Source organism: Streptomyces sp. NPDC091649 (genome assembly GCF_044756785.1).
Taxonomy (GTDB): Bacteria; Actinomycetota; Actinomycetes; order Streptomycetales; family Streptomycetaceae; genus Streptomyces.
Genome location: NZ_JBIVTR010000001.1, coordinates 57,672 through 114,509, shown reverse-complemented (window position 1 = coordinate 114,509; position 56,838 = coordinate 57,672). Strand labels below are relative to the sequence as shown.

Annotated in this window: 49 protein-coding genes and 1 riboswitch (2 of these 50 running past the window's edge); of the genes, 36 read left to right on the top strand and 13 right to left on the bottom strand. The window is 72.0% G+C overall.

What is annotated here, in order from left to right; genetic code table 11:
• The 6 genes from ACIQMU_RS00475 to ACIQMU_RS00450 all read left to right on the top strand — a co-directional run.
• Window positions 1–193: the 3' portion of a DUF2469 domain-containing protein gene (locus ACIQMU_RS00475; protein WP_003965949.1), read on the top strand. Its footprint begins 116 nt before the window's first position; only the last 193 of its 309 coding nucleotides appear in the window; its start codon lies off the left edge, out of view; its stop codon occupies window positions 191–193.
• 160 nt (window positions 194–353) lie between these two features.
• Window positions 354–713: a YraN family protein gene (locus tag ACIQMU_RS00470; protein ID WP_352238444.1), complete on the top strand. Its 360-nt coding sequence runs from the start codon at window positions 354–356 to the stop codon at window positions 711–713.
• On the top strand, window positions 713–2,335 hold the full coding sequence (locus ACIQMU_RS00465; RefSeq protein WP_352238445.1) for a YifB family Mg chelatase-like AAA ATPase: 1,623 nt from the start codon (window positions 713–715) through the stop codon (window positions 2,333–2,335). Before ACIQMU_RS00470 ends, ACIQMU_RS00465 begins: the two co-directional genes overlap by 1 nt.
• A gap of 209 nt (window positions 2,336–2,544) precedes the next feature.
• Window positions 2,545–3,657 carry a DNA-processing protein DprA gene (dprA, locus tag ACIQMU_RS00460; RefSeq protein WP_402688234.1) on the top strand — a complete coding sequence of 371 codons (1,113 nt, stop codon included), beginning with the start codon at window positions 2,545–2,547 and terminating at the stop codon, window positions 3,655–3,657.
• 253 nt (window positions 3,658–3,910) lie between these two features.
• Complete coding sequence (whiG, locus tag ACIQMU_RS00455; RefSeq protein ID WP_030085080.1) at window positions 3,911–4,747, top strand: RNA polymerase sigma factor WhiG; 837 nt, start codon at window positions 3,911–3,913, stop codon at window positions 4,745–4,747.
• A 105-nt stretch (window positions 4,748–4,852) separates the two neighbouring features.
• Complete coding sequence (locus ACIQMU_RS00450; RefSeq protein ID WP_352238572.1) at window positions 4,853–5,410, top strand: helix-turn-helix domain-containing protein; 558 nt, start codon at window positions 4,853–4,855, stop codon at window positions 5,408–5,410.
• Here the strand turns inward: ACIQMU_RS00450 and ACIQMU_RS00445 are convergent.
• Entirely contained in the window at window positions 5,400–6,104 is a 705-nt protein-coding gene (locus tag ACIQMU_RS00445) for a murein hydrolase activator EnvC family protein (protein WP_402687975.1), read from the bottom strand. The genes ACIQMU_RS00450 and ACIQMU_RS00445 overlap by 11 nt on opposite strands.
• Window positions 6,105–6,492: 388 nt before the next feature.
• On the opposite strand from ACIQMU_RS00445, the gene rpsB reads away from it, so the two are divergent.
• The 10 genes from rpsB (at window position 6,493) to ACIQMU_RS00395 (ending at window position 17,249) form a co-directional block, all read left to right on the top strand.
• Window positions 6,493–7,461: a 30S ribosomal protein S2 gene (gene rpsB / locus ACIQMU_RS00440; protein ID WP_352238463.1), complete on the top strand. Its 969-nt coding sequence runs from the start codon at window positions 6,493–6,495 to the stop codon at window positions 7,459–7,461.
• A 99-nt stretch (window positions 7,462–7,560) separates the two neighbouring features.
• Window positions 7,561–8,397, top strand: a complete 837-nt coding sequence (gene tsf / locus ACIQMU_RS00435; protein WP_352238464.1) for a translation elongation factor Ts — start codon at window positions 7,561–7,563, stop codon at window positions 8,395–8,397.
• Window positions 8,398–8,575: 178 nt separating this feature from the next.
• Window positions 8,576–9,352, top strand: a complete 777-nt coding sequence (gene pyrH, locus ACIQMU_RS00430; protein ID WP_352238465.1) for a UMP kinase — start codon at window positions 8,576–8,578, stop codon at window positions 9,350–9,352.
• Window positions 9,353–9,473: 121 nt separating this feature from the next.
• Complete coding sequence (frr, locus tag ACIQMU_RS00425; protein WP_003965937.1) at window positions 9,474–10,031, top strand: ribosome recycling factor; 558 nt, start codon at window positions 9,474–9,476, stop codon at window positions 10,029–10,031.
• Window positions 10,031–11,116 (top strand): phosphatidate cytidylyltransferase, encoded by a 1,086-nt coding sequence (locus ACIQMU_RS00420; RefSeq protein WP_352238466.1) that lies wholly within the window; start codon window positions 10,031–10,033, stop codon window positions 11,114–11,116. Before frr ends, ACIQMU_RS00420 begins: the two co-directional genes overlap by 1 nt.
• Window positions 11,117–11,217: 101 nt before the next feature.
• Window positions 11,218–12,324: a 23S rRNA (adenine(2503)-C(2))-methyltransferase RlmN gene (gene rlmN / locus ACIQMU_RS00415; RefSeq protein ID WP_402687974.1), complete on the top strand. Its 1,107-nt coding sequence runs from the start codon at window positions 11,218–11,220 to the stop codon at window positions 12,322–12,324.
• Window positions 12,325–12,423: 99 nt separating this feature from the next.
• A riboswitch (TPP riboswitch) is annotated at window positions 12,424–12,540 on the top strand.
• Window positions 12,541–12,621: 81 nt separating this feature from the next.
• Window positions 12,622–13,719 (top strand): thiamine ABC transporter substrate-binding protein, encoded by a 1,098-nt coding sequence (locus ACIQMU_RS00410; protein ID WP_352238467.1) that lies wholly within the window; start codon window positions 12,622–12,624, stop codon window positions 13,717–13,719.
• Between the two features lie 83 nt (window positions 13,720–13,802).
• Window positions 13,803–15,419, top strand: a complete 1,617-nt coding sequence (locus ACIQMU_RS00405) for an iron ABC transporter permease (protein WP_352238468.1) — start codon at window positions 13,803–13,805, stop codon at window positions 15,417–15,419.
• A 23-nt stretch (window positions 15,420–15,442) separates the two neighbouring features.
• On the top strand, window positions 15,443–16,465 hold the full coding sequence (locus ACIQMU_RS00400) for an ABC transporter ATP-binding protein (protein ID WP_402687973.1): 1,023 nt from the start codon (window positions 15,443–15,445) through the stop codon (window positions 16,463–16,465).
• Between the two features lie 328 nt (window positions 16,466–16,793).
• Window positions 16,794–17,249, top strand: a complete 456-nt coding sequence (locus ACIQMU_RS00395) for an SRPBCC domain-containing protein (protein WP_352238470.1) — start codon at window positions 16,794–16,796, stop codon at window positions 17,247–17,249.
• Window positions 17,250–17,363: 114 nt separating this feature from the next.
• Here ACIQMU_RS00395 and ACIQMU_RS00390 read toward each other — a convergent pair whose 3' ends face one another.
• The 4 genes from ACIQMU_RS00390 to ACIQMU_RS00375 form a co-directional block, all read right to left on the bottom strand.
• A complete protein-coding gene (locus ACIQMU_RS00390; RefSeq protein WP_352238471.1) occupies window positions 17,364–18,524 on the bottom strand; it encodes a hypothetical protein in 1,161 nt (386 codons plus the stop codon).
• Window positions 18,506–19,243, bottom strand: a complete 738-nt coding sequence (locus ACIQMU_RS00385) for an ATP-binding cassette domain-containing protein (RefSeq protein WP_352238472.1) — start codon at window positions 19,241–19,243, stop codon at window positions 18,506–18,508. Before ACIQMU_RS00385 ends, ACIQMU_RS00390 begins: the two co-directional genes overlap by 19 nt.
• 215 nt (window positions 19,244–19,458) lie before the next feature.
• A complete protein-coding gene (locus ACIQMU_RS00380; protein ID WP_402687972.1) occupies window positions 19,459–20,838 on the bottom strand; it encodes an aspartate aminotransferase family protein in 1,380 nt (459 codons plus the stop codon).
• Window positions 20,823–21,314 carry an Lrp/AsnC family transcriptional regulator gene (locus ACIQMU_RS00375; RefSeq protein WP_352238474.1) on the bottom strand — a complete coding sequence of 164 codons (492 nt, stop codon included), beginning with the start codon at window positions 21,312–21,314 and terminating at the stop codon, window positions 20,823–20,825. Before ACIQMU_RS00375 ends, ACIQMU_RS00380 begins: the two co-directional genes overlap by 16 nt.
• 177 nt (window positions 21,315–21,491) lie before the next feature.
• Between ACIQMU_RS00375 and ACIQMU_RS00370 the strand changes: the two genes are divergently transcribed.
• From ACIQMU_RS00370 to ACIQMU_RS00360, 3 genes are all read left to right on the top strand, one after another.
• A complete protein-coding gene (locus ACIQMU_RS00370; RefSeq protein ID WP_352238475.1) occupies window positions 21,492–22,931 on the top strand; it encodes a gamma-aminobutyraldehyde dehydrogenase in 1,440 nt (479 codons plus the stop codon).
• 167 nt (window positions 22,932–23,098) lie between these two features.
• Complete coding sequence (locus ACIQMU_RS00365) at window positions 23,099–24,262, top strand: spermidine/putrescine ABC transporter substrate-binding protein (protein ID WP_352238476.1); 1,164 nt, start codon at window positions 23,099–23,101, stop codon at window positions 24,260–24,262.
• Window positions 24,263–24,316: 54 nt separating this feature from the next.
• Complete coding sequence (locus ACIQMU_RS00360) at window positions 24,317–24,859, top strand: hypothetical protein (protein WP_352238477.1); 543 nt, start codon at window positions 24,317–24,319, stop codon at window positions 24,857–24,859.
• A 49-nt stretch (window positions 24,860–24,908) separates the two neighbouring features.
• Here the strand turns inward: ACIQMU_RS00360 and ACIQMU_RS00355 are convergent, their stop codons facing one another.
• The 6 genes from ACIQMU_RS00355 to ACIQMU_RS00330 all read right to left on the bottom strand — a co-directional run bounded on the left by ACIQMU_RS00355 (window position 24,909) and on the right by ACIQMU_RS00330 (window position 30,738).
• The gene (locus ACIQMU_RS00355) at window positions 24,909–26,120 is read right to left on the bottom strand and encodes a serine hydrolase domain-containing protein (RefSeq protein WP_352238478.1); all 1,212 of its coding nucleotides are present in this window, start codon (window positions 26,118–26,120) and stop codon (window positions 24,909–24,911) included.
• A 73-nt stretch (window positions 26,121–26,193) separates the two neighbouring features.
• Window positions 26,194–26,922, bottom strand: coding sequence for a response regulator (locus tag ACIQMU_RS00350; RefSeq protein ID WP_402687971.1), 729 nt, complete (start codon window positions 26,920–26,922; stop codon window positions 26,194–26,196).
• Window positions 26,919–28,097 (bottom strand): sensor histidine kinase, encoded by a 1,179-nt coding sequence (locus tag ACIQMU_RS00345; RefSeq protein ID WP_402687970.1) that lies wholly within the window; start codon window positions 28,095–28,097, stop codon window positions 26,919–26,921. The genes ACIQMU_RS00350 and ACIQMU_RS00345 overlap by 4 nt, the downstream gene beginning before the upstream one ends.
• Entirely contained in the window at window positions 28,097–28,894 is a 798-nt protein-coding gene (locus tag ACIQMU_RS00340; RefSeq protein WP_352238573.1) for an SAM-dependent methyltransferase, read from the bottom strand. Before ACIQMU_RS00340 ends, ACIQMU_RS00345 begins: the two co-directional genes overlap by 1 nt.
• 82 nt (window positions 28,895–28,976) lie before the next feature.
• On the bottom strand, window positions 28,977–29,681 hold the full coding sequence (locus tag ACIQMU_RS00335) for a glycerophosphodiester phosphodiesterase (RefSeq protein WP_352238480.1): 705 nt from the start codon (window positions 29,679–29,681) through the stop codon (window positions 28,977–28,979).
• Window positions 29,682–29,703: 22 nt separating this feature from the next.
• Window positions 29,704–30,738, bottom strand: a complete 1,035-nt coding sequence (locus tag ACIQMU_RS00330; RefSeq protein WP_402687969.1) for an adenosine deaminase — start codon at window positions 30,736–30,738, stop codon at window positions 29,704–29,706.
• Window positions 30,739–30,859: 121 nt separating this feature from the next.
• Here ACIQMU_RS00330 and ACIQMU_RS00325 point away from each other — a divergent pair, with 121 nt between their 5' ends.
• From ACIQMU_RS00325 to ACIQMU_RS00285, 9 genes are all read left to right on the top strand, one after another.
• The gene (locus tag ACIQMU_RS00325) at window positions 30,860–31,624 is read left to right on the top strand and encodes a DUF4190 domain-containing protein (RefSeq protein ID WP_352238482.1); all 765 of its coding nucleotides are present in this window, start codon (window positions 30,860–30,862) and stop codon (window positions 31,622–31,624) included.
• 591 nt (window positions 31,625–32,215) lie between these two features.
• Window positions 32,216–33,730 carry a gamma-aminobutyraldehyde dehydrogenase gene (locus tag ACIQMU_RS00320; RefSeq protein WP_352238483.1) on the top strand — a complete coding sequence of 505 codons (1,515 nt, stop codon included), beginning with the start codon at window positions 32,216–32,218 and terminating at the stop codon, window positions 33,728–33,730.
• Window positions 33,731–33,791: 61 nt separating this feature from the next.
• The gene (locus ACIQMU_RS00315) at window positions 33,792–35,039 is read left to right on the top strand and encodes a spermidine/putrescine ABC transporter substrate-binding protein (RefSeq protein ID WP_352238484.1); all 1,248 of its coding nucleotides are present in this window, start codon (window positions 33,792–33,794) and stop codon (window positions 35,037–35,039) included.
• Between the two features lie 89 nt (window positions 35,040–35,128).
• Window positions 35,129–36,280 (top strand): ABC transporter ATP-binding protein, encoded by a 1,152-nt coding sequence (locus ACIQMU_RS00310; RefSeq protein ID WP_402687968.1) that lies wholly within the window; start codon window positions 35,129–35,131, stop codon window positions 36,278–36,280.
• A complete protein-coding gene (locus ACIQMU_RS00305) occupies window positions 36,277–37,209 on the top strand; it encodes an ABC transporter permease (protein WP_352238486.1) in 933 nt (310 codons plus the stop codon). The genes ACIQMU_RS00310 and ACIQMU_RS00305 overlap by 4 nt, the downstream gene beginning before the upstream one ends.
• Entirely contained in the window at window positions 37,209–38,012 is an 804-nt protein-coding gene (locus ACIQMU_RS00300; RefSeq protein ID WP_352238487.1) for an ABC transporter permease, read from the top strand. The genes ACIQMU_RS00305 and ACIQMU_RS00300 overlap by 1 nt, the downstream gene beginning before the upstream one ends.
• Before the next feature lie 23 nt (window positions 38,013–38,035).
• Window positions 38,036–39,454 carry an FAD-dependent oxidoreductase gene (locus tag ACIQMU_RS00295; protein ID WP_352238488.1) on the top strand — a complete coding sequence of 473 codons (1,419 nt, stop codon included), beginning with the start codon at window positions 38,036–38,038 and terminating at the stop codon, window positions 39,452–39,454.
• A 147-nt stretch (window positions 39,455–39,601) separates the two neighbouring features.
• Window positions 39,602–40,075, top strand: a complete 474-nt coding sequence (locus tag ACIQMU_RS00290; RefSeq protein ID WP_402687967.1) for a hypothetical protein — start codon at window positions 39,602–39,604, stop codon at window positions 40,073–40,075.
• A 90-nt stretch (window positions 40,076–40,165) separates the two neighbouring features.
• Window positions 40,166–41,989 carry a carbohydrate binding domain-containing protein gene (locus ACIQMU_RS00285; protein WP_352238490.1) on the top strand — a complete coding sequence of 608 codons (1,824 nt, stop codon included), beginning with the start codon at window positions 40,166–40,168 and terminating at the stop codon, window positions 41,987–41,989.
• Here the strand turns inward: ACIQMU_RS00285 and ACIQMU_RS00280 are convergent.
• Both ACIQMU_RS00280 and gabT read right to left on the bottom strand, forming a co-directional pair.
• On the bottom strand, window positions 41,940–42,788 hold the full coding sequence (locus tag ACIQMU_RS00280; RefSeq protein ID WP_352238491.1) for a phosphatase PAP2 family protein: 849 nt from the start codon (window positions 42,786–42,788) through the stop codon (window positions 41,940–41,942). The two genes, ACIQMU_RS00285 and ACIQMU_RS00280, sit on opposite strands and share 50 nt — an antisense overlap.
• A gap of 148 nt (window positions 42,789–42,936) precedes the next feature.
• Complete coding sequence (gabT, locus tag ACIQMU_RS00275; protein ID WP_352238492.1) at window positions 42,937–44,277, bottom strand: 4-aminobutyrate--2-oxoglutarate transaminase; 1,341 nt, start codon at window positions 44,275–44,277, stop codon at window positions 42,937–42,939.
• Between the two features lie 266 nt (window positions 44,278–44,543).
• Between gabT and ACIQMU_RS00270 the strand changes: the two genes are divergently transcribed.
• The 8 genes from ACIQMU_RS00270 to ACIQMU_RS00235 form a co-directional block, all read left to right on the top strand.
• Window positions 44,544–46,979, top strand: coding sequence for an ATP/GTP-binding protein (locus tag ACIQMU_RS00270; protein ID WP_402687966.1), 2,436 nt, complete (start codon window positions 44,544–44,546; stop codon window positions 46,977–46,979).
• 185 nt (window positions 46,980–47,164) lie between these two features.
• A complete protein-coding gene (locus ACIQMU_RS00265) occupies window positions 47,165–48,739 on the top strand; it encodes a PucR family transcriptional regulator (protein WP_402687965.1) in 1,575 nt (524 codons plus the stop codon).
• 54 nt (window positions 48,740–48,793) lie between these two features.
• Entirely contained in the window at window positions 48,794–49,390 is a 597-nt protein-coding gene (locus ACIQMU_RS00260) for a TetR/AcrR family transcriptional regulator (protein ID WP_352238495.1), read from the top strand.
• Window positions 49,391–49,537: 147 nt separating this feature from the next.
• Window positions 49,538–50,773 carry an MFS transporter gene (locus ACIQMU_RS00255; protein ID WP_402687964.1) on the top strand — a complete coding sequence of 412 codons (1,236 nt, stop codon included), beginning with the start codon at window positions 49,538–49,540 and terminating at the stop codon, window positions 50,771–50,773.
• Window positions 50,774–50,862: 89 nt separating this feature from the next.
• The gene (locus tag ACIQMU_RS00250) at window positions 50,863–52,308 is read left to right on the top strand and encodes an aldehyde dehydrogenase family protein (protein ID WP_402687963.1); all 1,446 of its coding nucleotides are present in this window, start codon (window positions 50,863–50,865) and stop codon (window positions 52,306–52,308) included.
• Window positions 52,309–52,662: 354 nt separating this feature from the next.
• Window positions 52,663–54,618 (top strand): acyl-CoA dehydrogenase family protein, encoded by a 1,956-nt coding sequence (locus tag ACIQMU_RS00245; protein WP_352238498.1) that lies wholly within the window; start codon window positions 52,663–52,665, stop codon window positions 54,616–54,618.
• Between the two features lie 311 nt (window positions 54,619–54,929).
• Complete coding sequence (gene dxr / locus ACIQMU_RS00240) at window positions 54,930–56,183, top strand: 1-deoxy-D-xylulose-5-phosphate reductoisomerase (RefSeq protein ID WP_352238499.1); 1,254 nt, start codon at window positions 54,930–54,932, stop codon at window positions 56,181–56,183.
• Window positions 56,180–56,838, top strand: partial view of a site-2 protease family protein gene (locus ACIQMU_RS00235; RefSeq protein WP_352238500.1) — the 5' portion only. 652 nt of this gene lie beyond the right edge of the window; the window shows 659 of its 1,311 coding nt (coding positions 1–659); it begins with the start codon at window positions 56,180–56,182; the stop codon falls past the right edge of the window. The genes dxr and ACIQMU_RS00235 overlap by 4 nt, the downstream gene beginning before the upstream one ends.

Here is a 56,838-nt window from a genome sequence, read left to right as displayed (position 1 = left end):
CCTCACCAACGACTACGAGATGCAGGTGCACTCCGTCCAGGGTGAGGTTTTCTTCGAGGTGTCCATGGCGGACGCCTGGGTCTGGGACATGTACCGGCCCGCGAGGTTCGTCAAGCAGGTCCGCGTGCTGACCTTCAAGGACGTCAACATCGAAGAGCTCAACAAGAGCGATCTGGAACTTCCGGGAGGCTGACCCCGCGCGGCCCGCGGTGTCGGGCCGCCGATACGCACGTGGCAGGAAGGGCCCGGTCACCCTTGCGGGTGGCCGGGTTTTCCACATCCGCGGAGTTGTCCACCAAGATCCACATCTTCGGGCGGGCCGGGTCACAGTCGGTGCCGGAGGTGGTGCCGATATGAACGCACGGGGCGCACTCGGGCGGTACGGCGAGGATCTGGCGGCGCGACTGCTGGCCGAAGCCGGGATGGCGGTCGTCGAGCGCAACTGGCGCTGTCGCGCCGGTGAGATCGACATCGTGGCCAGGGACGGCGACGCCCTGGTCTTCTGCGAGGTGAAGACGCGCAGGTCACATGCCTTCGAACACCCCATGGCGGCAGTCGGCCCGGTCAAGGCCGACCGACTGCGGCGGCTCGCCGAGATCTGGCTCGACCGGCACGGCGGACCGCCGCCCGGCGGGGCCCGCATCGATCTGATCGGGGTGACCGTGCCCCGGCGCGGGGCCCCGGTCGCGGAGCACGCCCGGGGGGTGTCCTGATGGGCTTCGCGCGAGCATGCTCCGTGGCGCTGGTCGGCGTCGAGGGCGTGGTGGTGGAGGTCCAGGCGGGCCTGGAGCCGGGAGTGGCGGCGTTCACCCTGGTCGGGCTGCCGGACAAGAGCCTGGTCGAGAGCCGGGACCGGGTGCGGGCCGCCGTGGTCAACTCCGGGGCCGAGTGGCCTCAGAAGAAGCTCACGGTCGGCCTCTCGCCGGCCTCCGTGCCCAAGAGCGGCTCGGGCTTCGACCTCGCCGTCGCCTGCGCGGTCCTCGGCGCGGCGGAGCGGATCGACCCCGCGTCCGTCGCCGACGTGGTGATGATCGGCGAACTGGGGCTGGACGGCCGGGTGCGTCCGGTGCGGGGAGTGCTGCCCGCCGTCCTCGCGGCGGCCGAAGCGGGGTACGAACAGGTCGTCGTCCCCGAGCAGACGGCCGGGGAGGCGGCCCTCGTGCCCGGAGTCTCGGTCCTCGGCGTCCGCAGCCTGCGGCAGCTCATCGCCGTCCTGTGCGACGAACCGGTGCCCGAGGAGCCCTACGACGGCCAGGGCCGCCCCGACGCCATGCTGGCCGGGCTCATGATCCCCGGCACGGGCCTCGGCACGGGGCTCGCCCCGGCCGCCGCGCGGAGCGACGGGCACCGGCCGGACCTCGCGGACGTCGCGGGGCAGCCGCGTCCGCGCCAGGCTCTGGAGGTGGCCGCCGCCGGCGGACACCACCTGCTGTTCTCCGGTCCGCCGGGCGCGGGAAAGACCATGCTGGCCGAGCGGCTGTCGTCGGTGCTGCCGCCGTTGACCCGGCAGGAATCCCTCGAAGTGACGGCGGTCCACTCCGTGGCGGGCATCCTCCCCCCGGGTGAACCGCTCGTCTCCCGGGCCCCCTACTGCGCCCCGCACCACTCCGCGACCATGCAGTCCCTGGTCGGCGGGGGCAACGGGATGCCGAGGCCCGGGGCGGTGTCCCTCGCGCACCGCGGAGTGCTCTTCCTGGACGAGGCTCCGGAGTTCTCCGGGAAGGTGCTCGACGCGCTGCGCCAGCCCCTGGAGTCCGGTCATGTAGTGGTCGCGCGGGCGGCGGGGGTGGTGCGGCTGCCGGCCCGTTTCCTGATGGTGCTGGCCGCCAATCCGTGCCCCTGCGGCCGGCACACGCTCACCGGCGCGGGCTGCGAGTGCCCGCCCTCGGTGGTCCGCCGCTACCAGGCGCGGCTGTCCGGGCCCCTGCTCGACCGGGTGGACCTGCGGATCGAGGTCGAGCCGGTCGACCGCGCGGACCTGCTGGGGCACGGCGGCCGGGGCGAGTCGACGGCCGTCGTCGCCGCACGGGTACGGGACGCCAGGGCACGGGCGGCCGAGCGGCTGGCCGACACCCCGTGGACCACGAACAGCGAGGTGCCCGGCCACGAGTTGCGGACCCGGCTGCCGGCGGCCCCGGGGGCGCTGGCGGCGGCGGAGCGGGACCTGGAACGCGGGGCTCTCACGGCCCGGGGCCTGGACCGGGTGCTGAGGGTGGCGTGGACCGTGGCCGACCTGCGGGGGGCCGGCCGCCCGGACGCCTCGGACGTGGCGGTCGCCCTGGAGCTGCGGACGGGCGTCCAGCGCGGGGTGCCGATGGGGGCGGGGCAGCGGTGACCGGGCCGGCGGAGGAGCACCGGAGCCGGTCGGAGCCGGGCGGGCGGGGAAACGCCGCGGCTTCGGGACCGGAGTGCGGGCCGACGCCCGGCCGGGAGGCTGACCGGGAGGAGGGCCGGGCGCCGGGGCGGGAGCGGGGCGAAGGCGGCGTCCGGGGGCCGGGCGGGGACCCGGAGTCGGAGCGGTCGGCCAGGGCCGCGCTGACCCGGGTGCTGGAGCCGGGGGACGAGCGCGCGGGGCGCTGGCTCCGGCGGACCGGTCCGGTGGAGCTGCTGCGGAGGCTCACCGTCGAGGACGGTTCCGCCGAGAAGCTGCCGGGAATGACCGCCGCACGACTGGGGGGATACCGGCTGCGAGCGGCCGCCGCGGAGCCGGGGCGGGATCTTGCCGCGGTCGCGGCCGCGGGCGGGCGCTTCGTCTGCCCGGGGGACCGGGAGTGGCCCAGCCAGCTGGACGACCTGGGCGACGGGCGACCCGTCGGGCTCTGGGTGCGGGGGCGGCCCGACCTGCGGCTGTGGTCCCTGCGTTCCGTCGCGGTGGTCGGCGCGAGGGCCTGCACCCCCTACGGGGCGCACATGGCGGCGACCCTGAGCTCCGGGCTCGCCGAGCGCGGGTGGGTGGTGGTGTCGGGGGCGGCGTTCGGGGTCGACGGGGCCGCACACCGCGGCGCGCTCGGCGCGGGAGGCGCGACGACGGCTGTACTGGCCTGCGGGGTCGACGTCTCCTACCCGCGCGGGCACGCCGAGTTGTTCGAGCGGCTGGCGCAACAGGGTCTCCTCGTAGCCGAGTTGCCGCCGACCTCCCACCCCACACGCAGCCGGTTCATCACGCGCAACCGCGTCATCGCCGCGCTCACCAGGGGAACGGTCGTGGTCGAGGCCGAATACCGCAGCGGGTCCTTGGTCACCGCCCGGCAGGCCCAACGGCTCGGCCGCTTCGCGATGGGGGTGCCAGGCCCCGCCACCAGCGGGCTGTCGGCGGGCGTCCACGAGTTGCTGCGCGGCGAGGGGGTGCTCGTCACCGACGCCGACGAAGTCGTCGAGCTGGTCGGGGACATCGGCGACCTCCCACCCGCCCGTCGCGGCCCGGTGCTGCCCAGGGACCACCTGGACGCGGTCACCGCGAGAGTGCTCGAAGCGCTCCCCTACCACGGTGTCACCCACCCCCGTGACCTCGCCCGCACCGCGGGGACGTCCGCCGACGAAACACTCGGCCGCCTGTACGAACTGCACTCACTGGGGTTCGTCGAACGAGAAGGCGACGTATGGCGGTTGACGCTTCCCCCGGCACGTAACGCCGACGCGCGGCGAGGCGGTACTTGACCTGGAGCATTCGGGTGAAAAGGTAAGGCCGATGACCTCGCACGATCGATCGGTGACCTGTCCGCGACCTGTGACCACGGCGGCGGCCCCGGCCCCGGCGGGCGTGGACAGCGTGAGCGGCGACACGTAATCACGCAGCATGGATCTTCCGTCCTGCGCGGACTGCGACGTCGTGGTCACGCTACGCTCACAAGGATTCCGCCCCAGACAAAAGTCCCCCAGCACTTCACGGCAGAACGGCTCAAGGCACCACATGCCCCAGCACACCTCCGGGTCTGACCGCGCGGCAGTACCACCGGTTGCGCGTGGCACTGTGCGCCCTCCGGCCCCCTCCTCCCTCGACGAGTTGTGGCGTTCCTACAAGACCACGGGTGACGAGCGGCTGCGGGAGCAGCTGATCCTGCACTACTCGCCGCTCGTGAAGTACGTCGCGGGCAGGGTGAGCGTGGGGCTGCCGTCCAACGTCGAGCAGGCCGACTTCGTCTCGTCCGGGGTCTTCGGACTGATCGACGCCATCGAGAAGTTCGACATCGAACGGGCGATCAAGTTCGAGACGTACGCGATCACCCGGATCCGGGGCGCGATGATCGACGAACTCCGCGCTCTGGACTGGATCCCGCGGTCCGTCCGGCAGAAGGCGCGGAACGTGGAGCGCGCGTACGCCACGCTGGAGGCCCGGTTCCGGCGTACGCCCTCGGAGGCCGAGGTCGCCTCGGAGATGGGTATCGCACTGGAGGAACTGCACGCTGTTTTCAGCCAGTTGTCGCTGGCGAACGTGGTCGCCCTGGAGGAGTTGCTGCACGTCGGCGGCGAGGGCGGCGACCGGCTGAGCCTGATGGACACCCTGGAGGACACCGCCGCCGACAATCCGGTGGAGGTCGCCGAGGACCGCGAGCTCAGGAGACTGCTCGCGCGGGCCATCAACACCCTCCCCGACCGGGAGAAGACCGTGGTGACCCTCTACTACTACGAGGGCCTCACCCTCGCGGAGATCGGCAATGTCCTCGGGGTGACCGAGAGCCGGGTCAGTCAGATCCACACCAAGTCCGTGCTGCAACTCCGCGCGAAGCTGGCCGACGCGGGTCGCTGACGTCCGCTTCCGGGCCTTCTCCGGCCATCCGATCGGCGGCCGTGCCCTTCCTCCGCGCGCCCGCCGCCGTAGAGTGGACGCGTGCCCAGGATTCGAGCGGCCTCCGTGGCCGAGCACCGGACCATGCAGCGCGGCGCCCTCCTGGACGCCGCGCGCTCCCTGCTGTCCGAGGGCGGTACGGAGGCGCTGACCTTCCCCGCGCTCGCCGAACGCACGGGACTCGCCCGGTCCTCCGTGTACGAGTACTTCCGCTCCCGCGCCGCCGTCGTCGAGGAGCTGTGCGCCGTCGACTTCCCCGTCTGGGCGGCCGAGGTCGAGAACGCCATGCGGGGGGCCGAGACGCCCGAGGCGAAGATCGAGGCGTACGTGCGCCGACAGCTCGACCTCGTCGGGGACCGCCGCCACCGCGCGGTCGTCGCGATCTCCGCGAGCGAGCTGGACGCCGGGGCCCGGGAGAAGATCCGGGCGGCGCACGGCGGGCTGATCGCCATGATCGTCGAAGCGCTCGGCGACCTGGGCCACACGCAGCCGAGACTGGCCGCCATGCTCCTGCAGGGTTCGGTCGACGCCGCCGTGCGCCGTATCGAGCTGGGCGTCGCGGAGGAGCCGGCCGTCATCGCGGACACCGTCGTCGCCATGGTCCTGCGCGGCGTCAGCGGCTGACCCGGACGGCGTCCGGCCGCGGTTCCGGTACCCCGAACACCGGCAGCAGCCGCGAGGGGCCCCTGCGCGACAGCGAGGGCGGCAGCAGCGAGAGCGGGTCGAGATAGGCGTCCCCGCGCCGCAGCCCCCAGTGCAGACAGCCCTCCGCGCAGTGGGACGGCCCCTCCTCCAGCACCCCGACCGGCTGCCCGGCCCGCACGCCCGCGCCCTCCTCGACCAGGGCCCGCACCGGTTCGTACGTGGTGCGCAGCGGCGGCGAACCGCTGTCCGCCACCTCCAGGACGAGCACCCCGCGCCCCGCCACCGGCCCGGCGTGCGACACCAGGCCGTCGGCTGCCGCCAGCACCCGTGCGCCCGGCCCGGCCGCGAGGTCCACACCGCGATGACCGGGCCCGTACGGACCGGCGGGCGGCTCCCACCCCCGTGACACCGACGGTCTCCCCGCCAACGGCCAGCTCCGGGCCCCGTCGTCCGCGTCGGCTCCCGCCGTCGGCGGGGACGCCGACGCCCCGGCCGGCACGGCGGCCGGGCCCGGTGCGGGCAGCCCGGCCGCGAGCGGCCCATGCGCCACGAACACCAGGAGCGCCAGGAGCAGGGGGAGCGACAAGGCGGCCGCGCGCGGAAGGGCGGGCGGGAGCAGCGGGAGCAGGGCACGAGTGGCGGGGAAGCGGCGTGGGCCGGACTGATGACGCATGCCGCCACGATGTCCCGGAGTCCGGAATTCCGGGGATCACGCACCGTTCGGTGTGGACTACTCGCCGGTTGTGGATATCGCCGTCACCCGGTCGTGAACACCGCGCCCACCGGTCGTGAACATCGCCCCCGCCCGGCCGTGGACTCCGGCCCCACCCGTCGCGGACGCGGCCCCCGCCCCGTCGTGGACATCGCCGTCATCCGGCACCCAGTGGGTCCCGTACACTTCTTACGGCGATCCGGGTCACCGGGTCGACTTCGCACGCCCCGCCACCTCCCTCTTCTCGGAGGTGGCCGCGCTCCTCGGTCCCTCGTGGCACGGCGCGTCGGGGCGTCAGGCGCGAGCGCAAACCTGCGGTCGCGATAACCGAGCACCAAGGAGTACGGCCATGGCCGTCGTCACGATGCGGGAGCTGCTGGAAAGCGGCGTCCACTTCGGTCACCAGACCCGTCGCTGGAACCCGAAGATGAAGCGCTTCATCTTTACCGAGCGCAACGGCATCTACATCATCGACCTGCTCCAGTCGCTGTCGTACATCGACCGCGCCTACGAGTTCGTCAAGGAGACCGTCGCCCACGGCGGCTCCATCATGTTCGTGGGTACGAAGAAGCAGGCCCAGGAGGCCATCGCCGAGCAGGCGACGCGCGTCGGCATGCCGTACGTCAACCAGCGTTGGCTCGGCGGCATGCTCACCAACTTCTCCACCGTCTACAAGCGCCTTCAGCGTCTGAAGGAGCTTGAGCTCATCGACTTCGAGGACGTGGCCGCCTCCGGCCTCACCAAGAAGGAGCTCCTGGTCCTCTCGCGCGAGAAGGCCAAGCTGGAGAAGACCCTCGGTGGTATCCGCGAGATGCAGAAGGTGCCCAGCGCCGTCTGGATCGTCGACACCAAGAAGGAGCACATCGCCGTCGGTGAGGCGCGCAAGCTCCACATCCCGGTCGTCGCGATCCTCGACACCAACTGCGACCCCGACGAGGTCGACTACAAGATTCCGGGCAACGACGACGCGATCCGCTCCGTCACCCTGCTCACCCGCGTGATCGCCGACGCCGTCGCCGAGGGCCTCATCGCCCGCTCCGGTGCCGCCACCGGTGACTCGAAGCCGGGCGAGAAGGCCGCCGGCGAGCCCCTCGCCGAGTGGGAGCGCGACCTGCTCGAGGGCGACAAGAAGGACGAGACCGCGGCTACCGCCGATGTCCAGTCCTCCGTCGAGACCGAGAAGAACGCCGAAGCCGACGCCGAGACGCCGGCCGAGGCCGTCGCCGAGGCCAAGGCCGAGGCCGCTGTCGAGGCTCCGGCCGCCGTTGAGGCCCCCGCCGAGGCCCCGGCCGCCGACGCGGACGCCGAGCAGGCCTGACACCCGTCACGGCTACTGACGGCGGGGGCCGACGCCACAAGCGTCGCCCCCGCCGTCCACCCGTAGATCTTTCAGACTTCGAGAGAGACATACAGACTCATGGCGAACTACACCGCCGCTGACGTCAAGAAGCTCCGCGAGCTCACCGGCGCCGGCATGATGGACTGCAAGAAGGCGCTCGACGAGGCCGACGGCAACGTCGACAAGGCCGTCGAGGCGCTCCGTATCAAGGGTCAGAAGGGCGTCGCCAAGCGCGAGGGCCGCTCCGCCGAGAACGGTGCCGTCGTCTCCCTCATCTCCGAGGACCAGACGTCCGGCGTCATCCTGGAGCTGAAGTGCGAGACGGACTTCGTCGCCAAGGGTGACAAGTTCCAGGCCGTCGCCAACACGCTCGCCGCTCACGTCGCCGCGACCTCCCCGGCCGGCATCGAGGCGCTGCTCGCCTCCGAGATCGAGGCCGGCAAGACCGTCCAGGCGTACGTCGACGAGGCCAACGCCAACCTCGGCGAGAAGATCGTCCTGGACCGCTTCGCGCAGTTCACCGGCGCCTACGTCGGTGTGTACATGCACCGCACCATGCCCGACCTGCCCCCGCAGATCGGTGTTCTGGTCGAGCTGGACAAGGCCGACGCCGAGCTGGCCAAGGGCATCGCGCAGCACATCGCCGCCTTCGCCCCGAAGTACCTGTCCCGCGAGGACGTGCCGGCCGAGGTCGTCGAGGCCGAGCGCCGCGTCGCCGAGGAGACCACGCGCGCCGAGGGCAAGCCCGAGGCCGCCCTCCCGAAGATCGTCGAGGGTCGGGTCAACGGCTTCTTCAAGGAGGCGACCCTCCTCGGCCAGCCGTACGCGCTGGACGCCAAGAAGTCGGTTCAGAAGGTCCTGGACGAGGCCGGTGTCACCCTGAAGCGCTTCGCGCGCATCAAGGTCGGCATCTGATCCGTCCGGGCGAACAGCACCGGACCCGATAGGGTCCAGGGGGCATCCGGGGCCCAGTGCGGCCGACGGCCGCACTGACGCCGGACGACCGCAGATCTGACGAGGAGGCCATTGCCGCTGTAGGGACACCAGACCCACCGGCAATGGCCTTCTTCGTATGTGCACGAGGAGAATTTCCATGGACAAGGGCGCGGACGCCAATCAGGCCGACGGCAAGGGCGACGACGACAAGGGCTCCGGGCGCTTCATGCTGAAGCTCTCCGGTGAGGCATTCGCCGGTGGCGGCGGCCTCGGTGTCGACCCCGACGTCGTGCACACCATCGCCCGGGAGATCGCCGCCGTCGTACGCGACGGCGCCCAGATCGCGGTGGTCATCGGGGGAGGCAACTTCTTCCGCGGCGCCGAGCTCCAGCAGCGCGGCATGGACCGGGCCCGGTCCGACTACATGGGCATGCTCGGCACCGTCATGAACTGCCTGGCCCTCCAGGACTTCCTGGAGAAGGAGGGCATCGACTCGCGCGTCCAGACCGCCATCACCATGGGCCAGGTCGCCGAGCCGTACATCCCGCTCCGTGCCGTACGGCACCTGGAGAAGGGGCGCGTCGTGATCTTCGGCGCCGGTATGGGCATGCCGTACTTCTCCACCGACACCACCGCCGCGCAGCGCGCCCTGGAGATCGACGCCGAGGCGCTGCTCATGGGGAAGAACGGCGTGGACGGGGTCTACGACTCCGACCCGAAGGCCAACCCCGACGCGGTGAAGTTCGACGCGCTGGAGTACGGCGAGGTGATCACCCGCGACCTGAAGGTCGCCGACGCCACCGCCATTACGCTCTGCCGTGACAACCAGCTCCCGATCCTCGTCTTCGAGCTGACGGCCGAAGGCAATATCGCTCGCGCGGTCAAGGGTGAGAAGATCGGCACGCTCGTCAGCGACCGGAGCACCCGGGCCTGACGGCCCCCAGGATGGACAACGGCCTGCCGGTCGGACACCGTGCAGGTGAGGACGCGACGCAGGACCCGCAGGGCCAGGCGATGACGACGCCGGGCCCACCCAAGACACGCAGGAGCACGTGGTGATCGAAGAAATCCTCCTCGAGGCCGAGGAGAAGATGGAGAAGGCCGTTGTCGTCGCGAAAGAGGACTTCGCCGCGATCCGTACCGGCCGCGCGCACCCGGCGATGTTCAACAAGATCGTCGCCGACTACTACGGCGCGCTGACCCCGATCAACCAGCTGGCCTCGTTCTCGGTTCCCGAGGCGCGGATGGCCGTCGTGACGCCGTTCGACAAGAGCGCGCTGCGCAACATCGAGCAGGCGATCCGCGACTCCGACCTCGGCGTCAACCCGAGCAACGACGGCAATATCATCCGGGTGACCTTCCCTGAGCTCACCCAGGACCGCCGCAAGGAGTACATCAAGGTCGCCAAGACCAAGGCCGAGGACTCCAAGATCTCGATCCGCTCCATCCGCCGCAAGGCCAAGGAGACCCTCGACAAGCTCGTCAAGGACAAGGAGTCCGGCGAGGACGAGGTGCGCCGCGCCGAGAAGGAGCTCGACGACACCACCGCGAAGTACGTCGCGCAGGTGGACGAGCTGCTCAAGCACAAGGAAGCCGAGCTGCTCGAAGTCTGATGAACGACTCTTCCCGGGGTGCCCCGCAAGGAGCCGGTCACTGGGGCACACCCGAGATGAGTGCTGCCCCGGCGGGTCCTGCCCACGATGTGCATGGCGCCCAGCAGACTCGGCCCATGCCCAACGTGCCGGACTTTCCCGACGCAGGTAGAGACGCAGTCAGCCGCGACGACCGGGACAGGGACGCCGCTCACGTCAGCGGCCCCCTGTTCCGTGACGAGATGCCGCAGGAGCCCATGTCCACCCCGCTGCCGTCCCCGCCGCAGAAGAAGCGTGCGGGACGTGACCTGCGCGCCGCCATAGGGGTCGGCGTGGGCCTCGGCGCCGTCATCGGCGTCTCGCTGTTCATCGTGAAGGCCGCCTTCATCGGTGTGATAGTCCTCGCCGTCGTCGTCGGCCTCTGGGAGCTCACCTCCCGCCTCCAGGAACGCAAGGGCATCAAGGCGCCGCTGATCCCGCTGGCCGTCGGCGGAGCCGCGATGGTCGTCGCCGGTTACGCACGGGGCCCCGAGGGTGCCTGGGCCGCTATGGCCCTGACCGCCCTCGCGGTGCTGGTCTGGCGGATGACCGAGCCGCCGGAGGGATATCTCAAGGACGTCACGGCCGGGGTCTTCGCGGCGTTCTACGTACCCTTCCTGGCCACCTTCGTCGCCCTGCTGCTGACGGCGGACGACGGGTCCTGGCGGGTCCTGACCTTCCTGGTCCTCACCGTGGTCAGCGACACGGGGGCGTACGCCGTCGGCTGGCGGTTCGGTACGCACAAGCTCGCCCCGCGCATCAGCCCCGGCAAGACCCGCGAGGGCCTGCTCGGCGCGGTCGCCTTCGCGATGGCCGCCGGCGCGCTGTGCATGGAGTTCCTGATCGACGGCGGCGCCTGGTGGCAGGGCCTGCTGCTCGGCCTCGCGGTCGCGGCCAGCGCCACCCTCGGCGACCTGGGCGAGTCCATGATCAAGCGGGACCTCGGGATCAAGGACATGGGCACCCTGCTCCCCGGCCACGGCGGCATCATGGACCGGCTGGACTCGCTCCTGCCGACCGCGCCGGTCGTGTGGCTGCTGCTGGTGTTGTTCGTCGGCTCCGGCTGACCGACCCGGCACCCTGCCCCACCTGCACGTTTCACGAGCGAGGGTCCGTCGTCCACAGGGCGGCGGGCCCTCGCCCGTCTGTCTGCGACACTGGATGAACCATGCCTAAGCCCGGAGAACTCACTTTCGTCGCGCCCCGCGGATCCAAGAAGCCGCCGCGGCACCTCGCCGACCTCACGCCCGCCGAGCGCAAGGAAGCGGTCGCCGCGACCGGTGAGAAGCCGTTCCGCGCCCAGCAGCTCTCGCAGCACTACTTCGCGCGGTACGCGCACGACCCGGCCGAGTGGACCAACATCCCGGCGGGGTCGCGGGAGAAGCTCGCCGAGGCGCTGTTCCCCGACCTGATGTCCGTGATGCGGCACATCAGCTGCGACGACGACACCACGCGCAAGACCCTGTGGAAGCTGCACGACGGGACGCTCGTCGAGTCCGTCCTGATGCGCTACCCGGATCGCGTGACGATGTGCATCTCCTCGCAGGCCGGCTGCGGAATGAACTGCCCCTTCTGCGCCACCGGGCAGGCCGGCCTCGACCGCAACCTGTCGACCGCCGAGATCGTGCACCAGATCGTCGACGGCATGCGCGCCTTGCGGGACGGAGAGGTGCCCGGCGGTCCCGCGCGGCTGTCCAACATCGTCTTCATGGGCATGGGGGAGCCGCTCGCCAACTACAACCGCGTGGTCGGCGCGATCCGCCGCCTCACCGAACCGGAGCCGGACGGTCTCGGGCTCTCGCAGCGCGGGATCACCGTCTCCACCGTGGGCCTCGTCCCGGCCATGCTGCGTTTCGCCGACGAGGGCTTCAAGTGCCGCCTCGCCGTCTCGCTGCACGCCCCGGACGACGAGCTGCGCGACACCCTGGTCCCGGTCAACACCCGGTGGAACGTCCGCGAGGTGCTGGACGCCGCCTGGGAGTACGCCGAGAAGTCCGGCCGCCGGATCTCCATCGAGTACGCCCTGATCCGGGACATCAACGACCAGGCGTGGCGCGGCGACCGGCTCGGCCGGCTGCTCAAGGGCAAGCGGGTGCACGTGAACCTGATCCCGCTGAACCCCACCCCCGGCTCCAAGTGGACCGCCTCGCGGCCCGAGGACGAGAAGGCGTTCGTCGAGGCCATCGCGGCCCACGGGGTGCCCGTCACCGTCCGGGACACCCGTGGCCAGGAGATCGACGGGGCCTGCGGGCAGCTGGCGGCCTCCGAGCGCTGAGCACCGGTGAGGCCGTCGGCGCCGACGGTCTCACCGGCATCGGCGGCCTCGCTGCCCGGTCGAGAACCGCCGGTGTAGCCTTGGCCTGAATTCAACTTCATATTCCGACAGGGGAGCGCCACAGCGCTGAGAGTGCGGCACCAAGGACAGGTTGGCCGCAGACCCTCTGAACCTCGCCCGGGTCATTCCGGGTAGGAAGTTCGGACCTTACTCAAGCTGTTGCGCCCTGCCCGCTTCCGGTCCGCCGGACAGCGGGCGGGGCCGCGTCTCTTCCTGGTCACCTCCAGGAGGAATCACATGAACACCACCACGAAGTACGCGGCGACCGCCCTCGCCGCCGCTCTGGGCGTCACCGCGCTGGCGGGCTGCGGCGGTGAGGACGGCTCCGCGGGCTCCGGGGCGTCCAAGGGCGGCGGCTCCAAGACCGTCACCCTCGTCAGCCACGACTCCTTCAACGTCTCGGAGGAGGTGCTGAAGGCGTTCACCGAGGAGTCCGGCTACACGGTCGAGATCCTCAAGAGCGGCGACGCCGGGGCGGCGCTCAACCAGGAGATCCTGACCAAGGGCTCCCCGCGCGGCGACGTCTTCTTCGGCGTCGACAACACCCTGCTCTCCCGCGCCCTCGACAACGGCCTGTTCACCGCGTACGAGGCCAAGGGACTGGACAAGGTCACGGCCGACACGCAGACGGACGCGAAGCACCGCGTCACGCCCGTCGACACCGGCGACATCTGCGTCAACTACGACAAGAAGTACTTCGCCGACAAGAAGCTCGCGCCGCCGGAGACCTTCGAGGACCTCCTCAAGCCGGCGTACAAGGACCTCCTCGTCACCGAGAACGCCGCGAGCTCCTCGCCCGGCCTCGGCTTCCTCCTCGGCACCATCGCCACCCAGGGCGAGGACGGTTACGAGGCGTACTGGAAGAAGCTGAAGGCCAACGGCGTCAAGGTCGTCGACGGCTGGGAGCAGGCGTACAACGAGGAGTTCTCCGGATCCACGGGCGGCAAGAAGGCCAACGCGGACCGGCCGCTCGTCGTCAGTTACGCCTCCAGCCCGCCCGTCGAGGTGCTCTACGCCGACCCGCAGCCGAAGGAGGCCCCCACCGGGGTCGCCACCGGCACCTGCTTCCGGCAGACCGAGTACGCGGGACTGCTGACCGGAGCGAAGAACGAGGCGGGCGGCAAGGCGCTGCTGGACTTCCTGATCAGCAAGACGTTCCAGGAGGACATGCCGCTCAACATGTTCGTGAACCCGGTCGTGAAGGACGCGAAGCTCCCCGAGCTGTTCACGAAGTTCGGCGAGCAGGTCGACACACCTCCCACCGTCGCGCCCGAGAAGATCACCGCCAACCGTGAGCAGTGGATCCAGTCGTGGCAGTTGCTGGTCCTGAAGTAGGCCCCAGGACGAAGCCGGCCCCGGCCGCCCCGCCCGTCCGGGGCGGCGGGCGGCGGCGCGGGACCGCGGTGCGGCTCGGCCTGATGGCCGTGCCCGTCGCGTTCTTCGCGGTGTTCTTCGCCTACCCGGTGGCCGCGATCGTCGGCCGTGGCGTCAAGACGGGCGGTGCCTGGCAGTTCGGGCGGATCGGCGAGGTGCTGGCCCGTCCGGACATCCTCGACGTCCTCTGGTTCACCACCTGGCAGGCCCTCGCCTCGACCGCGCTCACGCTGCTGATCGCCCTGCCCGGAGCGTATGTGTTCGCCCGGTTCGACTTCCCGGGCAAGCAGGTGCTGCGGGCGGTGGTCACGGTGCCGTTCGTGCTGCCGACCGTCGTCGTCGGCACCGCGTTCCTGGCGCTGCTGGGGCGGGGCGGGTTCCTCGACGAACTGTGGGGCATCCGCCTCGACACCACCGTGTGGGCGATCCTGCTGGCCCATGTGTTCTTCAACTACGCCGTGGTCGTGCGCACGGTGGGCGGGCTCTGGTCCCAGCTGGACCCCCGGCAGGAGGAAGCCGCCCGCGTCCTCGGCGCCGGACGCCTCGCCGCCTTCGGCCGGGTGACGCTGCCCGCCCTCGCCCCGGCCGTCGCCGCCGCCGCACTGATGGTCTTCCTCTTCACCTTCACCTCCTTCGGCGTCGTGCAGATCCTCGGCGGACCGGCCTACTCCACCCTGGAGGTGGAGATCTACCGGCAGACCGCGCAACTCCTGGACCTGCCGACGGCCGCCGTGCTGACCCTGGTGCAGTTCGCCGCGGTCGGCGCGATCCTCGCCGTGCACGCCGCGACCGTACGCCGCCGGGAACGGGCGTTGCGGCTCGTCGACCCGGCGCAGACCTCCCGCCGGCCGCGCGGACCCGGCCAGTGGGCGCTGCTCGGCAGTGTCCTGCTCACCGCGCTGCTGCTGATCCTGCTGCCGCTCGGGGTGCTGGTGGAGCGGTCGTTCGACGGTCCGGCCGGTTACGGACTCGGCTACTACGAGGCCCTCCAGTCGGCCGGGTCCGGCGGCTCCGCCACCTTCCTGGTCCCACCGCTGGAGGCCGTCGGCAACTCCCTGCGGTACGCGCTCGTCGCGACGCTCATCGCCCTCGTCGTCGGCGGGCTCGCGGCGGCGGCCCTCACCCGGCGGGCCGGACGTCTGGTACGCGGCTTCGACGCGCTGCTGATGCTGCCGCTCGGGGTGTCGGCCGTGACCGTCGGCTTCGGTTTCCTGATCACCCTCGACGAGCCGCCGCTGGATCTGCGGACCTCCTGGATTCTGGTCCCGCTGGCGCAGGCGCTGGTCGGCGTCCCCTTCGTCGTACGGACCATGCTGCCCGTGCTGCGCGCGGTCGACGACCGGCTGCGGGAGGCCGCCGCCGTGCTGGGGGCCTCTCCGCTGCGGGCCTGGCGGGAGGTCGATCTGCCGCTGGTGCGGCGGGCGCTGCTGGTCGCGGCGGGCTTCGCCTTCGCCGTCTCCCTCGGGGAGTTCGGTGCGACGGTCTTCATCGCACGGCCCGACAACCCGACCCTGCCGGTTGCCGTCGCCCGGCTGCTGGGCCGGTCGGGGGAGCTCAACTACGGGCAGGCGATGGCCCTCAGCACGATTCTGATGCTGGTGTGCGCGGTGTCGCTGCTGCTCCTCGAACGTATCCGCACCGACCGATCCGGGGAGTTCTGAACGATGGCAGGGGAGTTCCGCACATGCTGAGCCTGGAGGCCGCCACCGTGCGGTTCGGGAAGCGGACGGCGCTGGACGCGGTGGATCTGGAGGTCGCCGACCACCGGATCGTCTGCCTGCTCGGTCCCAGCGGCAGCGGGAAGTCCACCCTGCTCCGGGCCGTCGCCGGACTCCAGCCGATGGACGCCGGCCGGGTCCGGCTGGCCGGGCAGGACCAGGCGGGCGTCCCCGTGCACCGGCGTGGCCTCGGCCTGATGTTCCAGGACCACCAGCTCTTCCCGCACCGCGATGTCGGCGCCAACGTCGCCTTCGGGCTCCGGATGCACGGGGCCGGACGGGCCGAGGCGGACAACCGGGTCCGCGAACTGCTGGAGCTGGTCGGCCTGCCCGGGGCCGAACGACGCGCGGTCGCCGCACTGTCCGGCGGCGAGCAGCAGCGCGTCGCCCTGGCCCGCGCTCTCGCCCCGCGCCCGAAGCTCCTGATGCTGGACGAACCGCTCGGCCAGCTCGACCGCAGCCTCCGCGAACGGCTCGTCGTCGAACTGCGCACACTCTTCCAGGCGCTGGGCACGACCGTGCTGGCTGTCACGCACGACCAGGGCGAGGCGTTCGCGCTCGCCGACCGGGTCGTCGTGATGCGGGACGGCCGGATCGCCCAGGAGGGCAGCCCGCTGGACGTCTGGCAGCGCCCCGCCTCCGCGTTCGTCGCCCGCTTCCTCGGGTTCGACAACGTCACGCCGGCGACCGTCACCGGTCAGGCCGCGGCCACCGCCTGGGGCAAGGTCCCGGTGCCGGAGGGCTCCCCGCAGGGCGAGGCCGGTCTGCTGGTGCGTCCCGCCGGGGTCCTGATCGGCGCTCCCGAGGACGGTCTGCGCTGCACCGTCGGCGTCCGTACCTTCCGGGGGAACCACGTGACCGTACGCCTGGCACCCGAGAACGCGCCGGTGCTGGAGGCCGAGTGCGCCCTGCGGGACACTCCCGACGAGGGCGCGACGGTGGGTGTCCGCTTCGACGCCGCGGAGACGGTGGTGTTGGCGGCCGAGTGAGGGGCCGAGCGGTCGCCGCCGCGCCATGTCACGGCTGCCGTTCGGCGTCCCGTACGGTGTCGGCCGCGCCGCCCGGGTCTCGACGCGGTCGCGGACCGGCTCGTCGGGCCGCTGCGGGACCGGGCGGCGGCCGCGGCGGTGGGGGAGCGGGGCGGGTGCGGGTCCGCGAGGCATGGGGTGGGAGCGGGTGTACGGCACCCTGGCCGGGCTGCTGAACCCGTGACCTGCGTGGCAGGGCGGCGTTGGGGCGGGCAAGCTGGAAGCGGACAATCCCGCGGTCGGCCGTCCGGCTCCGCGGGGACGGCCGTATCGGACAAGGACCGTGATCATGACCGGTGGCGCCCGCGAAGGCATCGACCTCACCCGCGTTCTGCACGCCCCGCAGCAGCGGGTCTTCGCCGCCTGGACGTCACCGGAGGACTTCGCGGCCTGGTACGGGGGCGAGGCGGACGTCCCGCTGGACCGGGTGGCGATGGACGTGCGGCCCGGCGGGGCGTGGAGCCTGGTCATGGTGATGCCGGGCGTCGAGATGCCCTTCCACGGGGTCTACCGCGAGGTGAGCGAGCCCGATGGGCTCGTGTTCACGCTCAAGGACGCCTCCGCGCCGGAGGACGCCGAGGGCGAGATCGTCACCGTCACCTTCAGCGACCTCGGCGACGGGACCACCGAACTGGCCTTCCAGCAGCGCGGCGGCAACCTCACCGCCGAGCAGTACGCGGCGGCGGAGGACGGCTGGGAGGCGTTCTTCGACGCCCTGGCCGCCCGGCTCGCCGCCCGTCCGTGAGCGGTCACCGGGCCCGGCTCGCCACCCGCGCGTGAGCGGTGCCTGAGCCCGCCGCGTCGCCCGCACGCGAGTTGCCCGGTCGCCCCACCGGTCCGCCGGCGCGTCCGCGGTGGGTCACTTCGCCAGCGGTAGCGCCGCCAGCTGTGCGACCACCCAGGTCAGCGGGGCGAACAGCGCCAGCAGCGCCACCGCCCGCAGCACCGTCGCCCGGCGCAGCGTGGCCGCAGGAGCGCCCATCTTGAGCAGCGCCTCGACCGTGTGGGCCCGGGCGTGCTTGGCCTCCAGGGCCGAGGTCAGCAGCGTCGCCGCCGTACAGCCGAGCACCAGCACCGCACCGAGCGCGGTGAGCGGGCCGTACGGGCGCTCGTCGCCCCCGTACAGCGCCGAAGCGGCGATCGCGGCGGACAGCACCGCGCAGACGACACCCAGCGGCCGGCCGATCCGGCGTGCCTCGTCCATCAGGACCCGCCCGGCCAGCAGCCGTACGGCCCCGGGGCGCACCGCCTGGAGCACCCGCCCGCACAGGTGCGTCAGGCTCGGCCCGGCCATCGCCAGGCCGACCGCGGTGAGCGTCCATCCGATCAGCACCGCCACCGGAGTGGAGTCGAACCGGCCGGGCAGCGGGAACGGGTTACCCGCCGCCTCCCGGGACCCGTACGCCTCGACCGCGAGCCCGACGGCCGTCAGCGCCACGCCCCAGGGAAGCCCGGCCGGAGCCGGTGCGGGCTCCGGCAGCTCCTCGGAGCCGAAGGCGTCCCGTGCCGGGTCGGGCCGCGAGCGCAGCGCCAGCGCGCTCGCCACCGACGCCGCCACCGGTACGAGGGCCAGGAGCATGAACGCGGCGGCCGGCGGCAGGGGGCTGCCGGCGCCGAGGAACTCCGCCGCGCCCCCGTCGAACGGCATCCCGGTCAGGTCGCCGCGCAGATGCAGGAAGAAGAGCAGGGCCATCAGGGAGCCGAGCGTCGTGGAGACGGCTGTGGAGACCGCGGCCAGCGCGGAGAGCCGCACCGGGCCGAGGCCGAGGGAGGAGAGGCCCGGCCGGGGTCGGGTGCTCGGGTCGGCCCGGGCCACCGCCACGGCGAACTGCACGGTGGCGGCCAGCGGCACGAAGCACCACAGCAGCCGCAGCACCGAACCGGCGGACGCGGGGTGTGCGGCGGCGTACCCGAGGCTGCACAGGAGGAGGAACCCGACGCCGGCCGACGCGGCGGCCACCAGCAGCCGCCGGACCAGGACGAGAGGGTGGGAGCCGCGGGCTAGACGGAGAGCGAGCACGCCGCGCGGCCCTCCGCTTCCGGTTCCGCGGGCAGGGCGCCGGTGGCGGCGCGACGGCCGTCCAGCAGCGGGAACGCCCGGTCGGCGAGTGCGGCGACCTCGGCGTCGTGCGTGGCCAGCACGACGGTGATGCCGTGCGAGCGGGCCGCCGTGGTCAGGGTGCGCAGCACCTGGGTGCGGTCCGCGCGGTGCAGGGTCGCGGTGGGCTCGTCGGCGAAGATCACGGTCGGCTGTGCGGCCAGCGCCCGCGCCACGGAGATCCGCTGGCGCTGCGCCTGGAGCAGGGCGTGCGGCCGCTTTCTGGCGAAGGCGGCGATGTCCAGGCGCTCCAGCCACTCGGTGGCGGCCTTCCTGGCGGCCCGGTGCGAGACGCCGCGCAGCAGCAGGGGCAGCGCGGCGTTCTCCCAGACGGTCAGCTCCGGGACCAGTTCGGGGTCGGAGGAGATCCAGCCGAAGCGTTCCCGGCGCAGCTGTTCGCGGACCCGGGGGGCCATGGTGTGCACGGGGACGCTGTTGAACCAGACCTCGCCCTGCTGGGGCACCAGCCGGCCCGCGAGACAGTGCAGCAGCGTGGTCTTGCCGCTGCCGCGCGGGCCGGTCACAGCGAGGATCTCGGCGTCCTCGACGCCGATGGAGACACCGCCGAGACCGGGCGATCCGTTGTGGGAATGGTGCAGGGAACGCGCCCAGATCACGTCGTTGTCCGGCGGGGCCACCATGGCGTACACCTCGGTTCAGGTCGGATTTTCCGTCCCCCGTACGGGGGAACGAAGACGCGGCCGATCGGTCACTCGGCACCGTAGAGAGGCGGACCGGTGTCGGAGCACAGCACGCGGCCCGGATACGCCCCTTCTCACTCGAAGGGGCGTATCCGGGCCGGTGAACCCTATGAAATGACCGCCGGGCGGCGATCGGCCGGGGGGCCTGACGACGGTCAGAGCTTCGTCCACGCCTCCGTGAGCACGGCGCGCAGGATGCCCTCGATCTCGTCGAACGTCGACTGGTCGGAGATCAGCGGCGGGGCCAGCTGGATCACCGGGTCGCCGCGGTCGTCGGCCCGGCAGTACAGGCCGTTGTCGTACAGCGCCTTGGAGAGGAAGCCGTACAGGACGCGCTCGGTCTCCTCGTCGGTGAACGTCTCCTTGGTGGCCTTGTCCTTCACCAGCTCGATGCCGTAGAAGAACCCGTTGCCGCGCACGTCGCCGACGATCGGCAGGTCGTGCAGCTTCTGCAGGGTCGTCAGGAAGGCGTTCTCGTTGTCCAGGACGTGCTGGGTGAGGTTCTCGCGCTCGAAGATGTCGAGGTTGGCGAGGCCCACCGCGGCGGAGACCGGGTGGCCGCCGAAGGTGTAGCCGTGCAGGAAGGTGTTGCCGCCCTGGTAGAACGGCTCGGCGACCCGGTCGGAGACGATGCAGGCGCCGATCGGGGAGTAGCCCGAGGTCATGCCCTTCGCGCAGGTGATCATGTCCGGCACGTAGCCGAACTTGTCGCAGGCGAAGATGGTGCCGAGCCGGCCGAAGGCGCAGATGACCTCGTCGGAGACCAGCAGCACGTCGTACTTGTCGCAGATCTCGCGGACCCGCTGGAAGTAGCCGGGCGGCGGCGGGAAGCAGCCCCCCGCGTTCTGCACGGGCTCCAGGAAGACGGCCGCGACGGTCTCGGGGCCCTCGAACAGGATCTCCTGCTCGATCTGGTCGGCGGCCCACCGGCCGAAGGCCACCGGGTCGTCCCCGAACAGCGGGGCGCGGTAGATGTTGGTGTTCGGCACCTTGTGCGCGCCGGGGACCAGCGGCTCGAACGGGGCCTTCAGGGCCGGGAGACCGGTGATGGACAGCGCGCCCTGCGGGGTGCCGTGGTAGGCGACGGCACGCGAGATGACCTTGTACTTGGTCGGCTTGCCCTGGAGCTTGAAGTACTGCTTGGCCAGCTTCCAGGCGGTCTCGACGGCCTCGCCGCCACCCGTGGTGAAGAAGACCTTGTTGAGGTCGCCCGGCGCGTGGCCGGCGAGACGCTCGGCCAGCTCGACGGCCTTCGGGTGGGCGTAGGACCACACCGGGAAGAAGGCCAGCTCCTGGGCCTGCTTGTACGCCGTCTCGGCGAGCTCGTGACGGCCGTGGCCGGCGTTGACCACGAACAGGCCGGAGAGGCCGTCCAGGTAGCGCTTGCCCTGGTCGTCGAAGATGTACGTTCCCTCGCCGCGCACGATGGTGGGAACGGGCGCGTTCTCGTAGTCCGACATGCGGGTGAAGTGCATCCACAGGTGGTCGTACGCGGTTCGGCTGAGGTCCTTGCTCACGGCTATCGGGTTCCCCACATATAGGTCTGCTTCTTGAGCTTGAGGTAGACGAAGCTCTCGGTGGAGCGCACGCCGGGAAGGGTCCGGATGCGTTTGTTGATCATCTCCAGCAGGTGGTCGTCGTCCTCGCAGACGATCTCCACCATCAGGTCGAAGGAGCCCGCGGTCATGACCACGTACTCGCACTCGGCCATGGCCGACAGGGCCTCGGCCACCGGGTCGAGGTCGCCCTCGACATTGATGCCGACCATCGCCTGGCGCCGGAACCCCACGGTGAGCGGGTCCGTGACGGCGACGATCTGCATCACGCCCTGGTCGAGCAGCTTCTGGACGCGCTGGCGCACCGCGGCTTCGGAGAGGCCGACGGCCTTGCCGATCGCGGCGTACGGACGCCGCCCGTCCTCCTGAAGCTGCTTGATGATTGCGAGGGAGACGGCATCGACCGCCGGCGGCGATCCGTTCCCGGTCCTGGAGTCTGCGCTGCGACTGGCCACGGACCCACCATGCACTGCTCCTCGTCTGTCTCGCAACCCCAGATCGATGAAATTCGTTGTCTGAGTGCTTCGATCACACTGAATCCGAAGTTGGCGGCGGGTGGGTATGTCGAAAGCGTCACCGGACCGATTAGGGTGGACGTCTCACCCATCGGACAGCCGACAGGAGGGGTGGTTGTGACCACCGAGGTGCGCCGTCTGCGCAACTACATCAACGGAGAGTTCCGGGACGCCGCGGACGGGCGGACCATCGATGTGGTCAGCCCGGTGACGGAAGAGGTCTACGCGACCTCGCCGCTCTCCGGCCAGGCCGACGTCGATGCCGCCATGGAGGCCGCCGCGGCGGCATTCCCCGCCTGGCGCGACACCACGCCCGCCGAGCGCCAGAAGGCCCTGCTGAAGATCGCGGACGCCTTCGAGGAGCGGGCCGAGGACCTGATCGCCGCCGAGTCCGAGAACACCGGCAAGCCGATCGGTCTGACCCGCAGCGAAGAGATTCCGCCGATGGTGGACCAGATCCGCTTCTTCGCGGGGGCCGCCCGGCTGCTGGAGGGCCGCTCGGCCGGCGAGTACATGGAGGGTCTGACCTCCATCGTCCGCCGCGAGCCGGTCGGCGTCTGCGCCCAGGTCGCGCCGTGGAACTACCCGATGATGATGGCCGTGTGGAAGTTCGCCCCGGCGCTCGCCGCGGGCAACACGGTCGTCATCAAGCCGTCCGACACCACCCCGGCGTCGACCGTGCTGATGGCCGAGATCATCGGCCAGATCCTGCCCAAGGGCGTCTTCAACGTCCTGTGCGGCGACCGGGACACCGGCCGCGCCATGGTCGAGCACCCGACCCCGGCGATGGCCTCCATCACCGGTTCCGTACGGGCCGGCATGCAGGTCGCCGAGTCCGCCGCCAAGGACGTCAAGCGCGTCCACCTGGAGCTCGGCGGCAAGGCGCCCGTCGTGGTCTTCGAGGACGCCGACATCGCCAAGACCGTCTCGGGCGTCTCGGAGGCGGGCTTCTTCAACGCGGGCCAGGACTGTACGGCCGCCACCCGTGTCCTGGTCCACGAGTCGATCCACGACGAGTTCACCGCCGCGCTCGCCAAGGCCGCCGCCGACACGAAGACCGGGCAGCCGGACGACGAGGACGTGGCGTACGGCCCGCTCAACAACGCCAACCAGCTGAAGCAGGTGAGCGGCTTCATCGAGCGGCTCCCCGCCCACGCCAAGGTCGAGGCGGGCGGCCACCGGGTCGGCGACAAGGGCTACTTCTACGCCCCGACCGTCGTCTCCGGGCTGAAGCAGGACGACGAGATCATCCAGCACGAGGTCTTCGGACCCGTCATCACCGTCCAGTCCTTCACCGACGAGAGGCAGGCCGTCGAGTACGCCAACGGCGTCGAGTACGCGCTCGCCTCCTCGGTGTGGACGACGAACCACTCCCGCGCCATGCGCATGTCCAAGAACCTCGACTTCGGCTGCGTGTGGATCAACACCCACATCCCGCTCGTCGCCGAGATGCCGCACGGCGGGTTCAAGAAGTCCGGCTACGGCAAGGACCTCTCCGCGTACGGCTTCGAGGACTACACCCGCATCAAGCACGTCATGACGTCCATCGAGGACTGACGGCTCCACCGCCACCGTGTACGGCCCCGGGCTCCGGCCCGGGGCCGTGTCCGTGCCCCTCTGGACAAGGTGTGCGGGGCGGGCCCGCCCCGCTGGACGCTTGGTCCATTGTCCGCGCGAGGGCCGACCGGCATTCTGCCCGGGTGCGAGCGATCAGGAAGACCCCCGTGTCCCGCCGTTCCCTGCTGCGCGCCCTCGGGGCGGGAGGGGCCGGCGCCGCCCTGGCCGGCTGCGGGGTGCCCGCGGCCTACGTCGAACCGGAGGAGAGGGCCGGCCGCGACAGCTCCGCCACCGAGCGCACCCTGCACTTCGCCAACTGGCCGCTCTACATCGACACCGACGATGACGACGAGTCGAAGCGGCCCACCCTGGACGCCTTCTCGCGGCGGACCGGGATCTCCGTCACGTACACCGAGGAGATCAACGACAACGACGAGTTCTTCGGGAAGATCGGCCCCGCGCTGATGAACCACCAGCGGACCGGCCGGGACCTGATCGTCATCAGCGACTGGATGGCCGCCCGCTTCGTCCGGCTCGGCTGGGTCCAGGAGATGGACCGCGCGAAGCAGCCCAACGTGGCCGAGTACCTGGACCCGCAGTTGCGTGCGCCCGCCTTCGACGAGGGGCGGCGCCACAGCGTCCCCTGGCAGTCCGGGATCACCGGCATCGCCTACAACCGCGGGAAGCTCGGCCGCGAGATCCGCTCCACCGACGACCTGTGGGCCGACGACCTGCGCGGCCGGGTCACCCTGCTCTCCGGGCTCGACGAGTCGTTCGCGCTGCTGATGCAGGGCAACGGCGTCGACATCACCCGCTGGACGGCCGAGGACTTCCACGAGATCTGCGAGCAGACGGAGAAGCGGGTCCGCTCGCATCACATCCGCCGCTTCACCGGCAACGACTACATCAAGGACCTCGCCACCGGGGACGTGCTCGCCTGCCAGGCGTACTCCGGCGACGTCATCCAGCTCCAGGCCGACAACCCCGACATCGAGTTCGTCGTCCCCGAGGAGGGCGCCGAACTGTGGGCCGAGTCCCTGATGATCCCCAACCTCGCCCGCCACAAGCGCAACGCGGAACGCCTGGTGGACCACTACTACCAACCCGAGGTCGCCGCCGAACTCGCCGCCTGGGTCAACTACGTCTGCCCCGTGCCCGCCGCGCGCGACGTCCTGGCCTCCTCGAAGGACGAGGAGACGGCCGCCCTCGCCGAGGATCCGCTGATCTTCCCCGACGGCGCGATGCGCAAACGGCTCGCCATCGCGCGGGACATCACCTCCGAGGAACGGATGGACTTCACCAAGAAGTGGAACTCCGTCGTCGGCTTGTGAAGTGCTGACCGGGGTGCCGTAAAGCGACGGTAAACACGGGCGTACGCTGCGGATATGAGCGAGCGAAACGCCCTCACGCGGCGTATACGCGGGTGGTTGGTGTTCTTCATCGTCTGTCTGGTGCTGAGCGGGCTCACGGCTTTCCCGCTCGTCACCGAACTCCGCTGGGCCGAGGACCTGCTGGGCGCCTCCGCCTCCCCGGTCCCCGAGCACCTCCCCGGCCTGATGGAGTGGATCACCCGGGTCCGCGAAGGGCTTGACACCGTCGAACGCGAGCAGCCCTTCATGCTGTACGGCACCGACTGGCTGGCCTTCGCCCACCTGGTCATCGCGGTCGCCTTCTACGGCCCCTACCGCGACCCGGTCCGCAACATCTGGGTCATCGAGTTCGGCATGATCGCCTGCGCCGGGATCATCCCGCTCGCCCTGATCTGCGGTCCGATCCGCGACATCCCGTTCTGGTGGAGCGTGATCGACATGTCCTTCGGAGTCTTCGGCGTCATCCCGCTGCTGATCGTCCGCCGCATGATCAAGCGTTTGGAGACCCTGGAGCAGGCGGCCACCACGGCCCCGGAACCCGCACCGGCGGGCGCCTGACGCCCGCGGCCCTTCCGGGCGCGCTCCGCCGGGCCGTGCCGCGACCGGCTCACGCGGCGGGCGGCGGACCGAAGGCGGCCACCACGAGGCCCATCGCCGTGGCGTTCATGCCCGGCCCCTTCGCGTCCGTCGCGCCGACGCTGTAGACCAGCGTCCGGGAGAGGTCGCGGGTGGCCGCCACCGCGGTGTTGTACCCCCAGCGCCCGCCCGTCTTGCCCCACACCTGGCGGCCGCCGAGAGTGAGCACGGAGAGGCCGGCGCTGTACTGCGCCGGCTTCCCGGAGCCGTAGGTGCGCACCGAGGCGTCGGGCAGGGTGAACATCTCCTCCAGCAGCGGCCCGCGCACCACCCGCCCCGCGAACAGCGCGGTGGTGAAGCGCTCCAGATCGGCGGTGGTCGAGATGACGTCCCCGGCCGCCCAGCCGTCGGTCGCCCCCCACACCGTGACGTCCCGCAGCTCGACGGCCCCGCCCGCCCCCGCGAAGACCTGGTAGCCGCGGTTGTGCGGGCCGCGGATCCGGGGGTCGGTACCGGGGAAGTAGGTGGACCGCAGGCCGAGCGGGCGCAGGATCCGGGCCGCGACCTCCTGCGTGTACGCGTGCCCGGTCACGCGCTCGATCAGCAGCCCCAGCACCGTGTAGTTGATGTTGAGGTAGTGCTGGCTCACGCCCGGCGCGAACTCCCGGTCCTTCGCCGTCGCGGAGGCCACCATGGAGCGCGGGGTGTGGACGTCGAAGCGGTGCGCGTACCACTCCTCCAGGTTCTCGCCCGGCAGCTCCGGGGCGGGGATGCCGCTGGTGTGGTCGAGCAACTGGCGTACGGTCACCTCCCCGTACGCGGCCGGGATCAGGTCCGGCAGATAGTGCCGGGCGGTGCGGTCCAGGGAGAGCTTCCTCTCGCCCGCCAGTTGAAGGACCGTCGCCGCCGTGAACACCTTGGTCACCGACCCCGCGCGGAAGCGGGCCGCCGCATCCGCCGGCCGGCCCGAGGGCAGATCGTGCACACCGGCACTGCCGCGCCACGACCCGCCGGTGCCGCCGACCCGGACGAGCGCGGCGACGGCGTCCTGGCGGGGGAGCCCGTCGATCGCGGCGCGCAGGGCTTCGGCGTCCAGCGTGTCGCCGATTCGAGGCGCTCCGGACGCCGGAGGGGAGCCCGGAGCGCCGTCGGCGGGGGAGCTCGCGGAAACGGGCCCGGCCGCCCCGACCGCGATGCCGAGGACGAGAGCGGTGGCCAGGAGCGCGCGGACAGATCGGTTCACCAGGTGCCTCCGAGGGCGGGAAGTCGTCAACTGCTTGCTGACTTCATCCTGTTGGACCGGACGCTCCGGCGGATCACCCGCTCGGGCGGTCCTCGGCGAGGACGCGACTCCCGCGCGCGGGGGAGGGCGCGCCGTCGGCTCCCCCGGCGGAGGGAGCCACCAGTCCGGTCTCGTAGGCGCAGATGACGGCCTGGATGCGGTCGCGCAGCCCCAGTTTGGCCAGCACGTTGCTCACATGGGTCTTCACCGTGTGCTCGCTCACCACGAGGGCCGTCGCGATCTCCGCGTTGGACAGCCCCCGCGCCAGGTGCAGCAGGGTCTCCCGCTCCCGGACGGTCAGTACCTCCAGCCGGCCGGCCGACGGCGCGGGCCGGCCCGCCGGGCGCGAGGTGTATTCGGCGATCAGCCGCCGGGCCACCGAGGGGGCGACCAGCGACTCACCGGCGGCCACCACCCGCACCGCGTGCACCAGATCGTCCCGGCGCACGTCCTTGAGCAGAAAGCCGCTCGCGCCGGCGTGCAGCGCCTCGTACACGTACTCGTCCGCGTCGAACGTGGTCAGCATGATCGTCCGGCAGCGGCCCTCGGCGGCGATCTCCCGGCACGCCGCGATGCCGTCCATCACCGGCATCCGGACGTCCAGCAGCGCCACGTCCGCCCGCAGCCGCCGCACCGCCGCCACGGCCCCCGCCCCGTCCCCCGCCTCCGCCACCACCTCGATGCCGGACTGGGCGTCCAGGATCATCGCGAAGCCGCTGCGCACCAGCTCCTGGTCGTCGGCGACCACCACCCGGATCGTCACGTCCGCACCTCCTCGGTCCGGCACGCCAGCGGCAGCCCGACGACCAGCTCGAAGCCCCGGCCGCCGGGGCCGCCCCCGGCCCGCGCGGTGCCGCCGTGCGCGGCGGCCCGCTCCCGGACCCCGATCAGCCCGAGCCCCTGGGTGCTCCCGGGCCCCTGCCCGTCGTCCCGCACGGTGACGGTCAACGCCTCCTCCGCAAAAGCCAGTTCCACGTCCACCTGTTTCGCCCGCGCATGCTTGACGACGTTCGTGAGGGCCTCCTGCACGATCCGGTACACCGTCGCCCCGGTGTCCCGCGGCAGCGGGCGGACCCGCCCGGTCGTCGCGTACGTGACCTCCGGGCCGCCGGCGCGCACCCGCGCCAGCAGCGCGGGCAGCTCCGCGGGCCCCGGCTGCGGCGCACGCGGGGCCGGCGGCTGCCCGGGGCCGTCCTCGCGCAGCACCCCGAGCATCCGGCGCAACTGCACCATCGCGTCCCGGCCGGTCTCGGAGATCGCGTCGAACGCGGCCTCCGCCCGCTCCGGGGCGGTGCGGACCGCCACCGGGCCGGCCTCCGCCTGCACGACCATCAGGCTCACCGCGTGCGACAGGATGTCGTGCATCTCCCGGGCGATACGGGCCCGTTCGCGAGCAGCGGCCCGCTCCGCCTCGATCCGCCGGCCCAGCTCCGCCTGCCGGGCCCGGTCCTCCACAGCCGCCACGTACGCCTTGCGGGTATGGCTGAGCCGTCCGAAGGCGTACGCGGCGCCGAACACGAACAGCGAGAACAGCAGCTCCCGCGCCTCTCCCGTGTTCCTGGCCACCGATGGGAACACCGCCGCGCCGACCAGCACCGCGACGGCCAGCCGCTTGCGGGGCGGGGACAGTTCGGCGACCGTGTAGAAGGTCACCAGCCCGGCGTACGGCAGCGGCTGGCCCGGACCGTCGGCGGCCAGCGTGTACAGCGCGCCGCCCGCGAGCGCCGCGAGCAGCACGGCGACCGGCGCGCGCCGCCGGGCGACCAGCGGCAGCACGGTCAGGGTCGTCAGACCGTACGCGCCCCAGGTCGCCTCCGGCAGGTCCGCCGCGCGGGGTACGACGAACGGCATGGTGACCGCGGCCTGCACCGCGAGGGTGATCCACAGATCGACGGCCCACGGCCCGCGCAGCCGCGCGGACAGCACCGGGAAGCGCATCAGGGCTTCCTGGCCACCGCCCCGAACTGGGCCACCTCCGGCTCCCGCGGGTTCGTACGCCAGCGGGAGCAGGAGACGATCCCCGGCTCCAGGATCTCCAGGCCCTCCAGAAAACCGGCGAACTCCTCCCGGCCACGGGCGGTGATGGGCGGTGTGGCGTTCTCGTTCCAGAACCGCATCGCCGCCTCGTTGCCCGCGCCGCCCAGCTCCAGCGTCGGGTGGGTCAGCACCAGGTGGCTGCCCGAGGGGACGGCCGCCATCAGCGTCCGCACGACGGACCGCGCCTCGTCCGTGTCCAGTACGAAGTTCAGGATGCCGAGCATCATCACCGCGACCGGCCGCCCCAGGTCCAGGGTGGGCTCGGCGGCCCGCAGGATCTGCTCCGGGCGGTGCGCGTCCGCGTCGATGTACTCGGTCGCTCCCTCCAGCGACGTGGTCAGCAGGGCCCGGGCGTGGGCCAGCACGATCGGATCGTTGTCCACGTAGACGACACGCGCGTGCGGCGCGGTGTGCTGGGCGATCTCGTGGGTGTTGTTCGCGGTCGGCAGCCCGGTGCCGATGTCGAGGAACTGGTCGATGCCCGCGTCGCCGGCCAGATGGCGCACCGTGCGCCCGAGGAACGCCCGGTCGGCGCGCGCCACCTCGCCGATGTCCGGGTACATCCCGGTGACCCGGTCGCCCACGGCCCGGTCCACCGGGTAGTTGTCCTTGCCGCCCAGCCAGTAGTTCCACACACGGGCGTTGTGCGCGACGTCGGAACGTATCCGGGCGGTGGCTGCCTGCGGTCGGGGATCCATCACGTCTGCTCCTCGGTGCCCAGGAGCCCGGCGCCCAGGGGCGGCGACGGGCGATACGGGAATCCCCATCATGCCGGACCGATCAAGAGCCGTCGCGCGCGGGCGAGTTGGCGAGCAGCCGGTGGAGCGTGTCGACCCGGTTGGTGGTGATCGAGTCGACGCCCCGCTCGATCAGCCGCCGCATCGTGCGCTTGGTGTCGGCCGTCCACGCGGAGACGAGCAGCCCGTCCCGGTGCGCCCGGTCCGTCAGCTCCCGGGTCACCAGGCCGAAGCGGTAGTTCAGCCAGCGCGGCCGCACCGCGGCCAGCAGCTCCGGACGCGGCGGGGCCGTCGTGGTCCAGGTCAGGGCGATCTCGGCGGACGGGTCGGCCGCGCGGACCCGCAGCATCGCGTCCGCGCTCGCGCAGTAGTAGGCCCGCTCGCCGGCCCCGCACTCCCGGACCGTGCCGACGATCTTCTTGACCGAGGCGTCCGTGGAGCCGGGCAGGTCCACCATCACCCGGTGCTCCCCGAGGGCGAGCAGCGCCTCGCGGAGGGTGGGCACCCCGCCGCCCGTCAGCTCCTCCAGCTCCGCGTGGTCCAGCCGGTCCAGCCGCCGGTCGTGGCCCCACAGCCGCTCCAGCGTCGCGTCGTGCAGCAGGACGGGCACCCCGTCGCGGGTCACCCGCACATCGATCTCGACCGCGTCCGCCCCCCGGTCGAGGGCGGAGCGGATCGAGGGCAGGGTGTTCTCGCGCACGAGATACGGATCGCCGCGATGCCCCACGGCGGTAACGGTGTCGGCCATGGGGCCATTGTCGACGACCGGGTCAGCGGCCGGGGGCCCGGAGCCAGTCGGCCGTGTACGTGTCGATCTCCGCAGCCAGCTTCCGCTTGCCCGCCCGGTCGAGGAACGAGGCTTCCACGGCGTTCTTCGCGAGGTCGGCGATGCCGCGCTCGTCGAGCTCCAGCAGCCGGGCCGCGACCGCGTACTCGTTGTTGAGGTCGGTGCCGAACATCGGCGGGTCGTCGCTGTTGACGGTGACCAGCACGCCGGCCCCCACCATCTCCCGGATGGGGTGCGACTCGATGTCGCTGACCGCGCGGGTGGCGATGTTCGACGTCGGGCAGACCTCCAGGGCGATGCGGTGCTCCGCGAGGTGCTCCAGCAGCTTCGTGTCCTGGACGGAAGTGGTGCCGTGCCCGATGCGCTCGGCGCGCAGCGCGGTCAGCGCGTCCCAGACGGTCTGCGGTCCGGTGGTCTCCCCGGCGTGCGGCACCGAGTGCAGGCCCTCGGCGATGGCCCGGTCGAAGTAGGGCTTGAACTGCGGCCGGTCCACTCCGATCTCCGGCCCGCCGAGCCCGAAGGAGATGAGCCCCTCGGGCCGGTGCTCCACCGCGAGCCGGACGGTCTCCTCGGCCGACTGGAGCCCCGCCTCACCCGGAATGTCGAAGCACCAGCGCAGGACGACGCCCAGCTCGGCCTCGGCTGCCTTGCGGGCGTCCTCTATGGCCTCCATGAACCCGGTTTCGGGGATGCCCCGGCGGGTCGAGCTGTACGGGGTCACGGTCAGCTCCGCGTACCGGATGTTCTGCCGGGCCATGTCCCGAGCCACCTCGAAGGTGAGCAGCCGGACGTCCTCGGGGGTGCGGACCAGGTCCACCACGGAGAGGTAGACCTCGACGAAGTGCCCGAAGTCGGTGAAGGTGAAGTAGTCGGCCAGCGCCTCCGGGTCAGTGGGGACCTTGGAGTCCGGATGGCGGGCGGCCAGCTCCGCGACGATCCGGGGCGAGGCCGACCCGACGTGGTGGACGTGGAGTTCGGCCTTGGGCAGCCCCGCGATGAAGGGGTGGAGGTCGGTCATCGATTGTCTCCCGGTTCGGCGTGATGACGGCCGGGCATACCGGCCGCACCGATCATCGCAGGCGGGGTCGGGAGCCGACGGGCCTGGCCGTAGCATGACGGGACCACGATGGGGGAGGCCCATGTCAGACAACACAGAGCAGCCCGGGGGCGGGGCCGCGCCGCGCGATCCGTGGGCACCGCCGGACAGCAGGGTGGAACTGGGCAAGCCGGGTGCGCACACCCCGCCGCCCGCGGTCCACAACCAGCCGACCGTGACCTCGATGCCGGGCGCGGGACCGGCCGGGGGGGACGGCACCGGGCCGATACCCCAGCCCGGAGGGTACGGACCCCCGCCCGGACCGGCCGCGGGGCCCGGCACCGGGCCGATACCCCAGCCCGGCGGCTACGGGCCCGCGCCCTCGGACGTACCGCCGCCGCCGGTCGGACCCCACGGCCCCGGCCACGCGGCCCCGCCGCCGGCCGCCGCGCACTACGGCTACCCGGCCCCGCCCGCGCAGCCGTACGGCGGCTACCCGGGCTACGGCGCCTACGGAGCCGGCCCGGCCGGCTGGGGCCCCGCGCCCAACAACGGCCTGGGCACGGCCGCGATGGTGATCGGCATCATCTCGGTGGTCGGCTTCTGCCTCTACGGCGTCAACATCATCCTCGGCATCCTCGCGCTGATCTTCGGCATCATCGGCCTCGGCCGGGCCAAGCGGGGCGAGGCCACCAACCGGGGCATGGCGCTCGCCGGGGTCATCCTCGGCTCGGTGGGCATCGTCGTCGGCGCCACGATCCTCGGCCTGATCATCTGGGCCGCCACGACCTCCGACAGCGACGAGGACTACGACGGCACCTACGAGGACCCGTTCGCCACCTCGCTGGTCGTCGAGGACCGCCGCTAGCGCACGGCGCCGCCGACGCGAACGCCGCGCATCTCACCGGCCGGGCAGGGAACGCTCCCCGCCCGGCCGGGTGTCGTTCGCGGCGGCGTCGTGGCCGCACGCCGGGGCGGCGCGGCGCCCGGCCCCGGCCGCGCTCGACGCCGCGCCCCGCGGCCCTGTGCCGGGAAGCACCGCGACCCGCGGGCCCCGCCCCGGCACACTCCCCGCGGCTCTGCGGCTCTGCGGCTCTGCGGCTCCACTGCACGTGGGCCCCCTCGACTCGCCGCGCCCCCTGCACGCTCCCGTCGCCCACGCTCCCCTCGCCCCGCTCCCCTCGCCCCCGCCCGCGGGAAACGCCTCGACTCCCCGCGCCACGTCCGCCAGGAGCTCATCGATCGGTCCCATGACAGGTGAGTGTGGCATCCGCCACTGACACTCCGTACGGGGATTTCCGCACCGACACGACACATGGTCGACAGATTCCGTCGCGTAACCAAAAGGCAACAACGGAATCACTTGTTGGGCCGGGGCCCCTCTGCCAGGATCGGCACTCAATTCACGAAGAGGCGACGCCGGCCCCGTCCAGCGGGTGCAGCGGCGGAGGAGAGCGTCATGAGCAACGGCTTCCAGGTTCAGGACCGCTTCGCGGAAGGTGCGCAGTACATCGGCGGCAAGCTGCTCCCCGGCACGTCCGGCCGCCACCACGACGTGGTGAACCCCGCGACCGGCGAGAGCGTGTTCCGTTACGAGCTCGCGGGCGCCGACGACGTGGACGCGGCCGTCGCCGCCGCCCGGGCCGCCTTCCCCGGCTGGTCCGGGGCCACCCCCGGCGAACGCTCCGAGGCGATGCACCGGTTCGCCGCCGTCCTCGCCGAGCAGGCGGACGACTTCGCGTACGCCGAGTCCCTCCAGTGCGGCAAGCCGGTCAAGCTCTCCGCCGGGTTCGACGTGCCCGGCACCGTCGACAACGCCGCCTTCTTCGCGGGCGCGGCCCGCCATCTGGAGGGCAGGGCCGCCGCCGAGTACGACGGTGACCACACCTCCTACGTACGCCGCGAGGCGATCGGCGTCATCGGCTCCATCGCCCCCTGGAACTACCCCCTCCAGATGGCCGCCTGGAAGGTCCTCCCGGCCGTCGCCGCCGGCAACACCATCGTCCTCAAGCCCGCCGAGCTCACCCCGCTGACCTCGCTGATGTTCGCGCAGGCCGCCACCGAGGCGGGCATCCCCGACGGCGTCGTCAACATCGTCACCGGCGCGGGCCAGGACGCCGGCGAGCACCTCGTCGGCCACCCCGACGTCGTGATGACCTCCTTCACCGGCTCCACCGCCGTCGGCAAGCGGGTCGCGGAGATCGCCACCGCCACGGTCAAGCGCCTCCACCTGGAACTCGGCGGCAAGGCCCCCTTCGTGGTCTTCGACGACGCCGACCTGGAGGCCGCCGTCCACGGGGCGGTCGCCGGCTCCCTCATCAACACCGGCCAGGACTGCACCGCGGCCACCCGCGCCTACGTCCAGCGACCGCTCTACGACGCCTTCGTCCGGGACGTCGCCGCCCTCATGGAGACCGTCCGGCTCGGCGACCCCTTCGACCCGTCCACCGACCTCGGCCCCCTGATCAGCCACGCCCACCGCGACCGCGTCGCCGCCTTCGTCGAGCGGGCCCGCGGCTACGCCCGGGTCGTCACCGGCGGCGAGGCCCCCGGCGGCGACCTCGCCCCGGGCGCGTACTACCGGCCGACCCTCGTCGCGGACGCCGCCCAGGACAGCGAGATCGTCCAGTCCGAGATCTTCGGCCCCGTCCTGGTGGTGCTGCCCTTCGACACCGACGACGAGGGCATCGCCCTGGCCAACGACACCCCCTACGGACTGGCCGCCTCCGTCTGGACCCGCGACCTGTACCGCGGCAACCGCGCCACCCGCGAGATCCAGGCGGGCTGTGTGTGGGTGAACGACCACATCCCGATCCTGTCCGAGATGCCGCACGGCGGATACAAGGCCAGCGGCTTCGGCAAGGACATGTCGGCGTACTCATTCGAGGAGTACACACAGGTCAAGCACGTCATGTACGACAACACCGCGGTCGCCCGCAAGGACTGGCACCGCACGATCTTCGGAGACCGGTAGCAGCTGCCGCACGAGCAGGGCCGGCGGCCCTGGCGGCCTCCCACCCGAAAGGGCACAGCGTATGGAGAGTCACGAGCCCGAAAGCCTCTCGTCCGCCCAACTGGCGGCCATGAGACGGTCCTTGAACAGCGGCAGGGGCGCCCTCACCCGCCGCTCGCTGCTGCGCGCCTCCGGCACGGGCGCGCTGGCGCTCGGCGGGGCGGCCGCCCTCGGGGCGTGCGGCATCCCGCCCGCCCGGCGCGCCGACGCCGGAGCGCCCGCGGACGACCGCTCGGCCGAGGAGAAGGACGTCACCTTCTCCAACTGGACCGAGTACATGGACGTCGGCGAGGACGAGAAGACCCGTCCCACCCTCCGGGCGTTCACCGAGCGCACCGGGATCAGGGTCAAGTACACCGAGGACATCAACGACAACGTCGAGTTCTTCGGGAAGATCAGACCGCAGCTCGCGGCCGGCCAGAACACCGGGCGCGACCTCATCTGCGTCACCGACTGGCTCGCCGCCCGCATCATCCGGCTCGGCTGGGCGCAGAAGCTCGACCCCTCGAACCTCCCGCACGCCTTCGCGAACGTGTCCGCGCAGTTCCGCACCCCGGACTGGGACCCGGGCCGCGCCCACTCCTATCCCTGGACCGGCATCCCGACCGTCATCGCGTACAACGTGAAGGCGACGGGCGGCCGCAAGGTCGACTCCGTCACCCAGCTCCTGGACGATCCGAAGCTCAAGGGCCGCGTCTCCTTCCTCTCCGAGATGCGCGACTCCGTCGGCATGACCCTGCTCGACCAGGGAAAGGACCCGGGGAAGTTCACCGACGCCGACTTCGACGGCGCGATCGGCCGCCTCCAGAAGGCCGTCGACAAGAAGCAGATCCGCCGCTTCACCGGCAACGACTACACCGCCGACCTCAGCAAGGGCGATCTCGCCGCCTGCGTCGGCTGGGCCGGGGACATCATCCAGCTCCGGGCCGACAACCCGGACATCAGGTTCGCCATCCCGGCCGCCGGATACATCACCTCCAGCGACAACCTCCTGGTCCCCGCGCACGCCCGGCACAAGACCAACGCGGAGAAGCTCATCGACTACTACTACGAGCCGCCGGTCGCCGCCCGGCTCGCCGCGTACATCAACTACGTCTGCCCGGTCGACGGCGTACGCGACGAACTCGCGAAGATCGACGCGTCGATGGCGTCCAACACCCTGATCCTTCCCGACGAGGAGATGGCGGCGAGGTCCCACTCCTTCCGCTCCCTGAGCACCGAGGAAGAGACGGCGTACGAAGAGAAGTTCGCCAAACTCATCGGCGCCTGACCGGAACCGGCCCGCACACCGCGCGGCCCCCGGCCCCTGCCCGGTCACCCCTTCCCCGAACTCCCCCGAACACACTGGGACTGCGACCCATGACACAGCAGCAGACCGCGGGCGGCGATGTCCGCCTCGCCGGGATCAGCAAGACCTACGGCTCCTTCACCGCCGTGCGGCCCCTCGACCTGACCGTGCCCCAGGGCTCCTTCTTCGCCCTGCTCGGCGCGTCCGGCTGCGGCAAGACCACCACCCTGCGGATGATCGCGGGCCTGGAGGAGGCCACCACCGGCACGGTCTTCCTCGGGGAGAAGGACATCACCGGCCTCCCCCCGCACAAGAGGCCCGTGAACACCGTCTTCCAGAGCTACGCGCTCTTCCCGCACCTGGACGTCGCCGAGAACGTCGCCTTCGGGCTCCGGCGACGCGGCGTCAAGTCGGTGAAGAAGCAGGTCGCGGAGATGCTGGAGCTGGTGCAGCTCGGCGACTTCGCCCGCCGCAAACCCCAGCAGCTCTCCGGCGGACAGCAGCAGCGCGTCGCCGTCGCCCGCGCGCTCATCAACCACCCGCAGGTCCTCCTGCTCGACGAACCGCTCGGCGCCCTCGACCTCAAACTGCGCCGACAGATGCAGTTGGAGCTCAAGCGGATCCAGACGGAGGTCGGCATCACCTTCGTGCACGTCACCCACGACCAGGAGGAGGCCATGACCATGGCCGACACCGTCGCGGTGATGAACGGAGGCCGCGTCGAGCAGCTCGGCGCGCCCGCCGACCTCTACGAGAACCCCCGCACCACCTTCGTCGCCAACTTCCTCGGCACCTCCAACCTCATCGAGGGCGAGGTCGTGTCCACGGGCGGCGACCTGGTGGTGGCAGCGGGCGGCGGCAGGCTCAGCCTGCCGCGCGAGCGGTGCGCGACCCCCGCGACCCGTGGCGGACGGCTGCTCCTGGGCATCCGGCCGGAGAAGATATCCCTGGCCCACGCGGACCAGGCGGACGGCATAGCCGCGGGCCGCAACCGCGTCACCGGCCGTATCACCGACTCCAGCTTCATCGGCGTCTCCACCCAGTACGTCGTCGAGAGCCCGGCGGGCACGGCCCTCCAGGTGTACGAGCAGAACGTCGACCGGCGCGCGGGACTCCTCCCCGGCGCCGAGGTCGTCCTGCACTGGAACCCCGCCCACACCTTCGGCCTCGACGCCGGCCAGGACATCGCCGCTGGCGTGGAGAGCGTGGAGGACGCGGCGTGAGCCTCACGAAAGCGCCGCCCGCGCCCCCCGCCGAACCCCGGGAGCCGGTGCTCCGCAAGCCCTCCACCCGCAGACGCCTCGTCCCCTACTGGCTGCTGCTGCCCGGCATCCTCTGGCTGGTCGTCTTCTTCGCCCTGCCGCTCGTCTACCAGGCATCCACCTCCGTGCAGACCGGCTCGCTGGAGCAGGGCTTCGAGGTCACCTGGCACTTCCGGACGTACGCGGACGCGCTCCGCGAGTACTACCCGCAGTTCGTCCGGTCCCTGCTGTACGCGGGCACCGCCACGCTCCTGTGCCTGCTGCTGGGCTACCCGCTCGCCTATCTCATCGCCTTCAAGGCGGGCCGCTGGCGCAACCTGGTGCTCGTGCTGGTCATCGCCCCGTTCTTCACCAGCTTCCTCATCCGTACGCTGGCCTGGAAGACGATCCTCGCCGACGGCGGCGCGGTCGTGGACGTGCTGAACACCCTGCACGTCCTGGACGTGACCAGCTGGCTCGGCTGGACCGAGTCCAACCGGGTCCTGGCCACCCCGATGGCCGTCGTCTGCGGTCTCACGTACAACTTCCTGCCGTTCATGATCCTGCCGCTCTACACCTCGCTGGAGCGGATCGACGGCCGGCTGCACGAGGCGGCGGGCGACCTCTACGCCACCCCCGCCACCACCTTCCGCAAGGTGACCTTCCCGCTCTCCATGCCCGGCGTCGTCTCCGGCACCCTGCTGACCTTCATCCCGGCCAGCGGCGACTACGTCAACGCCGAACTCCTCGGCTCCACCGACACCAAGATGGTCGGCAGCGTCATCCAGAGCCAGTTCCTGCGGGTGCTGGACTATCCGACGGCCGCCGCGCTCTCGTTCATCCTCATGGCGATCGTCCTGCTGATGGTCACCTTCTACATCCGCCGCTCCGGGACGGAGGACCTGGTCTGATGCCCGTACTGCGCTGGATACGCCGGAACATGATCGTCATCGCGGGTCTGCTGACGCTCGCGTACATGATCGTGCCGAACATCGTCGTGATGGTGTTCTCGTTCAACAAGCCCAACGGCCGCTTCAACTACGCCTGGCAGCGCTTCTCGCTGGACGCCTGGAAGGACCCCTGCGGGGTCGCCGACCTGTGCGGCTCGCTCTCCCTCTCGCTCCAGATCGCCTTCTGGGCGACGCTCGGGGCGACCGCGCTCGGCACGATGATCGCCTTCGCACTGGTCCGCTACCGCTTCCGGGCGCGCGGCGCGATCAGTTCGCTGATCTTCCTGCCGATGGCGATGCCCGAGGTCGTCATGGCCGCGTCGCTGCTCACGCTGTTCCTCAATATGGGCGCCCGGCTCGGCTTCTGGACCGTGCTGATCGCGCACATCATGTTCTGCCTCAGCTTCGTGGTCACCGCCGTCAAGGCACGCGTCATGTCGATGGACCCGCGACTGGAGGAAGCCGCCCGCGATCTGTACGCGGGGCCCGTGCAGACCTTCCTGCGGGTGACCCTGCCGATCGCCGCCCCGGGGATCGCGGCGGGAGCGCTGCTGGCCTTCGCGCTCTCGTTCGACGACTTCATCATCACGAATTTCAACGCGGGCTCCACCGTCACGTTCCCCATGTTCGTCTGGGGATCGGCACAGCGCGGCACGCCCGTGCAGATCAACGTCATCGGCACCGCCATGTTCATCATCGCGGTAACGGTGGTTCTCGCCGGCCAGCTCATCGCCCACCGGCGCAGGAACAACGCTCGGCCCTGAAATTCCCGAAGGAGTTGGAAACCATGGCCCCAGCTGCCATGCGTACTGCTGCCGCACGATCGATCGCCGGCGCCAAGCCGGTCCCCTACTGGCTCGACGACCCGGCCAAGCCCGACGCGCTGCCCGCCCTCACCGGCGACGAGCACACCGGCCTGCTGGTCGTCGGCGGCGGCTACAGCGGTCTGTGGACCGCGCTCCTCGCCAAGGAGCGCGACCCCGGCCGGGACGTCGTCCTCATCGAGGGTCACGAGGTGGGCTGGGCCGCCTCGGGTCGCAACGGGGGCTTCTGCGCCGCCTCCCTCACCCACGGCCTGGCCAACGGCGTGGAGCGCTGGCCCGACGAGATCGCGCGGCTGGAGGAACTGGGGGAGCGGAACCTCGACGCCATCGAGGCCGCCGTCGCCCGCTACGGGATCGACTGCGAGTTCGAGCGGACCGGTGAGATCGACGTCGCCACCGCCCCCCACCAGCTCGAAGAACTGCGGGAATGGCACGAGGAGATCGTGGCGCTCGGCATCACCGGCGTCGACTTCCTGGACCGCGACGCCCTGCGCGCCGAGGTCGACTCGCCCACCTTCCTCGGCGGACTCTGGAACCGGCGCGGCGTCGCGATGCTGCACCCGGCGAAGCTCGCCTGGGGCCTGAAGCGGGCCTGCCTGGGACTGGGCGTACGGATCTACGAGCACACCCGGGGCCTGGACCTGGCCCGGTCCGGCTCCGGGATGGCGGTACGCACCCCGTACGGGAGGGTCTTCGCCCGCCAGATCGCGCTCGGCACCAACATCTTCCCCTCGCTGGTCAAGCGGGTCCGCCCCTACACCGTTCCGGTCTACGACTACGCGCTGATGACCGAGCCGCTCACCCCCGGGCAGCTCGATTCCATCGGCTGGAAGAAGCGGCAGGGGCTCGGGGACAGCGCCAACCAGTTCCATTACTTCCGGCTTTCCGCGGACAACCGGATCCTCTGGGGCGGATACGACGCGATCTATCCGTACGGGGGCCGGCTCAGCGCCGATCTCGATCAGCGCCCGGAGACGTTCCTGAAACTCGCGGAGCAGTTCTTCACGTGTTTTCCGCAGCTTTCCGGACTGCGTTTTTCGCACGCCTGGGGCGGCGCGATCGACACCTGCTCCCGTTTCACGGCCTTCTTCGGCACGGCCCACCGGGGCCGGGTCGCGTACGCCGCCGGATTCACCGGACTCGGCGTCGGTTCCACCCGGTTCGGGGCCGATGTGATGCTCGACCTGCTCTCCGGCGAGGAGACGGCACGGACCCGGCTGGAGATGGTCCGCTCCAAGCCGCTGCCCTTCCCGCCGGAGCCGTTCGCCTGGGCCGGGATCGAGCTGACCAAGCGTTCCCTGGCCCGCGCCGACAGCAACGGCGGGCACCGCGATCTCTGGCTGAGGACCATGGACAGGCTCGGCCTCGGCTTCGACAGCTGACCCGCGCCCGGTCCGGACCGGGCGCTGTGACCCAGTTCACTGTCAACCGGTGGCCCCAAGCCGCGTCATAGTCGGCGACGAACCCTCTCTCGCATGTGCACGCACCGGCGGAGCCCCGCTGGTGTCCACGTCAACGGGAGGCTGGTCATGACTGGCTCGGAAACGAAGGCCGCGGTCGAGTGGCTCACATCGGTGGCACCGGACCCGGGCGCCTGCCGGTGGGACTGGGAGCGCAATCCGCGGGGGATCGCGCTCCTCCCCGCCGGCAAACGCTGGGACGTCCTGATCCTCCCGGGCGAGCTGGGCTGTCCGACGCTCGACGTCCTCACCCGCCTGATCGACCGCCCCGGGCCCGTTCTCGCCGACCGAGGGGAGTCGCGCATGGGCTTCTTCGTCCCGCCCGGCACCGCCTCGCACTGGCTGGGCAGCGGGATCAGGTGCTGCGGCGAAGGCACATGGATCGTCGTCCCGTACCCGGGGCGGGCCACCGGGGGAGTGCGCTGGCTGATCCCGCCGGACGGCTCGGGGACCGTCACCGACGCCGGGCTCCTCGAACGGGCGATGCACGAGGCGGCGGGCGCCGCCGCCCGGGAGATCCGCGAGGAGCGCCCAGAGGACTGATCCGGCCGCCAGAGGTCTTGACAACCTGATTGGTCTGGACCATGTTGTGCGCACGCCACACCCCGAATTTCCCCCCGCGCGGAGGCTGTTGTGGAACGCACCGGACCAACCGTCAGATTTTCCGGACTTCTGGCCGCCTGCTCGGCCGCCGTACTCGCCGCCGGCGCCCTGGTCGCCACGGCGCCGGCGGCAGGCGCCGCCGATGCCGACCTCGCGCGCAACGGCGGCTTCGAGGCGGGCCTGGACGGCTGGAGCTGCTCAGCCTCCAGTGGCGCGGCCGTGTCCGCACCGACCCACGGCGGCGCCTCCGCGCTCAAGGCCACCCCGGCCGGCAGCGACCACGCGAAGTGCTCCCAGAGCATCACCGTCAAGCCCGACTCCGCGTACACGCTGAGCGCCTGGGTGCAGGGCAGCCACGTCTACCTCGGCGCGTCCGGCACCGGCACCACCGACGTCTCCACCTGGACCCAGTCCCCCGGCGCGTGGAAGCGCCTCACCACCACCTTCACCACCGGGCCCTCCACCACCTCCGTGAGCGTCTACACCCACGGCTGGTACGGCACCCCGGCCTACTACGCCGACGACCTCACCCTCATCGGCCCCGGCGGCGAGCCCGTCGTGATCCCCGCCGTCCCCACCGGCCTGCGGGCCACCGCGACGACGTCCTCCTCGGTGGCGCTCTCCTGGACCGCCGTATCCGGCGCGAGCGGCTACCACGTCTACCGCGGCGGTACGAAGGTGGCCACGGCCACCGGGCCGTCCGCCACCGTGACGGGCCTGACGCCCTCCACCGCGTACAGCTTCCAGGTCACCGCCGCCAACGCGGCCGGGGAGTCCGCGAAGTCGGCCGCCGTCACCGCGACCACCACCGCGGGCGGCGGAGGCGGCGGCGCCGAACTCCCGGCCCGCGCGCTCGTCGGCTATCTGCACTCCAGCTTCGCCAACGGCTCCGGCTACACCCGGATGGCGGACGTGCCCGAATCCTGGGACGTCATCAACCTCGCCTTCGGCGAGCCCACCTCCGTGACCTCCGGCGACATCCGCTTCGCGCTCTGCCCGGTCGCCGAGTGCCCGAACGTCGAGTCCGAGGCGGAGTTCAAGGCCGCGATCAAGGCCAAGCAGGCCGCGGGCAAGAAGGTGCTGGTCTCGATCGGCGGCCAGAACGGACAGGTGCGACTCGCCTCCACCGCCGCCCGGGACGCCTTCGTCACCTCGGTCTCGAAGATCATCGACACCTACGGCCTGGACGGCCTGGACATCGACTTCGAGGGCCACTCCCTCTCCCTCGACACCGGTGACACCGACTTCCGCAGCCCCACCTCACCGGTGATCGTCAACCTGATCTCCGCGGTGAAGTCGCTCAAGGCGAAGTACGGCCCGGACTTCGTCCTCACGATGGCGCCCGAGACCTTCTTCGTCCAGCTCGGATACCAGTTCTACGGCTCCGGCCCCTGGGGAGGCCAGGACCCGCGCGCCGGCTCCTACCTGCCGGTCATCCACGCACTGCGCGACGACCTGACCCTCCTGCACGTCCAGGACTACAACTCGGGTCCGATCATGGGCCTGGACAACCAGTACCACTCGATGGGCGGCGCGGACTTCCACATCGCGATGACCGACATGCTGCTCGCGGGCTTCCCGGTGGCCGGCGACACGAGCAAGGTCTTCCCGGGCCTGCGCCCCGACCAGGTCGCCATCGGCCTCCCGGCCTCCACCCACGCGGGCAACGGCCACACCTCGCCGGCCGAGGTCGACAAGGCGCTCGACTGCCTGATCAAGAAGACCGACTGCGGCTCCTACCGGACCCACGGGACCTGGTCCGACCTGCGCGGCCTGATGACCTGGTCCATCAACTGGGACCGCTTCAACGACTGGGAGTTCTCGAAGAACTTCGACGCCTACTTCGGCAACTGACCCACCACAGGGGCGCCAGCACCAACGGCCCCAGGCACCAACTGGCCAGCACGTCCAGCGGCCAGTGGTAGCCGTGCAGCACCAGACCGATGCCCGTCGCCGTGGACAACAGGATCGCGGCGACGGGCATCATCCACGCCCGGGGCCAGGACGCCTCCCGCAGCCACGACGGACGGGGAAGGGCCAGCAGAACCAGAGCCGTCGCCCCGTACGCCACCACGGCCGTCGCCGTATGGCCGGACGGGTAGTAGCCGACCGCCTCGGTCAGCGGACCCTGCCGCGCGGTGGCCGCCTTCAGCGGGATCACCAGCGCGGGCACCGCCGCGATGGTGAGGGCCGCGTACCCGGCGAGCCGCCGGGCGCCGCGCCACAGGGCGTACCCGAGCGCGCAGGTGAGCACCGGGAGCGCCACCGCCGTCCCGCCGAGGTCGGAGAGGACCTGGGACAGCGCTCCCGGTCCACGCCCGAACAGCTTCCCGCCGACACGCTCGTCCAGCCGCAGCAGCGGGCCCTCGACGGCCACCTGCCAGGTGATCAACGCGAAGAGGACCGCGAGGAGGCAGAGGACGCCGGAAACGAGGGGGGCCGGCCACCCGGGAACAGGGGGGGTTGTTCCGGGATGGCCGGCGGGATCGGTTCGCCGCGCGCCCCGGGGGGTGTGGGGCGGGCGGCCGTCCGATCGGTGAGGAGTCCCGGAGCCGGAGGCTCCGGTGTGCGCGAACGCACGCCCGGGACGGCGCTGGGGAAGCCCCGGCCCGGCATCGGCCGCGGTCTCCCGCCGCCGAGGTGTTTCTCTCATCTGCGGAAACCGTACGGCAGTGAGGGGGCGGCCGACAGTCGCCACCGCCTCCCGCCATCGCCCCCGCACACCTTCTTCACAGGCCCTCACCCGGATGGGGGACGGGGGCGCCGAAAACGCCCGCCGCCCGCATGCCGGTTCGACAGAATCAGAGCTGACCGAAAGCCTGCTCGATCAGGTCCAGGCCCTCGTTCAGCAGGTCCTCGCCGATCACCAGCGGCGGCAGGAAGCGCAGGACGTTTCCGTACGTGCCGCAGGTGAGGACGAGCAGGCCCTCGGCGTGACAGGACTTCGCCAGCGCGCCCGCCGCCTGAGGGTTCGGGTCCTTCGTGCCGGACTTCACCAGCTCGATCGCGATCATCGCGCCGCGCCCGCGGATGTCGCCGATGATGTCGCCGTTCGGGAGCTTGGCCCGCATCTCCGCCAGGCGGCCCTTCATGACCTCCTCGATCCGCTTGGCCTTCCCGTTGAGGTCCAGCTCGCGCATCGTCTCGATGGCCCCGAGCGCACCGGCGCAGGCCACCGGGTTGCCGCCGTACGTACCGCCCAGGCCGCCCGCGTGCGCGGCGTCCATGATCTCGGCGCGTCCCGTCACGGCGGACAGCGGCAGACCGCCCGCGATGCCCTTGGCGGTGGTGATCAGGTCGGGGACGACGCCCTCGTCCTCACAGGCGAACCACTGGCCGGTACGGCAGAAGCCGGACTGGATCTCGTCCGCGACGAACACGATGCCGTTGTCCTTCGCGAACTGGGCGATCGCCGGGAGGAAGCCCTTGGCGGGCTCGATGAAGCCGCCCTCGCCGAGCACCGGCTCGATGACGATCGCGGCGACGTTCTCCGCGCCGATCTGCTTGGTGATCTCGTCGATGGCCTGCGCGGACGCCTCGGCCCCGGCGTTCTCGGCCCCGGTCGGCCAGCGGTAGCCGTAGGCCACCGGGACGCGGTAGACCTCGGGCGCGAACGGGCCGAAGCCCTGCTTGTACGGCATGTTCTTCGCCGTCAGCGCCATGGTGAGGTTCGTACGGCCGTGGTAGCCGTGGTCGAAGACGACGACGGCGGTGCGCTTGGTGTGGGCGCGGGCGATCTTCACCGCGTTCTCGACCGCCTCGGCGCCCGAGTTGAACAGCGCGGACTTCTTCGCGTGGTCGCCCGGCGTCAGCTCGGCGAGCTGCTCGCAGACCTCGACGTACCCCTCGTACGGCGTGACCATGAAGCAGGTGTGGGTGAAGTCCGCGAGCTGCGCGGAGGCCCGCCGCACGACGGCCTCGGCGGACGCGCCCACGGAGGTCACGGCGATCCCGGACCCGAAGTCGATCAGGCGGTTGCCGTCCACGTCCTCGATGATCCCGCCGCCCGCACGGGCGGTGAACACCGGCAGGGTGGAGCCCACACCTGCGGCGACGGCCGCGAGGCGGCGCGCCTGCAGCTCAACCGACTTCGGGCCGGGGATGGCGGTGACGACGCGGCGCTCCTGCGGAATTGCGGTCATGAGGGGCTCCTGGGGGTGTTTCGGACGCTCTTCTCATCGCAGGCTAGGGGCGGGGGAGGGGTGCGGGCATGCTCCGATCGGGAGTGGTGGGGGTGTGTCCTTGTCCTTGGCGGACAGATGGCTCCGCTGCCCCGCACCTCGGCGCCGCACGCGTCCACGCCGCCTGTGGAAGGCCGCCATCCGGGCGGGTTGCTGAACTCACCGTGCGCGCGCACTAGATTGGCCGGGGCAGTGGACGGACCGGCAGGTCAAGGGGGCAGTGGTTCATGGACGACGACGGCACGCGGGGCGTACGGGGATCGAGCGCGGACAGGGCACCCGTGCCGGGCCTCCCTCCACGCCCCACGACCTCGCCACGGGTACCACCGCCCGCAACCGGCCCTCGTACGCCGGCCTCGGCCCAGCCCGTCGAGTACCGCCCGCCCAGGCCCACGTCGGCCCCGTCGGTCGAGCAACCACCCCGGGGGGCCCCGCTCGACGCCTGGCTGCGCACGCCCCGCCCACACCAGGAACCGGGCGTCTGGCGGTACGGGTACGCCCCGCCCCCGCCCGAGATGTCCGAGCGCGTCTCGGACCGGTCGCTGCTGGTCGGCGCATTGATCTCGCTGCTCTCCGCACTCTTGCTGTGGTCGCTGTGGCGCAACGGATATCTCCCCTACCGCCTCGTTCCGCTGAAGCTCTTCACTCCGGGGGAGTGGTGGAACCCGGGGACGTCCGGCGGCCCGCGCACGGTCCAGGGCAGTGACTCCCTCACGGTGTACGAAGCCCTCCTCTTCGGCCTCCTGGCCTACGGCTGCGGCCGCGTCGGCAACTGGTCCGAACTCTTCCGCCGCCATGTCGCCGACCGGGGGCAGCCCTTCCTCGCCCTTGCGGCAGCCGCTGCGGCGGGCCTGACCCAGCTGCTTGTCTGGAAGGAAGCGCTGCCGGTCGTCCGCCCGGTCCTGGTCCTGATCGCCTCCGTGGCGGGTGGCGAGATCTACCAGAGCCAGACCGTCGTCAACGTGGTCTACGCGGTGATCGCCGCCGCCGTCCTCTGGCCGTTCGCCCGGCTCGGCCGCTGGCGTGAACTGCTCGCCGCCCGCCGGAGCAACTCCTCCCCGCCGCCGCACGGCCACGAGGCTCCCGCTTCCGCAACCTCCGCCGACCAATGGCCCGAGCTGCGTGCCGCGGGCTGGACCGATGCCGCAGACGCCCTCACCGCCGAAGTCCGCACCGGCCGGATGAACGACGTGGACGTAGCCCGACTGCGCCACGCCTGGATGCTCGCCGCCGGAAGGCCCGACCGGCTCGCCTCCCTCGCGGAGACCATGCTGCGGACCGGTGGTGCGGCGGCCCTGCACCCCTCCGGCCACCGCGATCTTCCTGGGCGCACCGCCCGCCACGACGTACTCACCGGCCAGGTCAGGATCGGCCGGTGCGCGGAGGACCCGCACAACCCCTACGTGCGCCGGGGCACGGGCCTCGCCCTGGATCCCGAGCTGCTGGGTACGTCCCTGCTCGCCGTCGGACCGCCCGGCGCGGGGAAGACGGACCGGCTGGTCCGGCCGGTCGTCGAGGCCCTCGCGTTGCGCGCGCTGGCCGGACAGGCCGCCGTGCTCGCCGTCGGCGGCGCGGGCGCGCCGCTCGGTCCGGACGACGCCTTCGACGTCGTCGTCCGGGTCGGCCACCCCGGCTCCGCCCACGACATCGACCTGTACGGCGGTACCGCCGACCCCGACGAGGCCGCAGCCGTTCTCGCCGAGGGGCTTGTCGGCGATGTCGGCAGTCTCGACAGCCGCCGCGCCGCCACCGTGCTCGCCCAGTTGCTCGGCCCGTACCGAGCCGCCCACGGCCACTTCCCCTCGGTGCCCGAACTGCGCGAACTCCTCGACGGCACACCGGCGGCGATCGCCGGGCTCCGCGCCACCCTCGAAGCCGCCGGTCACCAGGCGATGCTCCGTGAACTGGATGCCCGAGCCCGGCAGGCGGGCGGCCCCGGCGACCCGGCACCGGCCCTGGCCGACCGCGTGTCCCTGCTCGACCGGCCCGCGTTCGCCGGCTTCTTCGCCACCGGTCCGGACGCCCGCCAGTTCTCTCTTCGCGCGCTGGGCCAGCACCCGCTCCGGGTCCGCGTCGACCTGCCCGAACGCGGCCACGCGGAGGCGTCCCGGTTGCTCACCCGGCTGCTTCTCGCCCAGTTCACCGCGATCACCGCCGCCCGCACGGACACCACGCTCTTCGCCTGCCTCGTCCTGGACGACGCCACCCACGCCGTGACCGCCGAGACCGTCCGCGGCATCCGCCGACTGCGCTCGGTCAACGCCGGGGCGGTACTTGTGCTGCGCACCGTCGACGACGTCCCCGAGGCCCTGCACACCCCCTTGCTCGGTGCGGTCGGCTGTACGGCGGCGTTCTCCGGCATCACCACCTGGGACGGCAAACGCTTCGCCGAAGCCTGGGGCAAGGAATGGGTGGAGACCCGCGAGGTCGCCCAGCACACCGTCTTCGCCGACCAGCCCTTCACCCGCGCCCTGCACGCCCTGCGCAAACTCGTCACCGGCAAGGCCGTGACCACGGACGCGGTGACCGTACGACAGGTCGAGCGGGAGCGGTGGTCGGCCTCGGAGCTGGCGTACGCCGTTCCGGCCGGGCACGCGGTCCTCTCCCTCACCACCGTCCGGGGTGAGCACGCGCCCCCGCTCCTCGTCCGCCTCGACGGCTGAGCCCCTGCCCGGGAGGTCATGCGACAGGCGGCCGGGAGCGGTGACCGGCACCCTGCCGCCCTGGCAGAATCGGAGGCAGCCGTTCATACGGGACGGCGCAATGCGGGGCCCCGATCCGGCCGGCGATCCGGTCGTCCGTACGGGGGCGCCGCGACCTCGTCCCCGACCTTGAGGGTTTCCGGCCCATGCCCCCCACGCTCGCCTCGCTCGTCCAGCACTCGGCGCTCAAGCTCACCGTGCGCGCGGGCGCGGACCGGCTCGGCACCCCCGTGCGCTGGGCCCACGCCAGTGAGCTGGCCGACCCCGTCCCGTACATGGACGGCGGCGAGCTGCTCCTGGTGACCGCCACCAATCTCGACGCCGACGACCCGGAGTCGATGCGGCGCTATGTGCGGCGGCTGGCCGCGGCCGGAGTCGCCGGGGTGGGGTTCGCGGTCGGCGTGAACTACGAGGACGTACCGGCCGCCCTCGTGGAGGCCGCCGAGGAGGCCGGGCTGCCGCTCCTCGAAGTGCCCCGCCGCACCCCGTTCCTCGCGATCAGCAAGGCCGTCTCCGCCGCCATCGCCGCCGACCAGTACCGCGCGGTCACCGCCGGGTTCGAGGCCCAGCGCGAGCTGACGAAGGCGGCGCTGGCCGGGGACGGCCCCGCCGACCTCCTCGCCCGGCTCGCCGCCCACATCGACGGCTGGGCCGCCCTGTACGACGCCTCCGGCGCGGTGCTGGCCGCCGCTCCCGACTGGGCCGCCCGCCGCGCCGCCCGGCTCACCCCCGACGTCGAACGCCTCCGCGACCGTCCCGCCCCCGCCAGCGTCGTCGTCGGGGACAGCGAGGACCGGGTCGAGCTCCAGTCGCTGGGCACCGGCCGCCGGGCCCGCGGCGCACTGGCCGTCGGCACCGGCGCCGCGCTGGGCACCGCCGAGCGCTACGCCGTGCACTCCGCCGTCGCCCTGCTCACGCTGACCACCGCCCGCTCCCGCTCCCTCCAGGGCGCCGAACAGCGCCTGGGCGCCGCCGTCCTGCGCATGCTGCTCGCCGGACAGCCCGACCACGCCCGGGCCGTCGCCGGGGACCTCTACGGCGGGCTGCTCGACGCCCCGTTCCGGCTGCTCATCGCCGAAGCCTCCGCGCCCGCCGGGCCGGAGCTGCTCACCGAGACGATGGAGGCCGCCGCCGCCCGGACCGGCGAGGCGCTGCTCCTGGTCCCCGAGGCCGAGCGCGTCGTCGTACTCGCCGCGGACGGCGGAGCCGCCGTCGCCGCCTGCGCCTCCTATGCCGAGGCCCAGGACGACCGCACCCCGCGCGAGGGCGGCGCCGAGGACAGCGACGTCGTCGTGGGGCTCTCCGCCCCCTCCGGCCCGATCGCCGTCTCCGCCGCGTACAAGCAGGCGGAACAGGCCCTCTCCGTCGCCCGCCGCCGGGGCCGGGCGCTGGTGGAGCACGAGGAGCTGGCCGCCGGCTCGGTGCTGCCGCTGCTCGCCGACGACGCGGTACGGGCCTTCGCCGACGGCATGCTCCGCGCCCTGTACGAGCACGACGCCAAGGGCCGCGGCGACCTCGTGGCCTCCCTGCGCGCCTGGCTCTCCCGGCACGGCCAGTGGGACGCCGCCGCCGCCGACCTGGGCGTGCACCGGCACACCCTGCGCTACCGGATGCGCCGGGTGGAGGAGATCCTGGGCCGCTCACTGGACGATCCGGACGCCCGGATGGAGCTGTGGCTCTCCCTCAAGGCGACCGAGGCGGCGACGCCCGCCGAGGGCTGAGCCACCGCCAGGCGCCATATTGAATCGTTCGGTCCAAAACCATAGAGTGCTGCCATGGCCCGACCGAGACAGTTCGACGAGGAGCGGGCCCTGGACGCCGCGATGCGCACCTTCTGGGAGTACGGCTACGAGGCCACCTCCACCCAGGACCTGTGTGACGCCACGGGTCTGGGGCGCAGCAGCATCTACAACACCTTCCGGAGCAAGCGCGAGCTGTTCGCGCGCTCGCTGGCGCGCTACCTGGACGCCATGGCCGACGACCAGTGCGCCGTGCTCGACGACCCGTCCCGCTCTCCCGGCGGGCGGGTCCGTGCCCTGCTCGACAAGATCGTGGCCGACGAGTTCGACCACCGCCCCGACGGCCGCAGCCTGGGCTGCCTGGGGGTCAACACCACGGTCGAGCTGGCGGCGCGCGACCCGGAGGCCGCCCGGCTCCTGGACCGGGACGCCGCCCGCCGGATGCGAAGCCTGTCCGGCGTCATCGCCGCCGGGCAGCGGGACGGCTCCATCGTCTCGGCGCGGGCGCCGGACGCTCTCGCCCGGTACGTCAACGCCGTCATCGGCGGCATGAGGGTCGCCGCCCAGGGCGGAGCCGACCGGGCCGCCGTCCAGGCCGTCGCCGACACCGCGCTGGACGCCTTGATCCCTTGATCCCTTGATCCGCTGGGCGAGCCCCGTCCCGGCCCGCCCCCTCTTTCCCCCCGACCTGTCCTCGCCTCGCCTCGCCCGAGGTGCGGCTCCTTCACGCCCAAGTTCTGAACCGATCAATACAAAACTCACCCACAGGGGGAACAGCTCGTGCCTCGCGCCGTCCATCTCCTGGCCTTCGGCATCTTCGCCATGGTCACCAGTGAATTCGTCGTCGCCGGACTGATGCCGCAGATGGCCGTCGGACTGGGAGTCACCGTCCCGCAGATCGGCTATCTCATCACCGTCTTCGCCCTGTCCATGGCGCTCGGCGGGCCGCTGCTCACCGTCGCCCTGCTGCGGCTCCCGCCCAAGGCCGCACTCATGATCCTCTTCCCGGTCTTCCTGGCCGGCAACGTGCTGGCCGCCACCGCGTCCGGCTACCCGGCCATGGTGGTCGCGCGGGTGATCACCGGTGTCGCCTCACAGGCGTTCTTCGGCGTCGCCATCTCGCTCGGCTCCCAGCTCACCCGCCCCGAAGTGCGCGGCCGGGCCGTGGCGGTCATCCTCAACGGGCTGATGCTCGGCACTCTCCTGGGTCTTCCGCTGGCCACCCTGACCGGCGAACGGTTCGGCTGGCGCGCCGCGTTCTGGGTCATCTCCGCACTGACGGTCGCCGCCGCCCTGTGCACCCTGGCCGGCGTGGAACGAACCGACCGGCCGGAGGGCAGCGGCACCTTCCGCTCCGAGCTGACGGTCTTCCGCTCTCCCCGGCTCTGGCTCACCCTGCTGACCAGCACCATGGTCATCGGAGCGACCTTCTCCGCCTTCAGCTACCTCAACCCGATCCTCACCGAGGTCACGGGATTCTCCTCGGGCACGGTCCCGCTGCTGCTCCTGGCGTACGGCGCCGCCACCCTGATCGGCAACACCGTCGTCGGCCGGCTGGCCGACCGGTACACCCTTCCGGTCCTGCTCTGCGGCCTGTCCCTGAACATGGCGTTCCTCGCCGGATTCGCCCTGCTCGCCCGGCTGGAGGTCTGGGCGGTGCTCTGCATGCTGGGCATCGGCCTCGTCGGGGTCACCATGAACCCGGCCCTGGTCACCCGGGTGCAGCGCGGGAGCAACGCCCGGCCGCTCGTCAACACCGTGCACAGCTCCTTCATCACCCTCGGCGTGGTCCTCGGCTCGGCGCTGGGCGGCGTGGGCGTCGACCGGTTCGGCCTGCGCGCCCCGCTCTGGCTGGGCTCGGCGCTGGCGGTGGCCGGCCTGCTCACCCTCGTACCGGAGCTGATCCGGCGCACGAGCCGGACCGGGATGCCCGGGCCGGACCGGGGCGGTGACCTCGGCCCCGCCGATTCGGAGCATCCGGCCCACGCTCCGCTCCACGCCGGACAAACGCCGTGAGCACCTCCCCGCCCTACCGTGGGACCACAGAGGGGAGCCTTCCCGGCGCCCACGACCTCCGTCACGACCTCCGAAGGGCCGGAACCTCCATGACTTCGCCCCACGCCTTCTGGGTGGCCGGCCGCCAGGCCACCGGTGCCGACAGCTTCGACGTCACCAACCCCTACGACGGACGCGTCGTCGGCACCGTCAGCGTGCCGACCGACGCCCAGGTCGAGGAGGCCGTCGCCGCCGCCCACGCCGTACGCGACGAGTTCGCCGCCACTCCGGCGCACGTACGGGCGGGCGCGCTCGACCACGTCGTACGGAGGCTGACGGAGCGCACCGAGGAGATCGCCCAGCTGATCTCGGCGGAGAACGGCAAGCCGATCAAGTGGGCCCGCGGCGAGGTCGGCCGGGCCGTGTCCGTCTTCCGGTTCGCCGCGGAGGAGGCCCGCCGCTTCAACGGCGGCGAGGCCCAGCGGCTCGACACCGACCTCGGCGGCACCGGCCGCCTGGGACTGACCCGGCGCTTCCCGCGCGGGGCCGTCCTCGGCATCGCGCCCTTCAACTTCCCGCTGAACCTCAGCGCCCACAAGGTCGCCCCGGCCATCGCCGTCGGCGCCCCGATCATCCTCAAGCCCGCCCCGGCCACCCCGATCTCCTCGCTGATCCTCGGTGAACTCCTCGCCGAGACCGGCCTCCCGGCCGGCTCCTGGTCCGTCCTGACGGTCCCCAACGACAAGATGCCCGCCCTCGTCCAGGACGAGCGGCTGCCGGTCATCTCCTTCACCGGCTCCGGCCCGGTCGGCTACGCGATCATGGAGTCGGTGCCCCGCAAGCACTGCACCCTTGAGCTCGGGGGCAACGGAGCGGCGGTCGTCCTCGGCGACTACGCCTCGGAGGCGGATCTGGACTGGGCCGCCACCCGGATCGCCACCTTCTCCAACTACCAGGGCGGCCAGTCCTGCATCTCCGTGCAGCGCGTCATCGCCGACGCCGCCGTCTACGACCGGCTCGTCCCCAAGATCGTCGCCGCCGTCGAGGCCCTGGTCACCGGTGACCCGGCCGACGCCGCCACCGACGTCGGCCCCCTCGTCAGCGAAGACGCGGCCAAGCGCGTCGAGTCCTGGGTCGAGGAGGCCGTCCGGGGCGGCGCCGAGCTGCTCACCGGCGGCGAGCGCGACGGGGCCACCTACGCCCCGACTGTGCTCGCGGGCCTCCCCGACGACGTGAAGCTCTCCTGCGAAGAGGTCTTCGGCCCGGTCATGTCCCTCCAGAAGGTCGACGGCGAGGCCGAGGCGTTCGCCGCCGTCAACTCTTCCCGGTACGGCCTCCAGGCCGGCGTCTTCACCCACGACCTCCAGACCGCCTTCCGCGCCCACCGCGCCCTGGAGGTCGGCGGCGTGATCATCGGTGACGTCCCCTCGTACCGCGCCGACCAGATGCCGTACGGCGGAGCCAAGCAGTCCGGCGTCGGCCGCGAGGGCGTGCGCTACGCCATGGACGACTACACCTACGAGCGCGTCCTGGTCCTCACCGGCATCGCCCTGTAACACCCCCGGACGACCCCGCCCGCGCCCCCGCCTGGACAGCGGGCGCGGGCGGGGGAGCGAATCGGACGGCCCGAACCCACTGTGCGGGGGTTCGGGCCGTCCGTGCCCATCGAGGGCCTGACGTGCGAGAGCGACCGACCTCGGGCTGATGTGCCGGTGGCGGTCCGGCGGGGGACCACTGAAGGCGGGAGCAGGCGAGCGGATTCGGGCCGCCCGCGCATACGCCGGCGGCGGCCGGTGCGGGTGCCGAACCTCGGATATCCGGGTTACATACGGACCAGGAAGCAGCGACTAGCAGTCCGTGTGTCCAGGTTCCATCCGCCTTGGTGACGCGCGGCGAGGTGAGGTCCCTCAATGTCCGCACCACACAACACCCCCCAGGTCCCCCATGCCCCCAGGGTCACCGAACGGGAAGCGCGACGGGTCGCCGAGGCGGCCCGGGAGCAGGACTGGCGCAAGCCCAGCTTCGCCAAGGAGCTGTTCCTGGGGCGCTTCCGGCTCGACCTGATCCACCCGCACCCCCTGCCGCCGCCCGACGACATCCGGCGCGGCGAGGAGTTCCTGGCGCGGCTGCGCGCCTTCTGCGAGACGCACGTCGACGGCGCGCGGATCGAGCGCGAGGCGAGGATTCCCGACGAGGTGATCGCCGGACTCAAGGAGCTCGGCGCCCTCGGCATGAAGATCGAGACCAAGTACGGCGGCCTCGGCCTCACCCAGGTGTACTACAACAAGGCGCTCGCCCTGGCCGGTTCCGCCAGCCCCGCGATCGGCGCGCTGCTCTCCGCGCATCAGTCGATCGGCGTACCGCAGCCCCTGAAGATCTTCGGCACCCAGGAGCAGAAGGACGTCTACCTGCCCCGGCTGGCCACCACCGACATCTCCGCCTTCCTGCTGACCGAGCCGGACGTCGGCTCCGACCCCGCCCGCCTGGCCACCACCGCGGAGCCCGACGGGCCGGACTACGTCCTCGACGGGGTGAAGCTCTGGACCACCAACGGCGTCGTCGCCGACCTCCTGGTCGTCATGGCCCGGGTCCCCGAGTCCGAGGGCCATCCCGGCGGCATCACCGCGTTCGTCGTCGAGGCCGACGCCCCCGGCGTCACCGTGGAGCACCGCAACGCCTTCATGGGCCTGCGCGGCATCGAGAACGGCGTCACCCGCTTCCACCGGGTCCGGGTTCCCGGCGCCTGCCGGATCGGGCCCGAGGGGGCCGGGCTGAAGATCGCCCTGACCACCCTCAACACCGGCCGCCTCTCGCTGCCCGCGATGTGCGTGGGCGTGGGCAAGTGGTCCCTGAAGATCGCCCGCGAATGGTCCGCCGTACGGGAGCAGTGGGGCAGGCCCGTCGCCCGGCACGAGGCGGTCGGCGGGAAGATCTCGTTCATCGCGGCCACCACGTTCGCCCTGGAGGCGATCGTCGACCTGTCCTCCCAGATGGCCGACGAGGACCGCAACGACATCCGCATCGAGGCCGCCCTCGCCAAGCTGTACGGCTCCGAGATGGGCTGGCTGATCGCCGACGAGCTGGTCCAGATCCGCGGCGGCCGCGGTTTCGAGACCGCCGCGTCCCTGGCCGCCCGCGGCGAACGGGCCGTGCCCGCCGAGCAGATGCTCCGGGACATGCGGATCAACCGCATCTTCGAGGGCTCCACCGAGATCATGCACCTGCTGATCGCCCGTGAGGCCGTCGACGCCCACCTCAAGGTCGCGGGCGACATCGTCGACCCCGGCAAACCGCTCTCCGCGAAGGCGAGGGCCGGCGCGAACGCCGCCGGCTTCTACGCCCGCTGGCTGCCCGGACTCGTCGCCGGACCGGGTCAACTACCGGGTACCTTCACCGAGTTCGCCCCGGCCGGCCACCGCGACCTCTCCGGCCACCTCCGGTACGTCGAGCGCTCCTCCCGCAAGCTCGCCCGGTCCACGTTCTACGCCATGTCCCGCTGGCAGGGCCGGATGGAGACCAAGCAGGGCTTCCTCGGCCGGATCGTCGACATCGGCGCGGAACTCTTCGCGATGAGCGCCGCCTGCGTCCGCGCCGAGCACCTGCGCGGGACGGGGGAGCACGGCCGCGAGGCGTACCAACTCGCGGACGCCTTCTGCCGCCAGGCCCGTATCCGGGTCGAGGAGCTGTTCACCCGCCTGTGGTCCAACACCGACGACCTCGACCGGCGCGTCGTCGACGGCGTCCTGTCGGGGACGTACACCTGGCTGGAGGAGGGCGTCATCGACCCCAGCGGCGACGGCCCCTGGATCGCGGACGCCGCCCCCGGCCCCTCCGCCCGGGAGAACCAGCACCGCCCGGTGCGCTGAGGCCCGCCGGCCCGCCCGTCGCGGGCCCGCGACCGGGCGGCGGCCCACCCGGCCGACCGGGCGTCGCCCCGGTCGGCCCCGGCGCCGTCAACACCCGCGCCCACTTCCCGGCCGCCGCCGACGGGGCCGCCGCGCTCGGACGGATGACGCCGAGGGGCTTGCCGAAGGGCTCCGGGGCCCGGCGCCCGGGCCCCGCACCGGTCCGTCCGCGGCCCGCGCCGCCCCCTGTCCGCGGCCCGCGACGGACCCGATCCGTGGCCCACCGGGACGCGCTGTCCCCACGCACAGCCGGAGCCGCAACAATGGGGGGCATGAGCGACAGCCCCGCCCCCCTCGCCGATCCGCATATCGTCTTCGACGCCGCGGACGGCCGCCGGGATCTCGTGATCCTCGGCTCCACCGGGTCCATCGGAACCCAGGCCATCGACCTGGTCCTGCGCAACCCCGACCGCTTCCGGGTCACGGCGCTCTCGGCCGCCGGCGGTCGGGTCGCCCTGCTGGCCGAGCAGGCCCGCCGGCTCCGGGTGAACACGGTCGCCGTCGCCGCCCAGGAGGCGGTCCCCGCCCTGCGGGAGGCACTGCGGGAACAGTACGGAGCGGGCGTGCCGCTCCCCGAGATCCTGGCCGGACCCGACGCGGCCACCGCCCTCGCCGCGAGCGCCTGCCACACCGTGCTCAACGGCATCACCGGCTCCATCGGGCTCGCCCCGACCCTGGCCGCCCTGAAGGCGGGCCGCACGCTCGCCCTCGCCAACAAGGAGTCGCTGATCGTCGGCGGCCCGCTGGTGAAGGCCCTCGCCGCCCCCGGCCAGATCATCCCGGTCGACTCCGAGCACGCCGCGCTCTTCCAGGCGCTGGCCGCGGGCACCCGCGCCGACGTCCGCAAACTCGTCGTCACCGCCTCCGGGGGGCCCTTCCGGGGCCGGACGCGCGCCGAACTGGCCGACGTCACGCGGGAGCAGGCGCTCGCCCACCCGACCTGGGCGATGGGCCCGGTCATCACCATCAACTCGGCGACCCTGGTCAACAAGGGGCTGGAGGTCATCGAGGCACACCTCCTCTACGACATCCCGTTCGACCGGATCGAGGTCGTGGTCCACCCGCAGTCCTACGTGCACTCCATGGTCGAGTTCAGCGACGGCTCCACGCTCGCCCAGGCCACCCCGCCGGACATGGGCGGCCCCATCGCCATCGGCCTCGGCTGGCCCCAGCGAATCCCGGACGCCGCCCCCGCCTTCGACTGGACGAAGGCATCCAGCTGGGAGTTCTTCCCGCTGGACACCGAAGCCTTCCCGTCGGTCGGCCTCGCCCGGCACGTCGGCGGGCTCGGCGGCACCGCGCCGGCCGTGTTCAACGCGGCGAACGAGGAGTGCGTCGACGCGTTCCTCGCCGGACAGCTGCCGTTCAACGGAATCATGGATACGGTCACCGCTGTGGTGACCGAACACGGCACCCCCGCCCCGGGAACCCCGCTCAGCGTCGCGGACGTCCTCGAAGCGGAAACGTGGGCCCGCGCACGGGCCCGGGAACTCTCGGCGAAAGCGACAGCGGAGGCGCGCGCATGAGTCTGACCTCGATCCTGCTCACGGTCCTGGGGATCGCCGTCTTCGTCGTGGGCCTGCTCTTCTCCATCGCCTGGCACGAGCTGGGCCACCTCTCCACGGCCAAGATGTTCGGCATCCGGGTGCCGCAGTACATGGTCGGCTTCGGGCCGACGATCTGGTCGCGCAAGAAGGGCGACACGGAGTACGGCATCAAGGCCATCCCGGCCGGCGGCTACATCCGGATGATCGGGATGTTCCCGCCCGGCCCCGACGGCCGCCTGGAGGCCCGCTCCACCTCACCGTGGCGCGGCATGATCGAGGACGCCCGCTCCGCAGCCTTCGAGGAGCTGGAGCCGGGCGACGAGAAGCGGCTCTTCTACACGCGCAAGCCGTGGAAGCGCGTCATCGTGATGTTCGCCGGCCCCTTCATGAACCTGGTCCTCGCGGTCGCGATCTTCATGGGCGTCGCGATGACCTTCGGCTTCCAGACCCAGACCACCGAGGTCGCGGGCGTCCAGCAGTGCGTCATCTCGCAGAGCGACAAGCGCGAGACCTGCAAGGACGGCGACCCCGTCTCGCCCGCCAAGGCCGCCGGCCTCCAGGAGGGCGACAAGATCGTCGCCTTCGCCGGCAGAGAGGTCGACGACTGGACGACGCTCTCGGACCGCATCCGCGA

What these genes read in the sequence shown, in the direction of transcription:
- rpsB (WP_352238463.1), top strand. Translation starts at nt 6,493, where the DNA reads ATGGCCGTCGTCACGATGCGGGAGCTGCTGGAAAGCGGCGTCCACTTC.
- gabT (WP_352238492.1), bottom strand. Translation starts at nt 44,277, where the DNA reads ATGACCGCAATTCCGCAGGAGCGCCGCGTCGTCACCGCCATCCCCGGC.
- ACIQMU_RS00270 (WP_402687966.1), top strand. Translation starts at nt 44,544, where the DNA reads ATGGACGACGACGGCACGCGGGGCGTACGGGGATCGAGCGCGGACAGG.
- ACIQMU_RS00395 (WP_352238470.1), top strand. Translation starts at nt 16,794, where the DNA reads ATGACCGGTGGCGCCCGCGAAGGCATCGACCTCACCCGCGTTCTGCAC.
- ACIQMU_RS00250 (WP_402687963.1), top strand. Translation starts at nt 50,863, where the DNA reads ATGACTTCGCCCCACGCCTTCTGGGTGGCCGGCCGCCAGGCCACCGGT.
- whiG (WP_030085080.1), top strand. Translation starts at nt 3,911, where the DNA reads ATGCCCCAGCACACCTCCGGGTCTGACCGCGCGGCAGTACCACCGGTT.
- ACIQMU_RS00280 (WP_352238491.1), bottom strand. Translation starts at nt 42,788, where the DNA reads ATGAGAGAAACACCTCGGCGGCGGGAGACCGCGGCCGATGCCGGGCCG.
- ACIQMU_RS00245 (WP_352238498.1), top strand. Translation starts at nt 52,663, where the DNA reads ATGTCCGCACCACACAACACCCCCCAGGTCCCCCATGCCCCCAGGGTC.
- ACIQMU_RS00410 (WP_352238467.1), top strand. Translation starts at nt 12,622, where the DNA reads ATGAACACCACCACGAAGTACGCGGCGACCGCCCTCGCCGCCGCTCTG.
- ACIQMU_RS00385 (WP_352238472.1), bottom strand. Translation starts at nt 19,243, where the DNA reads ATGGTGGCCCCGCCGGACAACGACGTGATCTGGGCGCGTTCCCTGCAC.
- ACIQMU_RS00345 (WP_402687970.1), bottom strand. Translation starts at nt 28,097, where the DNA reads ATGCGCTTCCCGGTGCTGTCCGCGCGGCTGCGCGGGCCGTGGGCCGTC.
- ACIQMU_RS00295 (WP_352238488.1), top strand. Translation starts at nt 38,036, where the DNA reads ATGGCCCCAGCTGCCATGCGTACTGCTGCCGCACGATCGATCGCCGGC.
- ACIQMU_RS00260 (WP_352238495.1), top strand. Translation starts at nt 48,794, where the DNA reads ATGGCCCGACCGAGACAGTTCGACGAGGAGCGGGCCCTGGACGCCGCG.
- ACIQMU_RS00360 (WP_352238477.1), top strand. Translation starts at nt 24,317, where the DNA reads ATGAGCGAGCGAAACGCCCTCACGCGGCGTATACGCGGGTGGTTGGTG.
- ACIQMU_RS00420 (WP_352238466.1), top strand. Translation starts at nt 10,031, where the DNA reads ATGAACGACTCTTCCCGGGGTGCCCCGCAAGGAGCCGGTCACTGGGGC.
- dxr (WP_352238499.1), top strand. Translation starts at nt 54,930, where the DNA reads ATGAGCGACAGCCCCGCCCCCCTCGCCGATCCGCATATCGTCTTCGAC.
- ACIQMU_RS00335 (WP_352238480.1), bottom strand. Translation starts at nt 29,681, where the DNA reads ATGGCCGACACCGTTACCGCCGTGGGGCATCGCGGCGATCCGTATCTC.
- ACIQMU_RS00320 (WP_352238483.1), top strand. Translation starts at nt 32,216, where the DNA reads ATGAGCAACGGCTTCCAGGTTCAGGACCGCTTCGCGGAAGGTGCGCAG.
- ACIQMU_RS00405 (WP_352238468.1), top strand. Translation starts at nt 13,803, where the DNA reads ATGGCCGTGCCCGTCGCGTTCTTCGCGGTGTTCTTCGCCTACCCGGTG.
- ACIQMU_RS00290 (WP_402687967.1), top strand. Translation starts at nt 39,602, where the DNA reads ATGACTGGCTCGGAAACGAAGGCCGCGGTCGAGTGGCTCACATCGGTG.
- ACIQMU_RS00265 (WP_402687965.1), top strand. Translation starts at nt 47,165, where the DNA reads ATGCCCCCCACGCTCGCCTCGCTCGTCCAGCACTCGGCGCTCAAGCTC.
- ACIQMU_RS00300 (WP_352238487.1), top strand. Translation starts at nt 37,209, where the DNA reads ATGCCCGTACTGCGCTGGATACGCCGGAACATGATCGTCATCGCGGGT.
- ACIQMU_RS00445 (WP_402687975.1), bottom strand. Translation starts at nt 6,104, where the DNA reads ATGCGTCATCAGTCCGGCCCACGCCGCTTCCCCGCCACTCGTGCCCTG.
- ACIQMU_RS00325 (WP_352238482.1), top strand. Translation starts at nt 30,860, where the DNA reads ATGTCAGACAACACAGAGCAGCCCGGGGGCGGGGCCGCGCCGCGCGAT.
- ACIQMU_RS00330 (WP_402687969.1), bottom strand. Translation starts at nt 30,738, where the DNA reads ATGACCGACCTCCACCCCTTCATCGCGGGGCTGCCCAAGGCCGAACTC.
- ACIQMU_RS00310 (WP_402687968.1), top strand. Translation starts at nt 35,129, where the DNA reads ATGACACAGCAGCAGACCGCGGGCGGCGATGTCCGCCTCGCCGGGATC.
- ACIQMU_RS00400 (WP_402687973.1), top strand. Translation starts at nt 15,443, where the DNA reads ATGCTGAGCCTGGAGGCCGCCACCGTGCGGTTCGGGAAGCGGACGGCG.
- pyrH (WP_352238465.1), top strand. Translation starts at nt 8,576, where the DNA reads ATGGACAAGGGCGCGGACGCCAATCAGGCCGACGGCAAGGGCGACGAC.
- ACIQMU_RS00315 (WP_352238484.1), top strand. Translation starts at nt 33,792, where the DNA reads ATGGAGAGTCACGAGCCCGAAAGCCTCTCGTCCGCCCAACTGGCGGCC.
- tsf (WP_352238464.1), top strand. Translation starts at nt 7,561, where the DNA reads ATGGCGAACTACACCGCCGCTGACGTCAAGAAGCTCCGCGAGCTCACC.
- ACIQMU_RS00470 (WP_352238444.1), top strand. Translation starts at nt 354, where the DNA reads ATGAACGCACGGGGCGCACTCGGGCGGTACGGCGAGGATCTGGCGGCG.
- rlmN (WP_402687974.1), top strand. Translation starts at nt 11,218, where the DNA reads ATGCCTAAGCCCGGAGAACTCACTTTCGTCGCGCCCCGCGGATCCAAG.
- ACIQMU_RS00340 (WP_352238573.1), bottom strand. Translation starts at nt 28,894, where the DNA reads ATGGATCCCCGACCGCAGGCAGCCACCGCCCGGATACGTTCCGACGTC.
- ACIQMU_RS00465 (WP_352238445.1), top strand. Translation starts at nt 713, where the DNA reads ATGGGCTTCGCGCGAGCATGCTCCGTGGCGCTGGTCGGCGTCGAGGGC.